Consider the following 44,172-nt stretch of genomic DNA (forward strand, 5'->3'; position numbering starts at 1 on the left):
ATCCACGGCGAGGTCCTCCATCTGCCCCTGCACCGACGGCAGGGCCAGGGCCAGCACCTCCCTGATGGCGTGGACATCCGGCGTACAGTGGAGCTTCGCGGCAATCACCGCCAGCTGCCCGGCGTCGTGGTGCGCCAGCAGGCTCTCCAGGGCGGTCAGCGCCAGCCCGGCCTCCGGGATATTCGACAGCAGGCCGCCGAAGCCAATCGGCAGCAGCAGCAGCGGCTCGAACTTCCTCGCGATGGCCAGCCACAGCAGCAGCAGGCTCACCAGCAGCATGACGGCCTGGCCGGCGCCGAGGTGCATCAGCCCCATGCCCTGAATCAGGGCGTTCAGACTTTCCATTTCGCGTCCTCTTCCTTACGCCAGGCTCAGCAGGGTGTCGCCCACCGCCACCGCGTCCCCGGATTTCACCGCGATACCGCGCACGGTCCCGGCCTGCGCGGCGCGGATTTCGGTTTCCATCTTCATGGCTTCCAGAATCAGCAGCACGTCGCCCTCGGCCACCGTCTGGCCTTCCGTGGCAATGACCTTCCAGATAGTGCCCGCCAGCGGCGCGGTCACCGGGGTGCCGGCACCTGCCGGGGCGGCTGCGGGGGCCGTGGCCTGAACGGGGGCCGCTGCCGTCAGCGGGCTGATATCGCCGCCGTCGCTGACCTTCACCACAAAGGCCCTGCCTTCCACTTCCACGGTGTAGACGCCGGAGGCGGCCGGTTTCTCTGCTTTCACAGCAGGTTTGACCTCTTCAGCCTGCGGCAGCGGCTCGAACGCCGCCGGGTTGTGGCGGTTCTCAAGGAACTTCAGGCCGACCTGCGGGAACAGGGCCACGGTGAGCACGTCGTCGATGGCGTTGTCGGCAAGCTGAATATTCTTCTCCTGCGCCTGGCGCTTCACGTCGGCTTCCAGCTGCGCCAGCTCCGGCTTCAGCAGGTCCGCCGGACGGCAGGTGATGGCTTCTGCTCCGTCCAGCACCCTGGCCTGCAGGGCCGCGTTCACCGGCACCGGGGTGTGGCCGTACTCGCCCTTCAGTATCCCGGCGGTCTCCTTCGCGATGGTTCTGTAGCGTTCGCCGGTCAGCACGTTAAGCACCGCCTGGGTGCCGACAATCTGCGAAGTCGGAGTGACCAGCGGGATAAAGCCGAGGTCTTCGCGCACGCGGGGGATTTCCGCCAGCACCTCATCCAGACGGTGGGCGGCGTTCTGCTGCTTCAGCTGGCCCTCAAGGTTGGTGAGCATCCCGCCCGGCACCTGGGCCACGAGGATACGGCTGTCGGTGCCCTTCAGCTGGCCTTCGAAGGCGTGGTATTTCCTGCGCACCTCGCGGAAGTACGCCGCGATGCTCTCAAGCTTCAGGATATCCAGGCCGGTGTCATGTTTTGTGCCTGCCAGCGTCGCCACCAGCGCCTCGGTGGCCGGGTGGCCGTAGGTGGCGCTCATGGAAGAGATGGCGGTATCGACGCCGTCAACGCCGGCCTCGATGGCCTTCAGCAGGGCCATCTCCGCCATCCCGGTGGTGGCATGAGCATGCAGGTGCAGCCTGACGTCATAGCGTTTTTTGATTTCGCTCACCAGCTCGAAGGCCGCCATCGGGGTGAGAATGCCGGACATGTCCTTAATCGCGATGGAATCGACGCCGGTCTCCAGCAGCTGTTCGGTCAGGTCGAGCCAGGTCTGCAGGGTATGGGCCGGACTGGTGGTGTAGGAGAGCGTGCCCTGGGCGTGGGCGCCGTGGCTGCGCACCGCCTGCAGGGCGGCCTGCATATTGCGCGGGTCGTTCATGGCGTCGAAGACGCGGAACACGTCCATGCCGTTTTTGACGGCGCGCTCGACGAAGCGCTGCACCACGTCATCGGCGTAGTGGCGGTAGCCGAGCAGGTTCTGGCCGCGGAGCAGCATCTGCAGCGGGGTCTTCGGCATGGCCTTTTTGAGCTCGCGCAGGCGGACCCAGGGGTCCTCGCCGAGGAAGCGGATGCAGGCGTCAAAGGTGGCGCCGCCCCAGCATTCAAGGGACCAGTAGCCCGCGTCATCGAGGGCGGCCGCAACGGGGAGCATATCGTCGAGGCGCAGGCGGGTGGCGAAAAGGGACTGGTGGGCGTCGCGCAGGACGACATCGGTAATGGCAACGGTCATGGATTCCTCCGTGAATTAAGGGTTAAGTCGGCGATGGTGGTGAATAGCGGCGGCAATCACCGGCGCCAGGCGGGCGAAGTCGTCGGCGGGCGCTACGGCGGCGGGTGCGGCCTTCGGCGCGGGAGCCGGTTCGGGGAAGAAGCGGTTGACGGCGGCGGACATGCCGCGGATGGCGAAAATCAGCAGAAACAGAAACGCCAGCACGAACCCCATGCCGAGAAACATCAGGGTGAAGCCTTCACCTAATAGCAGTGCTGCATCAGTCATAAAATAGCCTTCGGGCAGGAGGCACGATAATGATGTTATTTATCCCCGTCATCTTTCAAATTGCTTCTTTGTTGGCCAGCTTCGTTCCCCCCAGTCACTTACTTGCGTAAGCTCCCGGGGATGTAATGAGGGACATCCATGTCCCTCACCAGAGGCAGCCTTTGGCTGTTCAAATTCGTTCCAGACGAATTTGTCTCTCCCTTGCCGCCTCAAAGCAACTCGAAATCTTTTGGGTATATAACGAAAATAATAAGGGTGGATTTCCCTGGACCGCCCGGTCAGAGCCCCTGTTTATTATCGTCATAAACATCACGCCATCATTATCGTGCGAATGATATCATCCAGATTATTTGATAAAGCTTACGTTCTGGCATATTTCATCAGCGACTATCTCTTTACGCTGATTGAAAATAACTTTGTTCTGTTCAAACAGGTTATTACCATGAGTATCAATAGAAACAATTAACGGGCCAAACTCTTTCACCCGACATACCCACAGCGTTTCCGGCATACCGAGATCGCGCCACTGCGCATCTTCAATTTCTTCCACGCACACCGCGGCCACTACCGCGCAGCCGGCCGGGAATACGCAGTGCAGCGCTTTATGCTCCGCGCAGCCCTCTTCAGTGCCCTTGCCCATACCGCCTTTACCAACAATTAATTTCACGCCGGTCTTTGCAATAAATTCTTTTTCGAATTTTTCCATGCGCATGCTGGTCGTTGGTCCGACGGAGACCATTTCAAACTTATCGTCTTCGCCTTTAATCGGACGGACAATAGGCCCGGCGTGTAAAATAGCGCCGCCGCTAACATCAACGGGTAATTCACGGCCACCTTCAATTAAGCGACGGTGCGCCACATCACGACAGGTAACAATATGGCCATTGAGATAAATAATATCGCCAGCCTTAATATCGGCTAAATCTTCATCTTTAATTGGCGTAGTAAGGATTTTTTTCGTCATCAGAAATTCACTCCGCTGTGAGACATAATGGTGTAGTTCAAGTCTTTATCAAAAACGATATGCCCTTTCCGGTGTGACCAGCAGCCCACGTTCACCGCCACCCCAATGGTAGAAGGATGACGCGCGGTGTTTTCAATATTCACGCCCATAACGGAGGTATTACCGGACATCCCCTGCGGCCCAAGGCCAATTTTGTTAATACCGTCTTCCAGCATTTTTTCCAGCGAGGCCGCACGTTCATTTTCATTATGCGAACCGATCGGACGCATCAGCGCTTTTTTCGACAGCAGCGCCGCCGTTTCAACGGAGGTCGCCACGCCCACGCCGACCAGCAGCGGCGGACACGCGTTCAAACCGTAGCTGGTCATCACGTCGAGAACAAAGCGGGTAACGCCTTCATAACCCGCGCCCGGCATCAGCACCATCGCTTTCCCCGGCAGGGAACAGCCGCCGCCAGCCATATAGGTATAAATGCTGCACTGGTCAGAATTGGGGACAATCTCCCAGAACACCGTCGGCGTGCCTTTACCCACGTTTTTGCCGGTATTGTATTCATCAAAAGTCTCAACGCTGTTGTGGCGCAGCGGGGAATCCACGGTCGCTTTAATCACCGCTTCACGCAGCAGCGCTTCCAGCTCGCCGATCAGCGGGAAGTTCGCCCCGCACTCCACCAGAAACTGAATCACGCCGGTATCCTGGCAGGAAGGGCGATCCAGCTCCTTTGCCAGACGCTGGTTCTCAATCATGGTCGTAAAGATGACGTCAGCCAGTTTACTGGTCTCTTTTTTATGCAAATCTTCCAGTTTTGCAGTGACGTCATCAGGTAAGACTTTGCCGGTATACCCCACAAATTTGGCCATCACATTGGTCATATGGGATATCTGTTCACTTTTGCTCATACAGGCTCCTTAGTCAGGACAGCTTCCGTTCATTACGGATGAAAAGGGAAAAGGATTGGCAGCAGAATCAGGCTGACAATGGTGGAAACGATAATCAGAGGGATGCCGGATTTGGCGTAGTCGACAAACTTATAGCCACCTGCCGACAGCACCATCATGTTGGCAGGCATACCGATTGGCGTAGCGTAGGCGCAAGAACTGCCGATAACCGTCGCCATTAGCACCGCACGAGGATCGGCGCTCATGCCCGCGGCAATCGACAGGCTCACCGGTACTAACAGCGCGACGGTCGCGGTGTTGGACATGAAGTTAGTCATAATGATGGACAGCGCAAAGACCACCACCAGCAGCATAAACGGCGAAGAGTTTTGTCCCAGCATGCCAATCACGTGATCCGCCACCAGTTTTCCCGCCCCGGTCATTTCCAGCGCTTTCGCCAGCGCCAGCGTGCCGCCGAAGATAAAAATGGTCTGAGAATCAATGGCTTTATAGGCCTGCTTTTCTGTAAGTACGCCGGTAACCACCAGCACCAGCGCGCCGATACAGCCTGCTACCGCCAGACTCACACCGGTCTGCTTTTCGAAAATCATGCCGAGGATCGTGGCGATCAGAACAACCAAAGAGAGGATCTGCTTCCAGCGCGGAACGTGGCTGTAATCGCGCTGTTCACCGATGCTGCCAACTGCACCGCTGTTCGGGTGATTGGGCAGGAATTTATAGCCGATGGTCAGGAAGTAAATAACGCCGCAAATCAGCATCGGTAAACCGACTTTGGCATATTCAAAAAAGCCAAAACCGCTGCCAATATTCTGCAAAGCTGACTGCGCAATCAGGTTGCCCGGCGCGCCAATCAACGACAGGTTACCGCCGAGCGCGGCGGCAAAAACCAGCGGCATCAGTAACCGGGAACGGGCAAAGCCTGATTTCGCCGCCACGCCGATAACGACCGGGATCAGTACGGCTGCGGTACCGGTATTGGAAAGAAAACCGGACATCACGCCAACCACGACCATAATGGTAAAAATCAGCTGTTTTTCCGTTTTCGCGAAGCGCGTAATCACGCCCCCCACCTTATTCGCCATCCCGGTTTCAAATAGCGCCCCGCCGACGATAAACATGGCGACGAAGAGAATAACGTTGGTGTCGATAAAGCCGGCGAAAGCCTGCTTGAGATTGAGCACGCCGGTAAGCACCAGCGCGACGCAAACCACCATAGATGTGACCGCGAGGGGGATTTTTTCCCACACGAACATGGCGATAGCAAACACCAGCAAACATAGGGTAATGGTAATCGGTTCCATATTTATAGTTATCCCATCAATGATATATGATATTGTATCCAATATTGACGGGAGGGAAATTATTCCCATACAAAGAGTAAGTCAACGCGTTTTTTTCGAAAGCTTCAGGATTGAGATCTTTATCAAAATCTTGCGAAAGCAGTCACTTATCGAAACTTATTTATGAAATGAATAAGTAAGGCGCCTGCAGCGGTCCTACAGGCGATGCGATCAAGCGGAGGGTTCTTCGACGTAGCGCGTTAGCATGTTCTCCATCGAACGGATAATATGCTCGCGCATTCGCTGGCGCGCCAGCGCTTCATTATGCTGCTCCAGGGCCTGTAAAATCCCCTTGTGCTCGCGGATGGAAATGATCGCGTACTCTTCCTCAGTGACCTTATGTCCCATCGAAAGCCCGTTCCACATATTGCTGAGCAGCAGCTTCATTTTGCCATTTCCCGCCGCGTTCCATATCTCCATATGAAACGCCTGGTTCAGGTCTGAATATTCAGCTGAGTTATTTTCCGCCAGTGCTTTTTCCGCAGAGTAATGCACTTCGGCAATGCGCGAAATGTCCGTCCCGGGACGACACGCTTTAGCGACTGCTTCACTCTCCAGCAGCGCGCGAATCTCATAATGCTCGCGGATCGTTTGTTCGTTAATTCCCAGCACGACCGCCCCTTTATTGGGCCGGACTTTAATCAGCCCATCCGCAGCCAGTATCTGAAACGCTTCACGCACGGGCATACTGGACACGCCGACCATGGTGGCGATCCCTTCAAGGGTAATTTCTTGCCCTTCAACTAAATCTCGCGACAGTATAGCTTTACGTAATACTGCCGCGACCTGCTCTTTCGCTGAAAGAAGCTTAATTTTCCCTAATCGAGGCTTCTGCACTTTCCCAATCCTTCATGTGTTGACGCATTATTTCTGCCAGAGAGAGGAAATAACGCTGCGTTTCCTGCGCGATCTCGGCGCGATCGCCCTGACGAATAGCCTCCATCAGAGAGCTGAGTATTTGCGCCGACTCCTGATTATCCTCTTTCAGATACAGAATGACATAACCGATATAACCATCCAAAAACTGCTGATAAATCTTTTCCAGATAGCGATTATCAATATAAGAAATGAGCGTCTCGTGGAACGCCAGCTCTCGCGCTCGCTCACCGGGATGCCCCAGCGCGCGTGCGCTGGCCGCCAGCGATTCGCCCGCCGCTGCGGGTACCAATGAAAAAAGCTCCGTTGCCATCACCGCAATGGTCCGGAAAATATGGCTGACGTGGTCAGGCGCCAGCCTGGCGACCTGCATATGGCGGTTTGGCAAACGCACCAGAAACCCTTCCTGCTCAAGGGCCTGTAGCGCTTCCCGAACCGGCATACGAGAAAGCCCCAGCTGTTCCGCAATACTCTCCTGCGCGAGTTCATCCCCCGGTTTCATGCTACCGGAAAGGATCTCGTAACGGAGCATTTGCGTAATGTGGTCCCTGGTCTGCTTTCTTTCGATTTTTTTCACAACGTCCTCGTTTATTACCGCTCAAGACGCGGGAAGTTTAGCAGATTTACCAGCAGGTTGAGTCATTCAGGGGTGGGAGAAAGCCATAAAAAAGCCGGAACCCAGGCTCCGGCTTTTCTTTTCATGAAACGTTATTTATTCACAAAGTCTTCGCCAAGGGCGATATCTTTCTTCAGCGTATCCAGCATCCCCTCCAGCGCCTGCTGCTCAAACGCGCTCAGCGTGCCGATAGACTGACGCTGCTCTACGCCATTTTTGCCTAACAGCAGCGGCTGTGAGAAGAAACGGGCATATTGACCATCACCTTCAACGTAGGCGCATTCCACTATCCCTTTCTCTCCCTGCATGGCACGAACCAAGGAGAGACCGAATCGCGCGGCGGCCTGTCCCATCGAGAGCGTTGCTGAGCCGCCACCGGCTTTTGCTTCCACAACTTCAGTACCGGCGTTTTGAATGCGCTTAGTCAAATCGGCCACTTCCTGCTCGCTGAAGCTGACGCCCGGAATTTGTGACAATAAAGGAAGGATAGTCACGCCTGAGTGGCCGCCAATCACCGGAACCTCAACATCTGATGAAGATTTGCCTTTCAGTTCGGCAACAAAGGTATTCGAGCGGATAATATCCAGCGTTGTGACGCCAAAGAGCTTGTTCTTATCGTAAACACCGGCTTTTTTCAGCACTTCTGCGGCAATCGCCACGGTGGTGTTCACCGGGTTGGTAATCACCCCGACGCAGGCCTGCGGACAGGTTTTGGCGATTTGCTGTACCAGATTTTTCACAATACCGGCATTAACATTGAATAAATCGGAGCGATCCATGCCGGGCTTACGCGCTACGCCCGCGGATATCAGCACCACATCAGCGCCTTCCAGCGCAGGGGTGGCGTCTTCGCCGGAAAAACCTTTGATTTTTACATCGGTAGGGATATGGCTTAGATCAACCGCCACGCCCGGGGTTACCGGAGCAATGTCGTACAACGAGAGTTCTGAACCTGAAGGCAGTTGGGTCTTAAGTAGTAGGGCAAGCGCCTGGCCAATTCCACCAGCGGCGCCGAGGACTGCAACTTTCATCCTAAACTCCTTATTATGGTTAAAATAGTCTTTCGTTACTCCGTCGCCTGGACCTTAATTCACAAGATGAACAATTACAATAATTATGGCTGAAGAATGCGTGGTCGTGCGCAGCGATGCAGCAGCTTCGCATTTTCCTCCCTGAGACTGACCATCCAGCAAAGCGTAGTACCGGATCGACTGTTGGTTACAATACACCCAGCACATTGAGCAGAACAACATCATTTAATAACATTTCATTTACTTTTGTGGCAATTTGCGCGCCGTGACGAAAGCATGTTCCTTATTAGGGTTTTTTGCTAAAATATGCGCCCTTCATAACATTATTTACGCTTCTCCCCTGCGGATTATTTGCATAAAAATGCATGTTTATGCATAATGATGTTGTTTTTACCACCATAATTGGGTGACTTATGCGTAGTTCGGCAAAACAAGAAGAACTGGTTAAAGCGTTTAAAGCGCTGCTTAAAGAAGAGAAATTCAGCTCTCAAGGTGAAATCGTTCAGGCCCTGCAAGAGGAAGGCTTCGATAATATCAATCAATCGAAAGTCTCACGTATGCTCACCAAGTTTGGCGCCGTACGCACGCGTAACGCCAAAATGGAAATGGTTTACTGCCTGCCCGCCGAGCTTGGCGTCCCGACGACCTCCAGCCCGCTAAAAAACCTGGTGCTGGATATCGATTATAACGATTCGGTCGTGGTTATTCATACCAGCCCAGGCGCAGCGCAGCTGATCGCCCGGCTTCTGGACTCCCTTGGCAAAGCCGAAGGGATTCTCGGCAGCATTGCGGGTGATGACACTATCTTTACCACCCCGGCCAGAGGTTTTACCGTTAAAGAGCTGCATGACGCCATTCTCGTCCTGTTTGAGCAGGAACTCTGATGCCCTTCCCTCTGGTTAGCGCCAGAGGGTATCCCTTCAAAAAATTATCATTTCTTTAACATTTTGTGTGTTTTTCCGCTTCTATACATTCATTTACGTGATGAAACCGGCTTAAGCGCACAAAAGATCAAATTCACCTATCCTTATGATTTTATTAGCCATAATGACCACACGTGGCGAAGAAAAGACATTTCTAATTCTTATACGTTATAAAAAAGACATTTCTTTGTAATTATTTACATGAAAAACAATTAGCAAGGTATTAATATTTTCAGTGATTAGTGTATACTTGATTTTGTGATGAGGGTCACGAAACAAAGACCCCCAACAAAAAGATTCGACGAGGTGAACATCATGAAAATCAAAACCACTGTAGCAGCATTAAGCATCCTTTCCGTTCTGTCTTTCGGCGCCTTCGCCGCTGACTCTATCAACAGCGAACAGGCTCAAGGCCGTCAGGCAATCGGCACCGTTTCCGTCGGCGCGGTAAGTTCTTCCCCGATGGATATGCACGAAATGCTGAACAAAAAAGCACAAGAAGAAGGTGCTTCTTCATACCGCATTATTGAAGCACGTACCGGTGACCACTGGCACGCAACGGCTGAACTTTATAAATAAGATTTAACGATTGTCGGTCATTAACTGAAACAGAATCTCTCCAGCGGCCCCAGGTTCATTAAGCCTCCCGCCGCTGCAAATATTAAGGTTGGAGAAAAAATTATGAAAAGCGCAATTATCATCGCATCCCTGGGTCTGGCTTCCGTTCTCTCTTTCGGCGCAAACGCCGCCGTTAATCAAGTGAACGCCGAACAGGCGCAAAATCTGCAGTCCATGGGCACCGTTTCCGTTTCTCAGGTAGGCAGCGCGCCGATGGATATGCGTCAGGAACTGGCGGCTAAAGCTGAGAAAGAAGGCGCCAGCAGCTACCGTATTATTGAGGCCCGTACCGGCGATAACTGGCACGCTACGGCTGAGCTGTACAAATAAACCCTCGTCGTCTTATCCGACGACTTGCCCCCGCTCCGTCGGGGGCTTTTTTATGACTGCCGCACATTAAAACGCAGCTCCCCTTCCAGCTCCTCTTCCGCCTCATCAAAGAGCAGAATTAACGCGCCGAAACGCCGCCGCTGATTATCGCTTAAATGAATAAACTCAATCTCCAGCGGTAAGGGTAACAGCCCGGCGGTCACGGCTTCCCACAGAGAATCCAGGTTATTCACTTTCTCACGCGCTAAAGCAAAGGTACGAGAAAACTCACGATAAAAATCCTGCTGCTCAGCTATTTCATCAAAATCAAAGGTATAGGTAGTCATTGCCCGCATCCCGTCCACACCTGCAACTTTTCATAGCCCGGTCATCCCGGCGTGTAGTTCCACTCTGACGGCGGAATTCATACTCTGAGCGTTAAGTATAGCGATAAAAAAACCGACGCTTCGGCGTCGGTTCTGGCGGTTAGCTGTTGGTTAACACATGCTGGTACTTATGCAGCATCTCCACCAGCCTTCGTACCGGCTCGGTCACCTGCGGAGAGGCTTCCCAGCGCTCTAATTTTTGCTGGTAGATATCCAGTTCATCAAGCAAGCGGGCAAAATAGTAGCGGCGCTTATCATCACTACTGGCTGAAATGACGCGATCCGCGGTACGTCGCAGCTGCCGGTGAAAGGCCGACAGATCGTCATTTATCGGTACCGGCGCATCGCGCAGACGCTGATGCGCGATAATCAGGGTCAGCGCCAGACGAAAGCGGGCGATATCGCCAGGGAATTTATTCAGCAACAAAAAGAGCTGACGATACAGGGCCGGCAAGTGGTTCTCTTTACGTCGCGCCATATTGGTGGTCAGCGATGATACCGCCGCCGAGACAAACTGGTTGAGCAGCACGCGGCCGGTGCGGGCCTGCGAATTATCACGCACCAGCAGGATCACCATCAGCGCAAGGAAGCATCCGACAATCTGACCCAGGGCACTATCAAGAAACTGGTTGAATTCAAACTTCATCGGATTGTCGAGCACCAGAATATTAATGGTGCTGGCCAGCGCCCCCAGCGAACCGAGCCGCCGCTTTTGTACCTCGATGCCGATAAAAAAGGCCATCACCGCCAGGCTGATACACAGCAGCAGCATACTTTGCTGCGTCGCGGGCATAATCACGAGGAAAAACAGCGCCCCCAGCGGTAACGCCGCCAGCGTGCCGTAGAGGAAATCGATAGCTACCATCCGCGGATTAGGTAAACGCATCGCTAAGGCCGTGACAACCGCAATCATGACCATCGCCCCGCTTCCTGAAGTCCAGCCGGTCCACAGCCAGAACAGCGTACCGAGGATACAGGAGATAGACGTACGCCAAAAGTTGACCATCGCATGGTGCCGCTCGGCGGATTCCGCCTTCACCACCACTTCGCCTTGCAGCACTTCTTCTTCAATACGGCTGATTTTGGTATTGCCGACCACGCCCCGCTTCAAAAGCAGATAGCGCGTCGCAGCGCCTACCCAGCTGTAGATTGTTACCGGCGTATTGTGCTCTCCCTTCCAGGTCAAGAAGCGGCGCATCCGCTTTAGCTGGCGGTGCACGTCCTGCACGGTCTCGACCGGTTCAGCAAACAGCTCGCGGTAATCATCCGTCACCATCTCAGGGCGTGTATTCTGAATCAAATAGGTTTCACAGGCCTGAGTAATTAAGGTCAGAGAGAGGGTATTGATCGCCTTCAGCCGCTGATTCACTTTTGCCCAGCGCGAGGACTCCATGATCAAGTTGCCGCGCATCCCTTCCAGCCCGTTGGTACGACGCACCAGCGCGCTCCAGGCCTTATCGACGTCATCTTTATCACCATGCGCCACGCAAAGCTGCATCAGGCGATAGTGATCGATCAGCAGATTATCCAGTTCAAGGTCGATCTCTTTTTTAATCGAACGCGGAGAAAACAGCAGGTCGGCCACAATGGCGCTGACGATACCGATGACAATCTCACTGCATCGCTCAACGGCGAACTGCGGCGCCAGCATCGGCTCTTCATGAATAGTGATAATAATGATAAGCGCGGTATAGCCCGCCAGGCCCCAGGCATAGGAGTTCTCAACCCGCACCAGCGAGGAGATCCAGGTGCAGAATCCGGCCCACAGGCAGCATACCAGCACCATCAGCAGCGGGGCGCGGATCATCAGGATGATGATCGCCAGCGCGGCGATACAGCCGATAAAGGTGCCGGCGATACGCAGCATCCCGCGATAGCGGATCGCCCCGGAGTAAGGCTCCCCGCCTGCGGCAAACGCCGGGCCGGCAGCAACGATGGCGGCGGTCAGCACCGCCCAGCGCGGCGTTTCCAGCTGAAAATGAAAACCGACGAATAACGCCAGCACCACTGCGCAGGCTAACTTAACGGCGAAGCGGAGATGCCGGAGTTCGATGGTGAAGATCCCCATGGCGATTAACCGAACTCACGCAGGCGCATCGCCAGTTTCTGGAAGAAGTTTGCCTGCCGGGTATCGCGATCCTCTTTACCTGTAATCACCACCGTCGCGGTGGTCCCCGCAGGCCAGAGATTGCCCTGCTGTTGATCGAGATGAATACGTACCGGCACCCGCTGCGCCAGACGTACCCATTCAAGGTTAGAATCAATAGAGGCTAGCCCTTTTGAATCGCTGCTGCTGCTGGTATTAGTGACGCCAGCGGCAATGCTGTCGACGGTGCCCCTGAGGGTGTGTACGCTTCCCAGCGGGGTAATTTCAGCACGAAAACCGGGGCGCACGCCCTCAAGCTTGGTCTCTTCAAGATAGGCCATAACGTAGAAGGTATTCTGCTTCACCAGCGCAACCGCGGTGGAGCCTCGGGTGATAAACTCGCCGCGGTAAACGTTCAGGTTGGTCACCCAGCCGTCGGCCGGGGCGCGAATCACCGTACGTTCAAGGTCAAGCTTCGCCAGGTCGCGACTTGCCGTCGCTTTGGCTAATTGATGCTCAACGGTTTGCAGAACGTTATTCGCCTGGTCTATCTCTTCCCGGGACATGGCCTGGACGCCAAGGCGGTTACGACGGCCGGCTTCGACGCGTTTCTCCTGCGCCAGAGTCTGATAGTAGGAGACATCGGCTTCAGCCTCGGCTAACGCCTTCTGGTAACGCGGCTGGTCAATGACGAACAAAACCTGGTCTTTCTTAACCAGTTGGTTATCCTTGATATTCACCTGCGAAATCAGGCCGGAGACATCGGGAGCGATGGCCACAATATCCGCACTAAAACGCGCATCGCGCGTCCAGGGCGAGGCGGTGTAATACACCCATGCGCGAAAAATCGCCATAAATGCAAGGATAACCAGTATCACAGTGATTGCGGTACGGAGGATATTTCTTGTTAGTGTTTTCACATCAACCTCAAACGAACAAACGTGATATCAGATAAAACAGGCAGCAATATAGCGCGGTATTAAACAGTGCCGGGTGCCAGACAAAATCATAGATGCCCGTTGGAACCAGCAGGCGGTGCACCAGCCAGAAGATGGCTAGCGACAATAGCAATTCAAAGAAGATCGGCGGAAACGACAAGCCGAAAATCACAATGACAGGAAACAGACTCATGATGACCTTGATAAGAAGCGTACAGGTGATATGCGCGATGCGTTTATTATTAAGCTAACTATATAGTAACGTAACAATTGCGGTCTTATCTATAATGTGTGATCTAAATCACTTTTAAGCCAGAGTGAATAATGGAACGATTAAAACGCATGTCCGTTTTTGCCAGAGTGGTCGAATTAGGTTCATTCACCGCCGCGGCCCGCCAGCTCCAGATGAGCGTTTCTTCCATCAGCCAGACGGTAGCCAAACTGGAAGATGAACTGCAGGTTAAGCTACTCAACCGCAGTACGCGCAGCCTTGGCTTAACAGAAGCGGGAAAAATATATTATCAAGGCTGTCGGCGAATGCTGTTCGAAGTCCAGGATGTCCATGAGCAGCTGTACGCGTTTAACAATACGCCCATCGGTACGCTGCGCATCGGCTGTTCTTCAACTATGGCACAGAATGTCCTGGCTCGCATAACCGCCGATATGCTCAAAGAGCACCCGGGCCTCTCAATCAATCTGGTCACAGGCATTCCCGCGCCGGACCTGATTGCGGACGGCCTGGATGTGGTTATTCGCGTGGGAGCGCTGCAGGATTCCAGCCTCTTTTCCCGCCGCCTGGGCTCCATGCCGATGGTGCTCTGCGCGGCAAAAAGCTACCTTCAGCACGCCGGATGTCCGGAAAAACCGGCGGATCTCGCCAGCCACTCGTGGCTGGAATACAGCGTCCGGCCGGATAACGAATTTGAAATCATCGCTCCGGAAGGGATTTCAACCAAGCTGATCCCTCAGGGCAGATTCGTCACCAACGATCCGATGACGCTGGTGCGCTGGCTGACGGCAGGCGTCGGCGTGGCTTACGTTCCGCTGATGTGGGCGATCGAAGAGATCAACCGCGGCGAACTGGAGATCCTGCTGCCGAGCTACCAGTCCGATCCGCGACCGGTATACGCGCTGTATACCGAGAAAGATAAGCTGCCGCTGAAGGTACAGGTATGCATTAATTACCTGACTGAGTATTTCGTCGGGGTGGCGAAGATTTACCAGGGGATGCACGGCCGGGGGATTGCCCGCTAGCGGCCCGAGCCCGCCACAGAGGGTAAGAACAGATTATCGGGCCCAGCATCGGAAATAATCTGCGTTACGTCGCGGAGATTGCCGATACGCACCTCGCCGGAACGATCAAATTTGCTTTTGTCGATTAATAATAGCGACTGTGCCGCCCGTTTCAGAAGCAGCGATTTGTAGGCGGCATTATTGGCGCTGGAATCCCAGAGTACGCCATCGTTATCGATCCCCTCGCAGGAAAAAATAAACAGATCGATCTCCAGCGATTTGACCTGAGAGAACAGCGCCGGATTAACGTAATAACCATACTGACGCAGGAGCTGCCCCCCGGCGCTGATCAGCTGGATCCGCTCACGGCGGCCCAGCTCTACGCAGACCGGATGGCTATTGGTAAACACCGTCAGGGTCATATTCGGTAGCTGACGCGCCAGAAACCAGCAGGTTGAGCTGGCATCCAGGGCGATCGTCATCCCTTCATCAATCCACGCCAGCGCCGTACGCGCGATATCAGATTTATGGGCATAATGGCTTTTCACGCGGCTATGAAAAGGCTTCTCGCCGTTGTGATTGTTACGCTGGAGAACGCGCGCCTGCCCGTGGCTACGCTGAAGACGCCCCTGCTTCTGCAGCTCGCTCAAATCGCGACGAATGGTCTCGATACTGACCTGCAGCAGATGGGACAACGCTTCGGTGGTTAAGGTGTGATGCTGGTTGAGTAGTTCGACTATCTGCTGCTGACGCGCGGCTTTCATCGCGACTCCGCGGAGGTGATTTGCGCTTTCGCCGCGGGCGAAAGCGCCTTGAGAAGTATCAGGCGGTACCGCCGACGGTGAGTTTATCCACTTTGAGCGTTGGCTGACCGACGCCAACCGGTACGCTCTGGCCCTCTTTGCCGCAAACGCCGACGCCGCTGTCCAGCTTCAGATCGTTCCCCACCATCGAAATCTGCTGCATCGCTTCGATACCTGAACCGATAAGCGTCGCGCCCTTCACCGCTTTGGTCACTTTACCTTTTTCAATCAGGTAGGCTTCAGACGTGGAGAAGACAAATTTCCCGGAGGTGATATCCACCTGACCGCCGCCGAAGTTCGGCGCGTAGATGCCGTAATCGACCGATTCGATAATCTCCTGCGGCGTAGATTTCCCCGCCAGCATGTAGGTGTTGGTCATACGCGGCATAGGCAGGTGCGCGTAGGATTCGCGACGACCGTTACCGGTTGGCGCCACGCCCATCAGCCTGGCGTTGAGCTTGTCCTGCATATAGCCTTTGAGAATGCCGTTTTCGATCAAAACGTTATACTGGCCCGGCGTGCCTTCATCATCAATGGCAAGGGAGCCGCGACGGTGAGCAATGGTGCCATCATCCACTACGGTGCACAGCTCAGAGGCCACCAGTTCGCCCATATGGCCGCTGAATACCGACGTCCCGCGACGGTTAAAGTCACCTTCCAGGCCGTGACCGACGGCTTCATGCAGCAGGACGCCAGGCCAGCCCGCGCCCAGCACAACCGGCAGCATCCCGGCAGGCGCCGCGACGGCGGTCAGGTTGACCAGCGCCATACGCACGGCTTCTCTCGCCCAAACATCCGCGCGAACGTCGCCATCCTGCGAGTCCAGGAAATAGTCGTAGCCAAAGCGGCCGCCGCCGCCGCTGGCGCCGCGCTCGCGTTTGCCATCCTCTTCCACCAGCACGCTGACGGAAAGGCGAACCAGCGGGCGAACGTCCGCCGCCAGCGTGCCGTCGGTGGCGGCGACAAGAATTAACTCGTAGACGCCGGTCAGGCTGGCGGAAACTTCCTGCACCCGCTTATCGGCCGCGCGGGCGGTTTTATCTACCCGGCGCAGAATATCCAGCTTCTCTTCCCGGCTCATACTTTGCAGCGGATCGATGCTGGTATAGAGGGAACGATGTTCCACCCCACCAAGGGTATGCACTTTACCATCCCCATGGTCGCGTACAATGGTGCGGGCCGCCTGTGCGCTCTGTTCCAGCGCCAGTCGACTAATCTGGTCAGCATAGGCAAAGCCGGTTTTTTCCCCGCTCACCGCGCGGACGCCAACGCCCTGGTCGATATTGTACGAACCATCTTTAATGATGCTGTCTTCAAGAACCCAGGACTCGTGATAGCTCGACTGAAAATAGAGATCGCCGTAATCCAGACGGCGCTCGGCCAGCTGGCCAAGAATGGTAAACAGATCCTGATGATTCAGGCCGTTTGCCGACAGTAATTGTTCACTTACCAGGTTCAGACTCATCGTTTTGCTACTCGTTTGTTGCCGCCTCAGGGGCGGAAATAAAAAAGGCTATCTATTGAGAGTGCGGTAATTACGCACAATCGTCAAATCATTGCTTTTTGTCGCTCCGCGCCTGGCGCAGCACTTCGTTAATTTGCGGCTGATCGATAGGACCGGTGATGCGATAGCGCAAAATAGAGACCTTGTTCCACAGCGGCCCCAGTACCTTACTGGCAGCAAAGACCGCGGCGCCGATAATCGGGTTAACGGCAAAGGCCGCGGCGACGCCCACGGTCGCAGAAATCTCCGGCGCGACCACGGCCTGCATATCCAGCTGACGACGCACGAGATCCACCGACCCCTTCATGGCGATATCCGCTTCCAGACCATCGACCAGCGTATCGTCGGTATGCAGAACGCCGTCTTTAATCCACGCCGTACTGCGAATGGAATCAAAGTAGAACCCTTCGCTGAACGTATCGCTAAAGTCGAAGCGCAGCTTGCGCAGCAGCGCGTCAACGCTCAACAAACGCAGAAGCTGGCCGGCATGACCGGTGCTGAGGTCGGTAAATTCGCCTTTTCCAAGACGGCTTTTGAGGATCCCGTTAAGCGAGGCAACGTCGGGCTGCCACGGCGGCGCACGCCAGTGCAGGTCATAATCAATATCAAACGACGAACCTTTTACCGGCGTGGAGACGCCGAAGAAGTTCACGAAATCGTCGGTTTTATTGCCGTGCAGCTTACCTTTCAAAGAGGTTCGTACGCCCGCCGGCGCGCTCACCCATACGCCATCGGTCGTCAGACGGCCAAAACCGGTATCGACCAGTCCGTTCGCCAGCGTCAGGGTATCGCCGCGAATATCAAAATCCCCTTCGATACGGCCATATTTTTGCCCCCACAGCCAGCACTCGGCGCAGCGAAGCTGAAGGTCCGGCCAGCCGTGGAAATCAATGTTGGTATCGGCCAGCGGGGCGCTGCTTTTTTCTGTACCGCGGCTTTTCGCCGCCGTTGGGTTGTAGTAGAGATAGCGAATGGCCGCCAGCCACGGGGCGTTCTTCCGCATCGTCAGGGTTGCGTTGACTTCACGCCCCTGGGCTTCGATCTTCGTTCCCCCGGCATCGGGCCGGGAGACAAGGCTAACGTTATTCCAGCTCTGCCCCGCCATCGTTAACGCTGGCGTTCGCAGCGTGACCTGCTCCGGGAAGACGAGATTACTGCTGACGTCATTCGCCGCTCCGCCCTGGAACAGCGCCAGCCACTGCGCGCCATCCATCGGCGGCATATTCAGCTCCACGCCTGGCTGCTCGGGAAGCGGAGAAACGGCTTTACTGTCCGTGGTTAAAATAGCGCGGTCCAGGGTCAGCTTATGACCCAGCAGCCAGCGGCTATTAATATGGTTCTTCGCCCCCATGGAGCCGGCCAGATTAAAACTGCTTAAGCCGCCATCGACCTTAATTTTTACCGGCAACGGCTCCCCGGCCTGCTTATCTAACGGTGCAGGTAAGTGACTACTTACACTCTTCAGGTCAGCGTTGAGGTCAACCTTATAGGCCGCGCTACCGCGATACGGAAGCTCAATCGCGACTTTTCCGTCCCAGGGCACGCTGCCGCTCAGGGTGCCGTCCAGGGATTTCGGCAATAAACCGGTACGCGCAGGCTGCCAGTTGGCGTTCATCCCGACGTTCACGAGAAATGCTTTCGCGCCTTCGGTGGTCGAGAAATCAAGATTCAGCGGCTGATTAAACCAGCTCGCGCTCATCGGTTCGCTTTTCAGGTCGCCGTTTACAAAGCTGAATTTACCGCTCAGGTTCTGCAATGTGGTATCGATAGGCTTGATAAACAAGCTGTTATTGTTCAACCGGACATCACCTTTAGCGGTGGTCATCTCGCCATCCAGGGGGATATCAAGATGTAAGCGAGCGCTAACATTACCGTCCAGCTGGAGCTCATCCAGCGCCGCGCCCAGCGTCTCTTTCAGCGGCGTCTCGTTAAAATAAGGGCCAACCTCTTTACCCGGGCCGTTAACGTCGGCATCAATCAGCAGCTTTTCTCGCGAATAGTCGGGAATCACCGCATCGAGATTGCTGGCGGTCACGTTGCCGAGCATCGCCTTATCGGCCTTCATCCATAGCCCATCATTGATAAAGTTAAGGTCGATATTAAGCCCGGTAAGCGCGGGCCAGTCAGGCTGAAAGGCAAAGGTGGCGTTCTTGAGCGGCACCGTGACCTGGAATTGCCCCTCATTATGCTTGTACGGGAAAAGATGCGGGTTACCGCCATAAGCCAGCGTAGCATCGGTGGCCTGACCGCCTTTAATGGCTCCGCTGAGGTAATCCACCAGCGCTTTGCCCATCAGATTTTCCGGGAAGTAGCGCCAGGCCTGTCCGCCATCGTTGGTACTGATACCGGCCAGAATACCGAGCCAGGGTTCGTCACCCTGCGGCTGCAGATAGCGGAACCCACCGCGAGCGCGAACGCCGGTAGCCTGTACGTCAATATCGCGACCATCGAGCATAAAACCCTTGTCATTCTTCACCCAACTGAGGGTCGCATCGCCTTTAGCGATCTCCAGCGGCGCACGAAAGACCGTTTCATAGGGCATTTTCGCCTGCGTCATGCTGGCATGCAGAGTACCGTTTTCTACGCTCCCGGCAATGTTGCCGGAGAAATGCTCAGCCCCTGGCAGCAGCTTCCACTGCTTCCAGGACATGTCGCTCCAGTCCGCCCGGAAGCGCGTTTTTTCCGCCATTTGCAGCGGAATATCCAGCGCCAGAAGATTGATTTTGCCGTCCGGCTGCGTCGTACGCCAGATTTCGCCCAGCGACGGAGCCAGTTTATCCGCCATCGGCTGCAGCCCGGTCAGACCGCTAAGGTTAAGGTTGCTGGCGCGAATGCGCAGCTCATCGCTGCGTTGACCATTTTTTCCGCCCACATCCTGAGCCGGGATCCACGCCATCGACAGCGCGCCGCGCGGCCAGGGTTTGTCATCCATCGAGATGCGCGTATCAGGGATGTGAAAGCCCCAGCTTTGATTATCGCGATAGATGTGCGCCGTCAGATTATCAACCGACAGATGGTGCTTCTCTTTATCGCCCTGCCAGCTGGCGCCGCCTTTTTTAAGCCATACATCGCCGCTGGCGACATCGCCTTTGTCGATAGTCATCCAGCCTTCCAGGCTAAACCGCGCGCTCTGCAGGGCGATGTTGTCCTGCATCCAGCGCCCAAGCCACGGCTTAACGTCGATATCATCCGCCTGAAGCCAGACGCGCCCCTTATTGAGCAGGCCGTCTTCATCGCGCAGGTCCATTCGCACCTGCATCACGCCGTGCTGGCCGGTCAGGCTGCTGAGGCTAAGCTGCCCCTCCGCGCGATGGCGATTTTTACCGTTCAGCCAGGTAAGCTGCGGAATGGTGAGCTCCGCACGCTGGCCGGAGATGGTCAGAAAGCTCAGATGGCTATCGCGAAGAATAAAGTGATCGAACTGGCGGAGGAAAAGATCGCTGATACGGTCGGTTTTCAGCCCTTCACCGCTATTATTCGTTTGAATGGGGGTATTGGTATGAACCTGCAGCTGCCAGAAGGTCAGATCGCGAAACTGCCAGCGCATATGAAGCAGGCTTTGCCAGACGTCGAGCGCCAGGGTGACGCGTTTAGCGGAAAGCTCGCCGCCATCATTCAGGCCGGCCTTAACATCGCGGACATCAAGCGTCGGGCCAAAAGTCTGCCAGCTGGCGACAATATTTGAAGCATCGACCGGTACGCCGGCCATCGCGGAGACTTTTTCCAGCACCTGCGGACGCCAGCTGTTTAACTGCGGCAGAACGAGACGCAGACCGCTCACCAGCAGTGCGACGACAACAATCAATGTTGCCACGGTGAGCAGTAATATCCCGGGCAGTCGCCTCACGCATCTCTCCTTGTCAGCCTGTTACGCGTCATCCTTTTGCCCGCCTGTTTATCCCGACATCAGCAAGCAAAACGGATGATTACATCATTACTACATCAAACTGCTCTTGATTATAGAGCGGTTCAATTTGCACTTTGACCTGCTTACCGACAAAGATCTCGACTTCTGCCAGCGCGTGCGACTCTTCCCCTTTCAGCGTTTCCGCTACCGCAGGAGAAGCATAGACCAGGAACCGGTCGGAATCGTAGGCATGATGCACGCGCACGATTTCGCGCATGATTTCATAGCACACCGTTTCCACCGTTTTCACCGTACCGCGACCGTGGCAGGTAGGGCACTCATTACACAGCACATGCTCCACGCTTTCGCGAGTACGCTTGCGGGTCATCTCTACAAGCCCAAGCTGGGAGAAGCCGTTGATGCTGGTTTTAACCCGGTCTTTGCTCAGCGCCTGCTCAAGAGAGTGCAGCACCCGACGGCGGTGATCTTCATTATTCATATCAATGAAATCGATGATGATAATCCCACCGAGATTGCGCAGCCGCAGCTGGCGGGCAATCGCCTGGGTCGCCTCAATATTGGTATTAAAGATAGTATCGTCAAGATTACGGTGACCGACGAATGCCCCGGTGTTGATATCAACGGTGGTCATCGCTTCCGTTTGGTCAATGATCAGATAACCACCTGATTTCAGCTCAACTTTGCGTTCCAGAGCGCGCTGGATTTCATTTTCCACGTCAAAGAGATCGAAAATCGGCTGACGGCCGCTGTAGTGCTCCAGCTTGCTGGTCATCTCCGGAATATATTCGGCGGTAAACTCCAGCAGCGATTCGTAAGTCAGACGAGAGTCAACGCGAATCCGGTCAAGATGCGCATCGGCGAAATCACGCAGCACGCGCTGCGCCAGCGCCAGTTCGCCGTACATTTGATATCGGGTCTGCTGGCGCTTTTTGCGTTCCATCACTTTTGTCCAGACGCGCTTGAGATAGGCGGCATCTGCTGCCATCTCCTGCTCATGAACGCCTTCCGCCGCGGTACGGATAATGAATCCGCCCTGCTCGTCACAGTATTCAGAGACCACTTTTTTCAGGCGTTCACGTTCCGCTTCGCTTTCAATACGCTGAGAGACGCCGACGTGCGAAGCGCCGGGCATAAAGACCAGATAGCGAGAGGGAATGGTGATATCGGTGGTCAGGCGGGCGCCTTTGGTGCCGAGGGGATCTTTCACCACCTGCACCATTAAATCCTGCCCCTGGCGCACCAGCTCGGAGATATCGCGGACGGCGAACTGTTTTTGCTCTTCGCCCGCCACGCACTCGGTGTGCGGCATAATATCGGAAGCGTGCAGAAACGCGGCCTTATCCAGGCCAATATCTACAAAAGCCGCCTGCATTCCCGGCAGCACCCGACTGACACGACCCTTGTAGATATTGCCTACTATTCCGCGTCGCGCTTCACGCTCAATATGAATTTCCTGAAGTATACCGCCATCAATATAAGCGACGCGCGTTTCTGATGGCGTTACGTTAACTAATAATTCAGCAGTCATCTTTATCCCTTTTCTTCACGCAGTGAGTTAAAGTTACTTAGCAACTCATACGTTTCCACCAGCGGTAAGCCAACGACGGCGTGATAGCTGCCATTTATCTTCCTGACGAAACAGCCACCCAACCCCTGAATACCGTATGCACCTGCTTTATCTAAAGGTTCGCCGCTGGCGACATAATCGGCGATATCCTGCCCTGAGAGCACGCGGAAAGTGACCTCCGTGACCACCAGGCAATCCAGCGTCTGCCGCTTATCAGCCAGCGCCACGGCGGTCATCACCTGATGAGTCTTTCCGGAAAGCATGCGTAGCATCTCGGCGGCGTGCCCGCCATCGCGCGGTTTTTCCAGCACTTCACCGTTAAGGATGACAATGGTATCCGCGCCTAAAACCGGGAGATCGCGCGGTGCCAGCGCGACGCCAGCCTGGGCCTTTTCGCGCGCCAGCCGGACCACATACTGCTGGGCGCTCTCCTGCGGGCGGCGCTGTTCCTCAATACCGGGAACCACGCGCTCAAAAGCGAGGCCAAGCTGTGTCAGCAGTTCCTGCCGACGCGGAGAACCTGAAGCAAGATACAGAGTCGTCATATCAACCTTATTGCACCGCAAACTGCTGGCGCACTTTACGCATCAGCAGGAAAATCCATGGCCAGAGCACACCGTTTACTACACTACTCCAGAACACTTCCGGACGGAAAGAGACGTTGATCACTAAAAACTCTGCCCAGAAAACAATGATATCCACGGAGAGGGATAACATGACCACCACCAGCGCCTGTTGCCAAAGCGCCAGGTTGCGGAACAGTTGATACTTCAGCGCAACCAGATAAGCCACAATACTTAATGATAGTGCGCGAACGCCAAGCGTCGACCCGCTGATGAGATCGAGGATCGCGCCCATCACAAAGCCTGTGCCAACGTTAACCCGGTGGGGTAGCGCGAGGATCCAGTACAACAGGATAAGCAATACCCAGTTTGGCCGGTAGACGCTAATGTCCGCCGGCCAGGGCATAATCTGCAGCAATAGTGCGATAAGAAACGAGAGCCAGATAACCCAGCGTCCCTGGCTACGGTAACTTGCCACTATTGCCCTCCTGCTGGCAGAGGCTGCTGTGGCATACCGGTTGCCGGCGCGGGCATCTGCGGCCCCATCGCATCCGGCGCAGGCAGAACCTGCGGCATCATCTGCATCAGGCGTTCATTCGCTACGCGATGAACCTCTTCCGGCGTCATCGGATTCGCGCCGTTGCGATCGGCTCCCCACAGCAGCAGCAGATAACGCAAGCGCTGCAGACCGGCAGTCGGACGCGCCTGAATCACCGTATACGCACGCTGCGTATCCAGCTTAACGGACGAAACCACCCCGACCGGATACCCTTCAGGGAAGCGGCCGCCGAGACCCGAAGTGACCAGCACGTCGCCGACGCGAATATCGGTATTGGCCGGCAGATGTTCCAGCTGTAAATCGTCAGTACAACCGTTGCCTGCGGCAATGACGCGAATATCGTTACGCAGTACCTGAATCGGTAACGCATGCGTGGCATCGCAAATCAGCAGCACGCGGCTGGTCAGCTTCGCGACCGCGACCACCTGACCCACAACGCCTTTATCACTGATAACCGGCTGGCCTTCGTAGACGCCGTTAACGCTGCCTTTATCGATAACCACCTGATCGCTATAGGGGTCGTTAACCGTTGAGATGACCTGGGTCACCATTTTTTGCTCGTCCTGGCGCAGCGGGGAGCCCAGCAGCTCGCGCAGACGCGCGTTCTCCTGTTTGTACTGACCCAGCATCAGTAAGTCGCTGTTCTTGAGCAGCAACTCCTGACGCAGCGCGCGATTTTCCAGTTCGAGCTGATCGCGGGTGGCCAGCGTTTGCGAAACGCTATCCAGCAGTTCCCGGGGACCATTAGAGACAAAGTAGAAAGGGCTGACGGCTGTATCCATGTACGTTCGAATTTGGCTGAACGTACCCAGGCGGCTGTCGGCGATTATCACGCCAAGCGCCACCAAAACCGCCAGAATAAGGCGAATCTGTAGCGACGGGCCACGGCTAAAAATTGGCTTCATAGGCTATGCGTATTCTCGTGTCAGTTAAGATCGGGGCAGCCGTAGGCCAGCTACCCGGATCTCAGGCTGACTACTCTTCGCTGAACAAGTCGCCGCCGTGCATATCGATCATTTCCAGTGCCTTACCGCCGCCACGAGCGACGCAGGTCAGTGGATCTTCTGCAACTACGACAGGGATTCCTGTCTCTTCCATTAACAGACGGTCAAGGTTGCGTAGCAGAGCACCGCCGCCGGTCAGAACCATCCCGCGTTCGGAGATATCGGAAGCCAGCTCCGGTGGGCACTGTTCCAGCGCGACCATCACCGCGCTGACGATACCGGTCAACGGTTCCTGCAGCGCTTCGAGGATTTCATTTGAGTTCAGAGTAAAGCCGCGCGGAACGCCTTCAGCAAGGTTACGCCCGCGAACTTCGATTTCGCGGACTTCATCACCCGGATAAGCGGAGCCGATTTCATGCTTAATGCGTTCTGCGGTCGCTTCGCCGATCAGGGAGCCATAGTTACGACGAACATAATTAATAACGGCTTCGTCAAAACGGTCGCCGCCGATACGGACAGAAGAGGAGTAAACCACGCCGTTAAGGGAGATGACCGCCACTTCAGTGGTACCGCCGCCGATGTCCACAACCATTGAACCGGTTGCTTCGGAGACCGGCAGGCCTGCGCCGATCGCAGCTGCCATCGGCTCTTCAATCAGGAAGACTTCACGGGCGCCAGCGCCCTGTGCGGACTCACGAATCGCGCGACGTTCAACCTGGGTCGCACCAACCGGCACGCAGACCAGCACGCGCGGGCTCGGACGCATAAAGCTATTGCTGTGCACCTGTTTAATAAAGTGCTGGAGCATTTTTTCGGTAACGAAGAAGTCGGCGATAACGCCGTCTTTCATTGGGCGAATAGCTGCAATGTTGCCCGGTGTACGCCCAAGCATCTGCTTCGCTTCATGACCCACAGCGGCGACGCTTTTCGGCGATCCGGCACGATCCTGACGAATGGCCACAACGGAAGGCTCATTCAATACGATGCCTTGTCCTTTTACATAAATCAGGGTATTCGCGGTACCCAGGTCAATGGACAGGTCATTGGAAAACATGCCACGAAATTTTTTTAACATACTAAGGGATAATCCTGAAAGCTGGGGCGGAAAACAAAATCCGCTTACTTTACCAACCACGCGCAGCAGCGACAAGGCGCAAAAATCATCTGCTGCGGTGAAAATTAGTGCAGTTCGTTACCTTTGTTACAAATTTGACTGAGTCCGTCCAACGCAGAAATCTTCAGCAGCGCTCCGCGCTTGAATCTGCAACCTGTCAAAGGTCATTCACTGGCATTTACATTGCGACAATCCGGCAGGTAGACAAGCACACCCCCATCACTATGGCGCGCATTATTCTACGTGAAATCACGCTAAACGGCAGATCAAACAGAGTATCTTTGCGAATATTTTTTCACATTTGTGTCAAGTGGCTGTGAGGCGGCAAAAAATTCCCCCTGGCCACCGGTAACACCGCATTGAGACAGCACCTGCCACTCGCTTCGGCTGAGTACGCCGGTTGCGAAAACTTGAACCGGCATTCCTTTACAGGCTTCTACCAGGCTCTGCACCAGCAGCTGATTTTCACTGCGTTTTTCTATATTGCGCGATAACCCCGAATGCAGCTTAATCACTTCAACATCGAGCTGCTTGATCCAGCTGGTTCCAACCAGCGTCAAACCGGCCTGAACCACGGCAATTCGAATACCTAAAGCGTTAACCAACCGCATAACCGGCTGCAGGCGGCCGATATATTGACAAACATCCGCCTCTGCAAGTTCAAAAATAATACGTCGACGGTGCGATTTTTCGCATTGCATCAAAGTATCGCGCAGCCAGCGCTGGAATCGAGGGCGGATCAAGGACTCGACCGTCACCTGCAGCGCGAGGTTTTCTTCCGGCCAAAAGCCTAAAAACGGCAGCAATCGCGTAATTTGCAAACGGTCATACTCCTCCGCCAGGCCAAACTGCAGCACCATCGGCATATATTCGGCCGCAATCACCTCTTCCTTACCATCATAAAGACGGCACATTAGCTCACGATGATGTACGCGACCATCACGAGTGACGGCGGGTTTCTGGTAAAGTCGCGGGCCGCCGCGGCTAAGCATTTGCTCGATAAGCGTACGCCAGCGCACGTTGCCACGCCCTTTCTCCGGCAGAGAATCGTCATAGACGGCCCAGCTGTTGCTGCCCTGCAGCACCGCATTACGCGTGGCCGCTTCCGCATGCTCCATTACCTGGGCCGCCGTTTGTCCGCTGCGGAAAGCGCAGATCCCGATATGCATCATATCGTCACGATCGAGAATTCGCGTCGGCGGCAGGGCATCCATGGCTTTCAGGAGTAACCCGGCAATGCTGTCCGCCTCTTTCAACGTGCGATGCGGAAGCAGGACGGCAAAATCGCTGCGGTGGTAGCGAGCCAGCAGTGCGCCAGGGTAGCGCATAATAAAAGTGGAAAGCATGTTGATCAGCGTAAAGTAATGTTCTTCGGTCGCTGCGCGCCCCCAGTTATCGCGCAGCAGGTCGAAATCCGGCAGGCGGATCATCATTACGATGCCGTATGACCCCACTTTCTCCTGATCTTCAAGCAGCGTCGACAGCTGATTATCAAAAAATAATCGGTTACTCAGCCCGGTTTTTGAATCCTGCGCGACATAGGAACGGATCAGGGTATCCATGCGGCTTCGCTGATCGCTGGCGAACTGAAGTTCGGATAGCAGCATATCCAGCGCGCTACTGGTATTCGCCGGCCACTCGTGTACCGACCCTCGCACCTGCGGTCCGCGTTCGCCATTAAGAATACGCGCAGTGCGGAGTTCCAGTAGCTCCTGGCCCGCCAGCTGGCGACGGATCCAGCGCACGGAAAAAAAGATAATCAGCACCATAAAACCAATAGCAATGGAGAGCGGCGCGGTGATGTGCAGTGAACGGAAGTAATTGGCCATCGGATCCAGGTACACCAGATGGATTGCCATACCGGGCTGCTTGAGCGACGGTACCGTGATATCGCGAAACTGATTGCTGCTACCTAAAGGACGATAGTTATCGGTGCGGGAATGGCTATAGACCGATTTGCCATTAAGCTGAAAGTCAACGCGCGTCGCGTCGATCGGCGTCATCAGCTCATCCATCTGCGGTTCAATCTGGTCAAAAGACATAGAGACCAGACGGTTATCCAGCATGGTCGCCACCGCCTGAACGCGGTTGGTCATTTTTAGCTGAATGCCGTTATAAAAACTCAGCGAAGCGCCAATCAGCGTGACAAAGATCGTCAGGCTGGTGAGTAACGTGACAAACGCTGAGAATTTCGTCGTTAATCGCATCCCTGTGTTAACTCCGCGTGTGAATGACTACCCGATAAACATCCGGGCTCCTGTGCTGGCGCCTAAACTAAAGTAAGCACTAACTTTCTAAAGAGCGACGCATACTATCAAAGCTGGCGCATCTGGCAATTTATTGCGTTACATCGGTGTAATAATGCCGTTAGCGAGTATAGTCTGCAGAAAAAATTTTCCAATCATCCAACCTATGAGGACCGGCGCATGCAGGCTTTAATCTTAGAACAGCAGGATGGCAAAACTCTCTCTTCGGTGCAAACCATTGACGCCAGCCAGCTGCCGCAGGGGGATGTGACAGTGGATATCCACTGGTCCAGCCTCAACTATAAAGATGCGCTGGCCATCACCGGTAAAGGAAAAATTATCCGCAACTTTCCGATGATTCCTGGCATCGATTTTGCCGGTTTTGTCCACAGCAGCGAGGATCCGCGTTTCCACGCCGGCCAGCAAGTCCTGCTGACCGGATGGGGCGTGGGGGAAAACCACTGGGGCGGCCTGGCGGAGCGCGCTCGCGTTAAAGGCGACTGGCTGGTGGCGATGCCGCAAGGCCTGGATGGTCGTAAAGCCATGATCATTGGGACCGCTGGTTTCACCGCGATGCTGTGCGTGATGGCGCTGGAAGACGCCGGGGTTAGTCCGGAAGATGGCGAAGTCGTGGTCACCGGGGCCAGCGGCGGCGTCGGCAGCACCGCGGTCGCTTTGCTGCATCATCTCGGGTACAAGGTGGCGGCGGTTTCCGGGCGCGAAAGCACCCATGAATATCTTAAAAACCTCGGCGCGCAGCGCATTCTTAGCCGCGATGAGTTCGCCGAAACCCGCCCGCTGGAAAAACAGCTGTGGGCCGGTGCCGTTGATACCGTTGGCGATAAGGTGCTGGCAAAAGTGCTGGCGCAGATGAACTACGGCGGCTGCGTGGCGGCCTGCGGTCTGGCAGGCGGCTTTGCCCTGCCCACGACCGTGATGCCGTTTATTCTGCGTAACGTGCGCCTGCAGGGCGTTGATTCGGTGATGACGCCAGCCGCGCGCCGGGCCGAGGCCTGGCAGCGTCTGGTGCGCGATCTGCCGGAATCCTTCTATGCGCAAAGCGCGACGGAAATCTCCCTCGCCGAAGCCCCTGAATTTGCCGATAAGATCATGACCAATAAGATTCAGGGGCGCACGCTGGTTAAAATCGCCTAATCTGCAATTTTTCGTGACATATTCGCAATAACGCTCCGCCTCCGTCATGCTAAGAAAAACGCACGACGGAGGATGCCATGAAATCCAAAAAACTGACGGAAGCCGACGTAACGGCAGAATCCGTTTTTATGCTGCAGCGTCGCCAGATCCTGAAAATGTTGGGAATTAGCGCCACCGCCCTTTCCCTCTCACCCTCCGCGCAAGCTGACCTGCTGGATTGGTTTAAAGGCAACGACCGCCCGCCGGCGCCGGCAGGTAAAGCGCTGACGTTCGATAAACCGGCGCAATGGCAAAACACTCTCACGCTCACGCCGGAAGATAAGGTATCAGGCTACAACAACTTTTATGAGTTCGGCCTGGATAAAGCCGATCCGGCGGCCAATGCCGGAAGCCTGCGCACTGATCCCTGGACGCTGACGATTGGCGGCGAAGTGGCAAAACCCCTTACGCTCGATCATGACGACCTGACCAGCCGATTTCCGCTGGAAGAGCGAATTTACCGGATGCGCTGCGTCGAAGCCTGGTCGATGGTGATTCCCTGGGTCGGCTTCCCGCTGCATAAATTGTTATCGCTGGTCGAGCCCACCAGCAATGCGCGCTACGTCGCGTTTAAAACGCTTTATGCGCCTGAGCAGATGCCGGGTCAAAAAGACCGTTTTATCGGCGGCGGGCTGGCGTATCCCTATGTCGAAGGGCTGCGGCTCGACGAGGCCATGCATCCTCTGACGCTGCTTAGCGTAGGCGTGTATGGCAAAGCGCTGCCTCCGCAAAACGGTGCGCCGGTCCGACTCACCGTGCCCTGGAAGTACGGTTTCAAAGGGATTAAGTCTATCGTCAGTATCGAACTGACGCGTGAACGTCCCCCCACGACCTGGAACCTCGCCGGACCTGAGGAGTATGGCTTCTACGCCAACGTCAATCCGCATGTCGATCACCCCCGCTGGTCGCAGGCAACTGAGCGCTTTATCGGCGCAGGCGGCGTACTCGACGTCAAACGCCAGCCAACACTGCTCTTCAACGGCTATGCTGACGAAGTGGCTTCGCTCTACCGGGGCCTGAATTTGCGGGAGAATTACTAGTGCGCCTGACTGTAAAGCAGATTACCTGGCTGAAAGTGTTTCTCCATCTGGCCGGATTTTTGCCTTTTGTCTGGCTCTTCTGGGCCGGACATCAGGGGTATTTCAGCGCCGACCCGGCAAAGGATATCCAGCACTTTACCGGTAGGATGGCTCTTAAATTCCTGCTGGCTACCTTGCTTGTTTCGCCGCTGGCGCGCTACGCTAAACAGCCGTTATTGATACGCACCCGGCGCTTACTTGGTTTATGGTGCTTTGCCTGGGCTACGCTGCATTTGACCAGCTATACGCTGCTCGAACTTGGGATTAACAATCTGGCGCTATTGGGTACAGAAGTCCTCACCCGCCCTTATCTGACGCTGGGGTTAATCAGCTGGCTGATTCTGCTGGCGCTGGCGGCGACGTCAACGCAAGCGATGCAGCGAAGATTGGGTCGTCGCTGGCAAACATTGCATAACTTCGTCTATGTTGTCGCGATCCTCGCCCCCATTCACTACCTGTGGTCGGTGAAGATTTTATCCCCCCAACCGCTCATTTATGCGCTGCTGGCGATCCTCCTTTTAGCATGGCGATATAAGAAGTTCCGCCAGTGGTGGCGCTAATTCCGGATATGTGCAGTTTCCCGCAGTTCTTTTATCAACCGCCACTCTTTACACGATAGCGGTTGATAATCTTCCCTGATAAGACCAGTATTTAGCTGCCAAATGCTACGAAATCGTTATAATGTGCGACTTTGGTTTTCCTGACGGGCTTTTTGAGTCCCGAATAGGTGACAATCGCGCATCGAAGGTATATTTTGTTTTTTACCCGAGAATGGCAGAAGATAGCCGCATATTGGCCGATAAGTTTCGCTTTTTGCTTTCGAGCATCGGAGGCTTAACCTGTCGGCTTCTGAAGAAGCGCGGCGTCTTGCAACAGCAGTAATTCATATGCTTTACAGACGGTGCTAACACGCCTGTCACAATCACACTAAACAAAGAGTACGGAACCCACTCATGGATATTCGTAAGATTAAAAAACTGATCGAGCTGGTTGAAGAATCAGGCATCTCCGAACTGGAAATTTCTGAAGGCGAAGAGTCTGTACGCATCAGCCGTGCCGCGCCAAACGCAGGTTTCCCGGTGATGCAACAGGCTTACGCCGCACCGATGATGCAGCAACAGCCAGCGCTGTCTAACGCAGTCGCCTCTGCGGCAACGCCAGCAATGGAAGCCCCTGCGGCAGCGGAAATCAGTGGCCACATCGTACGTTCCCCAATGGTTGGTACTTTCTACCGCACCCCGAGCCCGGACGCGAAAGCCTTCATCGAAATCGGTCAGAAAGTTAACGCGGGCGATACCCTGTGCATCGTTGAAGCCATGAAAATGATGAACCAGATCGAAGCCGATAAATCCGGCGTGGTGAAAGCCATTCTGGTCGAAAGTGGTCAACCGGTAGAATTTGACGAGCCACTGGTCGTCATCGAATAACGAGGCGAACATGCTGGATAAAATTGTTATCGCCAACCGCGGCGAGATTGCATTGCGTATCCTGCGTGCCTGTAAAGAACTGGGCATCAAGACCGTTGCTGTGCACTCAACGGCGGATCGCGATTTAAAACACGTATTGTTAGCGGATGAGACGGTCTGTATCGGCCCGGCTCCGTCCGTAAAAAGCTACCTCAATATCCCGGCGATTATCAGCGCTGCTGAAATCACCGGCGCGGTGGCTATTCACCCGGGTTACGGATTTTTGTCCGAAAACGCAAACTTCGCTGAGCAGGTTGAGCGTTCCGGCTTTATCTTTATCGGCCCGAAAGCTGACACAATCCGCCTGATGGGCGACAAAGTGTCTGCGATCACCGCGATGAAGAAAGCGGGCGTTCCGACCGTACCGGGCTCTGATGGCCCGCTGGGCGAAGATATGGACGTTAACCGCGCCCATGCAAAACGCATTGGCTACCCGGTGATTATCAAAGCCTCCGGCGGCGGCGGCGGTCGCGGTATGCGCGTTGTGCGCAGCGATGCTGAGCTGGCGCAATCCATCTCCATGACCAAAGCGGAAGCCAAAGCCGCGTTTAACAACGACATGGTGTATATGGAGAAATACCTGGAGAATCCTCGTCACATCGAGATCCAGGTACTGGCTGACGGTCAGGGTAACGCTATCTATCTGGCTGAGCGCGACTGCTCCATGCAGCGTCGTCACCAGAAAGTGGTCGAAGAGGCGCCAGCGCCGGGCATTACGCCGGAACTGCGTCGCTATATCGGCGAGCGTTGCTCCAAAGCGTGCGTCGATATCGGCTATCGCGGCGCGGGTACTTTTGAGTTCCTGTTCGAAAACGGCGAGTTCTATTTCATCGAAATGAACACCCGTATTCAGGTTGAGCACCCGGTAACCGAAATGATCACCGGCGTCGACCTGATTAAAGAGCAGCTGCGCATCGCAGCCGGCCAGCCGCTGTCCATCAAGCAGGAAGAAGTTGTGGTTAAAGGCCATGCGGTGGAATGCCGTATCAACGCCGAAGACCCGAACACCTTCCTGCCGAGCCCGGGTAAAATTACCCGCTTCCACGCGCCGGGCGGTTTTGGCGTGCGCTGGGAGTCTCATATCTACGCGGGCTACACCGTGCCTCCGTACTATGACTCAATGATCGGTAAGCTGATCTGCTATGGCGAAAACCGTGATGTCGCGATTGCCCGCATGAAAAATGCGCTGCAGGAGCTGATTATCGATGGCATCAAAACCAACGTTGATCTGCAGATTCGCATCATGAACGACGAGCATTTCCAGAATGGTGGCACCAATATCCACTATCTGGAGAAAAAACTCGGATTGCAGGAGAAGTAATTCTGCCATCGCTGCAAAAGGCCGGATAATCCGGCCTTTTTTCTTTTTCTCTCCTCTCCTCTTTTCCATGCGGTACAATCCCCGCTTTCTTTATCCTCAAGGGACAAAAAATGGACAAACGCTTTGTTCAGGCCCATAAAGAGGCGCGCTGGGCGCTGTGGCTAACCCTTCTCTATCTTGCGGCCTGGCTGGCTGCCGCCTATCTGCCGGGCGTCGGTATTGGCCTAACCGGCCTGCCGCACTGGTTCGAAATGGCCTGCCTGCTGGTACCGCTGGTGTTTATTCTGCTGTGCTGGGCGATGGTAAAAGTTATCTATCGCGATATTCCTCTGGAGGATGACGATGCAGCTTGAAGTCATACTGCCGCTTATCGCCTACCTGCTGGTGGTGTTTGCTCTCTCCATCTATGCAATGCGTAAGCGCGCAACGGGTTCCTTCCTGAACGAATATTTCCTCGGCAGCCGCTCGATGGGCGGCATTGTATTAGCCATGACGCTTACCGCTACCTATATCAGCGCCAGTTCGTTTATAGGCGGCCCCGGCGCGGCCTATAAATATGGCCTCGGCTGGGTGCTTCTGGCGATGATCCAACTTCCGGCGATCTGGCTTTCTTTGGGGATTTTGGGTAAGAAATTTGCCATTCTGGCGCGCCGCTATAATGCCGTAACCCTGAACGATATGCTCTTTGCCCGCTACCAAAGCCGTCTGCTGGTCTGGCTCGCGAGCCTGAGCCTTCTGGTGGCGTTTGTCGGGGCAATGACGGTGCAGTTCATCGGCGGGGCGCGGTTGCTGGAAACCGCAGCGGGTATTCCCTACGAAACCGGTCTGCTAATTTTTGGCGTGAGTATCGCGCTCTATACCGCGTTCGGCGGTTTTCGTGCCAGCGTCCTCAACGACACGCTCCAGGGAATGGTGATGCTGGTCGGCACTATCGTCCTGCTGGTTGGCGTCGTTCATGCGGCGGGCGGGCTACATAATGCGGTTGAAACCCTGCAAACCATCGATCCTAAGCTGGTTTCCCCGCAGGGGGCTGATGACATTCTTTCCCCCACCTTTATGACCTCCTTCTGGGTGCTGGTCTGCTTCGGGGTAATTGGCCTGCCGCACACCGCCGTTCGCTGCATCTCCTATAAAGACAGCAAAGCGGTGCACCGGGGAATTATCATTGGCACCATCGTGGTGGCGATCCTGATGTTTGGGATGCATCTTGCGGGTGCGTTAGGCCGGGCGGTGATCCCGGATCTAACGGTGCCGGATCTGGTCATCCCGACGCTCATGGTGAAAGTATTGCCGCCCTTTGCCGCCGGGATCTTCCTCGCCGCGCCGATGGCCGCCATTATGTCGACGATCAACGCCCAACTGCTACAAAGTTCCGCTACGATCATTAAAGATCTGTATCTGAATCTGCGCCCCGAGCAGATAACAAATGAAGCCCGGTTGAAGCGGATGTCGGCAACGATCACCTTGCTGCTGGGCGCTTTACTGCTGCTGGCAGCCTGGCGTCCGCCTGAGATGATTATCTGGCTCAACTTGCTGGCGTTCGGTGGCCTGGAGGCCGTGTTCTTATGGCCGCTGGTGCTGGGCCTGTACTGGGAACGCGCGAACGCGAAAGGGGCGTTGAGCGCGATGATCGTCGGCGGCGTACTCTATGCCATACTCGCCACTTTTAATCTGCAGTACCTGGGCTTCCATCCGATAGTGCCCGCGTTGCTGTTAAGCTTATTGGCTTTCCTGGTCGGAAACCGGTTCGGTACCTCCGCCCCGCAAGCCGCCGTATTGACTACTGATAAATAAAGAGTTTTGCCATGCCATGGATCCAACTGAAACTGAACACTACCGGCGCGAACGCGGAAGAGCTGAGCGATGCGCTAATGGAAGCGGGTTCCGTTTCCATTACTTTCCAGGATACGCACGACACGCCGGTATTCGAACCTCTGCCGGGCGAAACCCGTCTGTGGGGCGATACTGACGTTATCGGCCTGTTTGACGCCGAGACCGATATGAAAGAAGTGATTGCGATGCTGGAGCAGAATCCGCTGCTGGGCGCCGATTTCGTGCATAAAATCGAACAACTGGAAGACAAGGACTGGGAGCGCGAATGGATGGATAACTTCCACCCTATGTGCTTCGGTAAACGCCTGTGGATCTGCCCGAGCTGGCGCGATGTGCCGGATGAAAACGCCGTTAACGTGATGCTCGACCCGGGCCTGGCGTTTGGTACCGGTACACATCCCACCACGGCAATGTGCCTGCAGTGGCTGGATGGCCTCGATCTCGCGGGCAAAACGATTATCGATTTTGGCTGCGGCTCAGGCATTCTGGCCATTGCGGCATTAAAGCTGGGCGCCGCGAAAGCTATCGGTATTGATATCGACCCGCAGGCCATTCAGGCCAGCCGCGATAATGCCGAGCGTAACGGGGTTTCTGAACGCCTGGAACTCTATCTGCCTAAAGATCAGCCAGAGGCGATGAAAGCCGATGTGGTGGTCGCAAACATTCTGGCCGGCCCATTACGCGAACTGGCTCCGCTTATCAGCGTGCTGCCGGTTACAGGCGGTCAGCTGGGGCTTTCCGGCATCCTTGCCAGCCAGGCGGAAAGCGTTTGTGAAGCGTACGCCGATCTCTTTAACCTCGATCCCGTCGTGGAGAAAGAGGAGTGGTGCCGGATCACCGGTTATAAAAAGTAATCTCCCTGTGGCCTCATCGCAGGCCACCGCTTTTCGCGCTTTCTGTACAAAATCATTCGCTCAATGAGAATAAGATGATGCGGTAACGTATTGTAGTTACCAATAAAATCATAAATTTATTCATTGGACGAATGATATGAAAACAACTTTAGGCAAGGCGGCATTACTGGCGTTAAGCATGATGCCCGTTACGGTTTTCGCTTCCCACTGGAGCTATGAAGGCGAAGGTTCGCCGGAACACTGGGGGGCGCTCAATGAGGAGTACAAAACCTGTCAAAATGGCATGAATCAATCCCCTATCAACATCGATACCACGTTTAAGACACACCTTTCACCGCTGGATACGCACTACATCGATGGCCCCATTACGCTCATCAACAATGGTCACACTATCCAGGCGGGGTTAAAGACCACAACAGCGGATACCGTTACGATTGACGGTACGCCATTTACCCTTCAGCAGTTCCATTTTCATGCCCCGAGCGAAAACACCGTTCACGGTAAGCACTATGCGATGGAGATGCATCTGGTACATAAAAGCGCTCAAGGCGCCGTTGCCGTCGTGGCGGTGATGTTCGACCAGGGCGCGGAAAATAGCGAACTGAACAAACTGTGGGCCACCATGCCCGAGAAAGCCGATCAGACGGCTAAAATCGTCACCCAAATGGATCTCAACGCCCTTCTTCCCGCAGACAAGACATACTGGCGTTTCAGCGGCTCCCTGACCACGCCGCCTTGCTCCGAGGGGGTAACCTGGATTGTGCTTAAACATCCCCTGACACTTTCATCAGCGCAGCTGGCAAAATTTAGCCACGCTATGCATCACGATAACAATCGTCCGATACAGCCGCTGAATGGTCGCGTGGTCATAGAATAAACATCAGCTGTGCTTCACGATCATGTTCTGAAATGAGAGCCAACTCACATAAAGCCAAGGTAATTTGCTGATTTCTTCAGCAGATTATCTTGCCCGTTCCCTGTGCCGGGAAGAAAAAATGAGAAGTTAGACAAAATTATATGTGTAGATAAATTCATCACATGTTTTTAATGCAATGATTTATATAGCTAATTATTCATGTACACTGACCTGCAAGGCGATTCTTTGATCCACCGCAGAGGATTGCTCAAAGTTTGGCCTTTCATCTCGTGCAAAAAATGCGTAATATACGCCGCCTTGCAGTCACAGTATGGTCATTTCTTAACTCATGCGCATCGGACACTACCAGCTCAGGAATCGACTCATCGCAGCGCCTATGGCTGGCATTACTGACAGACCATTCCGCACGTTGTGTTACGAGATGGGAGCAGGATTGACCGTATCCGAGATGATGTCCTCCAACCCGCAGGTTTGGGAGAGCGACAAGTCACGCTTACGGATGGTGCACGTTGATGAGCCCGGTATTCGTACCGTGCAAATCGCCGGTAGCGTACCGGAAGAGATGGCTGCAGCCGCCCGTATTAACGTGGAAAGCGGCGCCCAAATTATTGATATCAATATGGGATGCCCGGCTAAAAAAGTGAATCGAAAGCTTGCAGGTTCAGCCCTCTTGCAGTACCCCGAGCAGGTGAAGTCTATCCTGACGGCGGTCGTCAAAGCAGTGGACGTTCCCGTAACTCTCAAGATTCGCACCGGTTGGGAACCGGAACACCGTAACTGTGTAGAAATTGCCCAACTGGCTGAAGAATGTGGCATTCAGGCTCTGACTATTCACGGACGCACGCGCGCCTGTTTGTTTAACGGAGATGCTGAGTACGACAGTATTCGGGCAGTTAAGCAGAAAGTTTCCATTCCGGTTATCGCGAATGGTGACATTACTGACCCGCTTAAAGCCAGAGCTGTGCTCGACTATACGGGGGCAGATGCCCTTATGATAGGCCGTGCAGCTCAGGGAAGACCCTGGATCTTTCGGGAAATCCAGCACTATCTGGACACTGGAGAGCTGCTGCCGCCGCTGCCCCTGGCAGAGGTTAAGCGCTTGCTTTGTGCACACGTTCGGGAACTGCATGGCTTTTATGGCCAGGCAAAAGGGTACCGAATCGCACGCAAACACGTATCCTGGTATCTGCAGGAACACGCTCCAGATGACCAGTTTCGGCGCACATTCAACGCCATAGAAGATTCCAGCGAACAGCTGGAGGCGTTGGAGGCATACTTCGAAAATTTTGCGTAATAGAAATAAAGAGCTGACAGAACTATGTTCGAACAACGCGTAAATTCTGACGTACTGACCGTTTCTACCGTTAACTCTCAGGATCAGGTAACTCAAAAGCCCCTGCGTGACTCGGTTAAACAGGCACTGAAGAACTATTTTGCTCAACTGAACGGTCAGGATGTTAATGACCTGTATGAGCTGGTACTGGCTGAAGTAGAACAGCCCCTGTTGGACATGGTGATGCAATACACCCGCGGTAACCAGACCCGTGCTGCCCTGATGATGGGCATCAACCGTGGTACTCTGCGTAAAAAATTGAAAAAATACGGCATGAACTGATACTAATCAGTTAAATGTTTGATATAAAAGGCGCTCTTCGGCATGGGGAAGCGCCTTTTTTATTACATGAATTTTAATGGCTGGCTATCGTCTGCCGCCCATTAGCCCCGCAAAGGATCGACATAATATTATCAACCAGGGCGGGTGCCTGGCGATACAGATCGAATTGCCCGGGCTCCACCAGCCAGTTTTTAATAATACCGGTAAATGCGCTGTGTAATACAATTAATGAAATTTCAACATTGGTTTCCACTGGCAATAATCCGTTACGAATACAGAGCTGCAAAATGCTGCGAATAATCGGATAGCTAAAACCAATTCTCTTGCGAATCTCAGCTTCCGGCATCATGTCGCTGGAAAACTCACACTTCTGATACAGAATTTGCATTAAGGCACGTTGACGGGGATTATTAGCGATATATTGTAAGCCAATAATAAATTTCTCTCGTAGCGTGCTGAGCGGATCCTGATCGTCTTTAAGGTTAAATTCATGCTGAAGCAGGTCGCGTAGCGGCAGCTGCTGTTGCCACATTTCATTAAACAGCTCAGCTTTGCTTGCAAAGTGCCAGTACACCGCTCCGCGCGTCACGCCAGCAGCATCAGCGATATCGGCTAAGGTCGTGCTGGTCACGCCACGTAAGGCAAACTGCTGAATGGCAGACTCAATCAGAAGCTGCCGCGTCTTTAACGCATCTTCTTTCGTTCTTCTGGGCATACGGTGCTCCACTCAACGCCAGATTGAGAGTATGGGGAAATCGCTGGATACCTATAAACCTAACATCTGACAATCAATATTGTTTAGCAAAAATACAGATGAGTTAAATCTCAAACGTCCTCCAATAAATACACCGCAAGAATAATTAAGATAAATACATTCATATATTAAATATCAATGTAAGCAAATTTTAATTTAAGTTCATTCTAAAAACATTATTCCTGATATTTTGTTTTTACGTGCCTTGCTGATGGCTAAAAAATAACTATGTCTTACATCCATCGTTTTTTATTTGTAGGATAACAAACCGCATTTTAATTCATTATTTCTTGCACAGATTCGTGGCCATGCCTGGCTCATAATCTATAAGGAACAGCAATGACACCTCATGTCAGGGTTACACTTTTATCCAGCCTTATCATCCCGGCCATCCTGCTCAGCGGTTGCGATAATTCAGGCGATCGGCAACCGCATGCGCAGATACCTCAGGTCTCCGTTTATGTCGTACACAGCGCGCCGCTGTCCGTCACCACGGAGCTACCTGGCCGCACATCAGCCTACCGCGTCGCGGAAGTCCGCCCGCAGGTCAGCGGGATTATCCTGCACCGTAACTTTGTCGAAGGTAGCGATGTCACCGCTGGACAGTCTCTTTATCAAATCGATCCGGCGACCTATCAGGCGGCTTACAACAGCACAAAAGGTGATGAAGCGAAAGCAGAAGCCGCGGCGGCTATCGCCCACTTAACGGTAAAACGCTACGCGCCTCTTCTCGGCACAAAATATATCAGCCAGCAAGAATACGATCAGGCGGTGGCGACCGCGCGCCAGGCCGATGCCGATGTTATTGCCGCAAAGGCAGCCGTGGAAAGCGCGCGTATTAACCTGGCGTACACAAAAGTGACGTCGCCAATCAGCGGCCGCATCGGCAAATCCAGCGTGACCGAAGGTGCCCTGGTGACAAATGGTCAGGCTGACGCGATGGCGACGGTACAGCAGCTCGATCCCATTTATGTGGATGTCACTGAATCCAGTAATGATTTCATGCGCCTGAAACAGGAAAGCCTGCAGCACGGCAGTGACACCAAAAGCGTGCAGTTGATTATGGAAAACGGAAAACCTTATGCGCTTCAGGGCACGCTGCAGTTCTCTGACGTCACGGTAGATGAGAGCACCGGCTCTATTACGCTTCGCGCCATCTTCCCCAACCCACAGCACGCTCTGCTGCCAGGGATGTTTGTTCGCGCCCGTATTGATGAGGGCGTTTCACCGGATGCCATTCTCGTTCCTCAGCAGGGAGTCACCCGGACGCCGCGCGGCGATGCCAGCGTGATGCTCGTTAATGATAAAAACCAGGTGGAAACGCGAGCCGTCACAGCCTCACAGGCGATTGGCGATAAGTGGTTAATCACGAGCGGTCTGAAAGCCGGTGAAAAGGTTATCGTCAGCGGTCTGCAGAAAGTACGTCCCGGCGTCACCGTGAAGGCCGAAGAGGATACCGCGACGTCCGTCGCGCAATAAGGTACGAATCCCTATGTCTAAGTTTTTTATCCATCGACCGGTCTTCGCCTGGGTGCTGGCGATCATCATGATGATTGCCGGTGGCCTCGCAATTATGCAGCTACCGATTGCACAATACCCGACTATCGCGCCGCCAGCGGTGGCCATCTCCGCAACCTATCCAGGTGCGGACGCACAAACCGTTCAGGATACGGTGACTCAGGTTATCGAACAGAACATGAACGGTATCGATAATCTGATGTACATGTCCTCAACCAGCGATTCCGCAGGCGGCGTTACCATCACCCTGACCTTTAAATCAGGTACGGATCCGGATATTGCGCAAGTTCAGGTGCAGAATAAACTGCAGCTGGCGACGCCGCTTCTTCCTCAGGAAGTACAGCAGCAGGGGATTAGCGTCGAGAAATCAAGCAGTAGTTTCCTGATGGTTGCCGGATTCATCTCCGATAACACGAGCACCACTCAGGATGATATATCCGACTACGTTGCATCGAACGTCAAAGATACCATCAGCCGCCTTAACGGCGTCGGCGATGTACAGCTCTTCGGCGCGCAGTATGCCATGCGCGTCTGGCTGGACGGTAATCTCCTGAATAAGTACAACCTCACGCCTGTCGACGTCATTAACCAACTGCAGGTACAGAACGATCAGATTGCAGCAGGCCAGCTTGGCGGTACGCCGGCCCTTAAAGGGCAGCAGCTAAATGCATCCATTATTGCTCAGACGCGACTGAAGGATCCGGCAGAGTTTGGCAAAGTGACTTTGCGCGTGAACGCGGATGGCTCAGTGGTACACCTGAAAGATGTGGCACGTATTGAGCTGGGAGGTGAAAACTACAACGTTGTCGCAAAAATCAATGGAAAACCGGCTTCAGGACTGGGAATTAAGCTCGCTACCGGCGCCAATGCCCTCGATACCGCCGCCGCGATTAAAGCGAAGCTTGCCGAACTGCAGCCGTACTTCCCGCAGGGGATGAAGGTCGTCTATCCCTACGACACTACGCCGTTTGTGAAAATCTCTATTCATGAGGTTGTGAAGACGCTGTTTGAAGCGATTATCCTCGTCTTCCTGGTGATGTATCTGTTCTTACAGAATATCCGGGCCACGCTGATCCCCACCATTGCGGTTCCGGTCGTCCTGCTCGGGACCTTTGCCGTACTGGCGATGTTCGGTTACTCCATCAATACGCTAACGATGTTTGGCATGGTGCTGGCAATAGGCCTTCTGGTCGACGATGCTATCGTGGTGGTGGAAAACGTCGAACGCGTCATGGTAGAAGAGAAGCTTCCCCCCAAAGAAGCGACGGAAAAATCAATGTCGCAAATTCAGGGGGCGCTGGTCGGCATTGCCATGGTGCTATCGGCAGTGTTTGTCCCGATGGCCTTCTTTGGCGGCTCTACGGGGGCGATCTATCGGCAATTTTCTATCACCATCGTCTCCGCCATGGCGCTGTCCGTACTGGTCGCGCTGATCCTGACCCCCGCGCTTTGTGCCACATTACTGAAACCTGCATCAGCCGATCATCATGAGAAAAAAGGATTTTTTGGCTGGTTTAATGCGAAATTCGATCGTAGCGTGAACCACTACACTAACAGCGTCAGCGGGATCCTGCGCTGTACCGGACGCTACCTGATCATCTATTTGCTGATCGTTGTGGGTATGGCCGTCCTGTTTATGCGCCTGCCCACCTCCTTCTTGCCGGATGAGGATCAGGGGGTATTTATGACCATGATCCAGCTTCCTTCAGGCGCAACGCAGGAACGCACGCAAAAGGTTCTTGATACGGTTACCGATTACTATCTGCATAAAGAGAAGGCGAATGTTGAAAGCGTCTTTACCGTTAACGGCTTTAGCTTTAGCGGTCAGGGTCAAAACTCCGGTATGGCGTTTGTCAGCCTGAAGCCATGGGAAGAACGCAGTGGCGCAGAGAATGGCGTTGAGGCAATCATCAAACGTGCGACCGTTGCCTTCAGTCAGATTAAAGATGCTATGGTCTTTCCTTTCAATCTGCCGGCAATTATCGAACTGGGTACGGCGACCGGTTTTGACTTTGAGCTTATCGATCAGGGTAACCTTGGCCATAGCGCGTTAACCCTGGCCCGTAATCAACTTCTGGGTATGGTGAGAGAGCATCCTGACCAGCTGGTACGCGTTCGCCCCAACGGGCTCGAAGACACGCCGCAATTTAAGCTGGATGTTGATCAGGAGAAAGCTCAGGCTCTGGGGATTTCGCTATCCGATATCAATGAAACCATTTCCGCGGCGCTAGGGGGTTACTACGTCAACGACTTTATTGACCATGGACGAGTGAAAAAAGTCTACGTTCAGGCCGATGCAAAATTCCGTATGCTGCCGAGCGATATCAATAATATGTACGTCCGCAGCGCGAATGGCGAAATGGTTCCGTTCTCCGCCTTTGTCACCTCACGCTGGGTTTATGGTTCACCGCGCCTGGAGCGCTATAATGGCTTACCCTCTATGGAAGTTTTGGGTGAAGCTGCTCCGGGGAAAAGTACCGGCGATGCGATGATTTTAATGGAGCAGTTAGCCAGCAAGCTTCCTGCCGGTATTGGTTACGACTGGACGGGAATGTCCTATCAAGAACGTTTATCCGGTAACCAGGCGCCCGCGCTCTATGCCATTTCGCTTATTGTTGTCTTTCTGTGTCTTGCGGCGCTTTATGAAAGTTGGTCTATTCCTTTCTCCGTCATGCTCGTCGTTCCATTAGGGGTAGTTGGTGCATTACTGGCGGCGTCGTTACGCGGGCTTAATAATGACGTTTATTTCCAGGTGGGCTTATTAACAACTATCGGCCTCTCTGCGAAAAACGCGATTCTTATCGTGGAGTTTGCGAAAGACCTGATGGATAAAGAAGGCAAAGGAATTATCGAAGCCACACTTGAAGCATCGCGTATGCGTTTACGCCCTATCCTGATGACTTCGCTGGCCTTTATCCTCGGGGTTCTGCCTCTGGTTATTAGCCATGGAGCCGGCAGCGGCGCCCAAAATGCGGTCGGTACCGGCGTTATGGGCGGAATGCTGACGGCAACATTACTGGCGATCTTCTTTGTTCCTGTCTTCTTCGTCGTGGTAAGACGCCGCTTTACGAAACACGCAGAGTAAATATGTTTTTCTAAAGGCACCTTTCAGGTGCCTTTTTTTCGTCTGCGTTTCGATAACTATCCTGATGATATTAAATATATTTATTGCTGCGGTACCCAATACACATTATTTCCCCATAGTTATCTGGATTTCTTCATGATATTTACGTTACTCATAAATTGAGATTATTTACTCTAGCGGCCCCCCATATTGCTGATGATAAAATAAACCGTTCCGCGCAGGTACGGGTTCTCCAATACAGCGAAGCGGATTATTTAGAGGTAATATCATGAATAAAGTTATTCTAGTGGCATTGCTGGCAACGCTACTCGCCGGCTGTGCACATGACTCTCCGTGTGTACCGGTCTATGATTCTGAAGGCAGATTAGTGCACACCAATACCTGTATGAAAGGAACGACCCAGGATAACTGGGAAACCGCCGGCGCGATTGCCGGGGGCGCAGCTGCCGTTGCTGGCCTGACGCTCGGCATCGTGGCGTTGACTCGTTAATTCCTTTCTTTTCTCTGCCATGACAGGTGCCGGAGCGAGCTCCGGCACCGCTTTTCCCGAAGGTAAGCTCCACAATGCTTAAACTGCAATACCGGCAGCTGAAGCTCGGGAAACGATCCTTTAGATAAGATCAAATGGGCAAATTGTCATTGCCAGGTCTGGTATAAATGGATATTTTCGCAGCAGCACAAACGCAAAAAGCCCATCCTGACGGATGGGCTTTTCACTTATTTGATGCCTGGCAATGCCCTACTCTCACATGGGGAGACCCCACACTACCATCGGCGCTACGGCGTTTCACT

The 44,172-nt window shown here is 54.3% G+C and carries 41 protein-coding genes; 18 read left to right on the top strand and 23 right to left on the bottom strand.

Annotation, left to right across the window (positions count from 1 at the left end; translation table 11 throughout):
* From SIK97_RS29280 to mdh, 9 genes are all read right to left on the bottom strand, one after another.
* A partial coding sequence (locus tag SIK97_RS29280; protein WP_319610998.1) for a sodium ion-translocating decarboxylase subunit beta occupies positions 1-345 on the bottom strand: 345 nt, incomplete at its 3' end.
* Between the two features lie 15 nt (positions 346-360).
* Positions 361-2,130: a sodium-extruding oxaloacetate decarboxylase subunit alpha gene (oadA, locus tag SIK97_RS29285; protein ID WP_319610999.1), complete on the bottom strand. Its 1,770-nt coding sequence runs from the start codon at positions 2,128-2,130 to the stop codon at positions 361-363.
* A gap of 15 nt (positions 2,131-2,145) precedes the next feature.
* Positions 2,146-2,397: an oxaloacetate decarboxylase subunit gamma gene (locus SIK97_RS29290; protein WP_071889546.1), complete on the bottom strand. Its 252-nt coding sequence runs from the start codon at positions 2,395-2,397 to the stop codon at positions 2,146-2,148.
* A gap of 346 nt (positions 2,398-2,743) precedes the next feature.
* Positions 2,744-3,361 carry a L(+)-tartrate dehydratase subunit beta gene (ttdB, locus tag SIK97_RS29295; protein WP_014227006.1) on the bottom strand — a complete coding sequence of 206 codons (618 nt, stop codon included), beginning with the start codon at positions 3,359-3,361 and terminating at the stop codon, positions 2,744-2,746.
* Positions 3,361-4,260, bottom strand: a complete 900-nt coding sequence (ttdA, locus tag SIK97_RS29300; protein WP_014227007.1) for a L(+)-tartrate dehydratase subunit alpha — start codon at positions 4,258-4,260, stop codon at positions 3,361-3,363. Before ttdA ends, ttdB begins: the two co-directional genes overlap by 1 nt.
* 32 nt (positions 4,261-4,292) lie before the next feature.
* Positions 4,293-5,561, bottom strand: coding sequence for an SLC13 family permease (locus SIK97_RS29305; protein ID WP_049103528.1), 1,269 nt, complete (start codon positions 5,559-5,561; stop codon positions 4,293-4,295).
* 210 nt (positions 5,562-5,771) lie between these two features.
* A complete protein-coding gene (locus SIK97_RS29310; protein WP_014227009.1) occupies positions 5,772-6,437 on the bottom strand; it encodes a GntR family transcriptional regulator in 666 nt (221 codons plus the stop codon).
* Positions 6,409-7,053, bottom strand: coding sequence for a GntR family transcriptional regulator (locus tag SIK97_RS29315; RefSeq protein WP_057173591.1), 645 nt, complete (start codon positions 7,051-7,053; stop codon positions 6,409-6,411). The genes SIK97_RS29310 and SIK97_RS29315 overlap by 29 nt, the downstream gene beginning before the upstream one ends.
* A gap of 131 nt (positions 7,054-7,184) precedes the next feature.
* Positions 7,185-8,123, bottom strand: a complete 939-nt coding sequence (gene mdh, locus SIK97_RS29320; RefSeq protein ID WP_057173588.1) for a malate dehydrogenase — start codon at positions 8,121-8,123, stop codon at positions 7,185-7,187.
* A gap of 413 nt (positions 8,124-8,536) precedes the next feature.
* On the opposite strand from mdh, the gene argR reads away from it, so the two are divergent.
* From argR to yhcN-B, 3 genes are all read left to right on the top strand, one after another.
* Positions 8,537-9,007, top strand: a complete 471-nt coding sequence (argR, locus tag SIK97_RS29325; protein ID WP_004106225.1) for a transcriptional regulator ArgR — start codon at positions 8,537-8,539, stop codon at positions 9,005-9,007.
* A 354-nt stretch (positions 9,008-9,361) separates the two neighbouring features.
* Entirely contained in the window at positions 9,362-9,625 is a 264-nt protein-coding gene (gene yhcN / locus SIK97_RS29330; RefSeq protein WP_004106226.1) for a peroxide/acid stress response protein YhcN, read from the top strand.
* Positions 9,626-9,727: 102 nt separating this feature from the next.
* Entirely contained in the window at positions 9,728-9,994 is a 267-nt protein-coding gene (yhcN-B, locus tag SIK97_RS29335; RefSeq protein WP_004106229.1) for a DUF1471 family stress response protein YhcN-B, read from the top strand.
* Positions 9,995-10,044: 50 nt separating this feature from the next.
* On the opposite strand, the gene SIK97_RS29340 is transcribed toward yhcN-B, so the two are convergent.
* The 4 genes from SIK97_RS29340 to aaeX all read right to left on the bottom strand — a co-directional run bounded on the left by SIK97_RS29340 (position 10,045) and on the right by aaeX (position 13,576).
* Positions 10,045-10,320: a barstar family protein gene (locus SIK97_RS29340; RefSeq protein ID WP_004854654.1), complete on the bottom strand. Its 276-nt coding sequence runs from the start codon at positions 10,318-10,320 to the stop codon at positions 10,045-10,047.
* Between the two features lie 139 nt (positions 10,321-10,459).
* The gene (gene aaeB, locus SIK97_RS29345; RefSeq protein WP_057173584.1) at positions 10,460-12,427 is read right to left on the bottom strand and encodes a p-hydroxybenzoic acid efflux pump subunit AaeB; all 1,968 of its coding nucleotides are present in this window, start codon (positions 12,425-12,427) and stop codon (positions 10,460-10,462) included.
* Positions 12,428-12,432: 5 nt separating this feature from the next.
* Positions 12,433-13,365 carry a p-hydroxybenzoic acid efflux pump subunit AaeA gene (gene aaeA / locus SIK97_RS29350; RefSeq protein ID WP_032751502.1) on the bottom strand — a complete coding sequence of 311 codons (933 nt, stop codon included), beginning with the start codon at positions 13,363-13,365 and terminating at the stop codon, positions 12,433-12,435.
* Positions 13,366-13,372: 7 nt separating this feature from the next.
* Positions 13,373-13,576 (bottom strand): p-hydroxybenzoic acid efflux pump operon protein AaeX, encoded by a 204-nt coding sequence (aaeX, locus tag SIK97_RS29355; protein WP_002918640.1) that lies wholly within the window; start codon positions 13,574-13,576, stop codon positions 13,373-13,375.
* A 131-nt stretch (positions 13,577-13,707) separates the two neighbouring features.
* Here aaeX and aaeR point away from each other — a divergent pair, with 131 nt between their 5' ends.
* Complete coding sequence (gene aaeR / locus SIK97_RS29360; RefSeq protein WP_004854659.1) at positions 13,708-14,637, top strand: HTH-type transcriptional activator AaeR; 930 nt, start codon at positions 13,708-13,710, stop codon at positions 14,635-14,637.
* Here aaeR and fucR read toward each other — a convergent pair.
* The 9 genes from fucR to csrD form a co-directional block, all read right to left on the bottom strand.
* Positions 14,634-15,380, bottom strand: coding sequence for an L-fucose operon activator (fucR, locus tag SIK97_RS29365; protein ID WP_025108485.1), 747 nt, complete (start codon positions 15,378-15,380; stop codon positions 14,634-14,636). The two genes, aaeR and fucR, sit on opposite strands and share 4 nt — an antisense overlap.
* Before the next feature lie 58 nt (positions 15,381-15,438).
* A complete protein-coding gene (tldD, locus tag SIK97_RS29370) occupies positions 15,439-16,884 on the bottom strand; it encodes a metalloprotease TldD (RefSeq protein ID WP_004854666.1) in 1,446 nt (481 codons plus the stop codon).
* A gap of 88 nt (positions 16,885-16,972) precedes the next feature.
* Positions 16,973-20,770, bottom strand: coding sequence for an AsmA2 domain-containing protein YhdP (gene yhdP / locus SIK97_RS29375; protein WP_057173582.1), 3,798 nt, complete (start codon positions 20,768-20,770; stop codon positions 16,973-16,975).
* Between the two features lie 79 nt (positions 20,771-20,849).
* Positions 20,850-22,319, bottom strand: a complete 1,470-nt coding sequence (rng, locus tag SIK97_RS29380; protein ID WP_004125826.1) for a ribonuclease G — start codon at positions 22,317-22,319, stop codon at positions 20,850-20,852.
* A gap of 2 nt (positions 22,320-22,321) precedes the next feature.
* Positions 22,322-22,903 carry a Maf family protein gene (locus SIK97_RS29385; protein WP_014839653.1) on the bottom strand — a complete coding sequence of 194 codons (582 nt, stop codon included), beginning with the start codon at positions 22,901-22,903 and terminating at the stop codon, positions 22,322-22,324.
* Between the two features lie 7 nt (positions 22,904-22,910).
* A complete protein-coding gene (gene mreD, locus SIK97_RS29390) occupies positions 22,911-23,399 on the bottom strand; it encodes a rod shape-determining protein MreD (RefSeq protein WP_004125830.1) in 489 nt (162 codons plus the stop codon).
* Positions 23,399-24,385 carry a rod shape-determining protein MreC gene (mreC, locus tag SIK97_RS29395; protein WP_004106252.1) on the bottom strand — a complete coding sequence of 329 codons (987 nt, stop codon included), beginning with the start codon at positions 24,383-24,385 and terminating at the stop codon, positions 23,399-23,401. The genes mreD and mreC overlap by 1 nt, the downstream gene beginning before the upstream one ends.
* A gap of 70 nt (positions 24,386-24,455) precedes the next feature.
* A complete protein-coding gene (mreB, locus tag SIK97_RS29400) occupies positions 24,456-25,499 on the bottom strand; it encodes a rod shape-determining protein MreB (RefSeq protein ID WP_002918653.1) in 1,044 nt (347 codons plus the stop codon).
* A gap of 305 nt (positions 25,500-25,804) precedes the next feature.
* Positions 25,805-27,745, bottom strand: coding sequence for an RNase E specificity factor CsrD (csrD, locus tag SIK97_RS29405; protein WP_025108487.1), 1,941 nt, complete (start codon positions 27,743-27,745; stop codon positions 25,805-25,807).
* A 219-nt stretch (positions 27,746-27,964) separates the two neighbouring features.
* Between csrD and SIK97_RS29410 the strand changes: the two genes are divergently transcribed.
* The 11 genes from SIK97_RS29410 to fis all read left to right on the top strand — a co-directional run bounded on the left by SIK97_RS29410 (position 27,965) and on the right by fis (position 38,023).
* Positions 27,965-28,939 (top strand): MDR family oxidoreductase, encoded by a 975-nt coding sequence (locus SIK97_RS29410; RefSeq protein ID WP_046878631.1) that lies wholly within the window; start codon positions 27,965-27,967, stop codon positions 28,937-28,939.
* A gap of 77 nt (positions 28,940-29,016) precedes the next feature.
* Positions 29,017-30,018, top strand: a complete 1,002-nt coding sequence (msrP, locus tag SIK97_RS29415) for a protein-methionine-sulfoxide reductase catalytic subunit MsrP (RefSeq protein ID WP_014227018.1) — start codon at positions 29,017-29,019, stop codon at positions 30,016-30,018.
* A complete protein-coding gene (msrQ, locus tag SIK97_RS29420; RefSeq protein WP_025108489.1) occupies positions 30,018-30,617 on the top strand; it encodes a protein-methionine-sulfoxide reductase heme-binding subunit MsrQ in 600 nt (199 codons plus the stop codon). Before msrP ends, msrQ begins: the two co-directional genes overlap by 1 nt.
* A gap of 393 nt (positions 30,618-31,010) precedes the next feature.
* A complete protein-coding gene (gene accB / locus SIK97_RS29425) occupies positions 31,011-31,484 on the top strand; it encodes an acetyl-CoA carboxylase biotin carboxyl carrier protein (protein WP_004125844.1) in 474 nt (157 codons plus the stop codon).
* Positions 31,485-31,494: 10 nt separating this feature from the next.
* The gene (gene accC, locus SIK97_RS29430; RefSeq protein ID WP_004125846.1) at positions 31,495-32,844 is read left to right on the top strand and encodes an acetyl-CoA carboxylase biotin carboxylase subunit; all 1,350 of its coding nucleotides are present in this window, start codon (positions 31,495-31,497) and stop codon (positions 32,842-32,844) included.
* A 110-nt stretch (positions 32,845-32,954) separates the two neighbouring features.
* The gene (locus SIK97_RS29435) at positions 32,955-33,197 is read left to right on the top strand and encodes a YhdT family protein (protein ID WP_004125848.1); all 243 of its coding nucleotides are present in this window, start codon (positions 32,955-32,957) and stop codon (positions 33,195-33,197) included.
* Entirely contained in the window at positions 33,187-34,638 is a 1,452-nt protein-coding gene (panF, locus tag SIK97_RS29440; protein ID WP_032751512.1) for a sodium/pantothenate symporter, read from the top strand. The genes SIK97_RS29435 and panF overlap by 11 nt, the downstream gene beginning before the upstream one ends.
* A gap of 11 nt (positions 34,639-34,649) precedes the next feature.
* Positions 34,650-35,531 carry a 50S ribosomal protein L11 methyltransferase gene (gene prmA, locus SIK97_RS29445; RefSeq protein WP_057173578.1) on the top strand — a complete coding sequence of 294 codons (882 nt, stop codon included), beginning with the start codon at positions 34,650-34,652 and terminating at the stop codon, positions 35,529-35,531.
* A gap of 136 nt (positions 35,532-35,667) precedes the next feature.
* Positions 35,668-36,408, top strand: a complete 741-nt coding sequence (locus SIK97_RS29450; protein WP_004854712.1) for a carbonic anhydrase — start codon at positions 35,668-35,670, stop codon at positions 36,406-36,408.
* Positions 36,409-36,736: 328 nt separating this feature from the next.
* A complete protein-coding gene (gene dusB, locus SIK97_RS29455) occupies positions 36,737-37,702 on the top strand; it encodes a tRNA dihydrouridine synthase DusB (protein ID WP_014227023.1) in 966 nt (321 codons plus the stop codon).
* A gap of 24 nt (positions 37,703-37,726) precedes the next feature.
* Entirely contained in the window at positions 37,727-38,023 is a 297-nt protein-coding gene (gene fis / locus SIK97_RS29460) for a DNA-binding transcriptional regulator Fis (RefSeq protein ID WP_000462905.1), read from the top strand.
* Between the two features lie 73 nt (positions 38,024-38,096).
* Here the strand turns inward: fis and envR are convergent, their stop codons facing one another.
* The gene (gene envR, locus SIK97_RS29465; RefSeq protein ID WP_032751517.1) at positions 38,097-38,738 is read right to left on the bottom strand and encodes an acrEF/envCD operon transcriptional regulator; all 642 of its coding nucleotides are present in this window, start codon (positions 38,736-38,738) and stop codon (positions 38,097-38,099) included.
* A gap of 378 nt (positions 38,739-39,116) precedes the next feature.
* On the opposite strand from envR, the gene SIK97_RS29470 reads away from it, so the two are divergent.
* The 3 genes from SIK97_RS29470 to SIK97_RS29480 all read left to right on the top strand — a co-directional run bounded on the left by SIK97_RS29470 (position 39,117) and on the right by SIK97_RS29480 (position 43,870).
* Positions 39,117-40,256 carry an efflux RND transporter periplasmic adaptor subunit gene (locus SIK97_RS29470; protein ID WP_049102748.1) on the top strand — a complete coding sequence of 380 codons (1,140 nt, stop codon included), beginning with the start codon at positions 39,117-39,119 and terminating at the stop codon, positions 40,254-40,256.
* 13 nt (positions 40,257-40,269) lie between these two features.
* A complete protein-coding gene (locus SIK97_RS29475; RefSeq protein WP_014227025.1) occupies positions 40,270-43,380 on the top strand; it encodes an efflux RND transporter permease subunit in 3,111 nt (1,036 codons plus the stop codon).
* Positions 43,381-43,648: 268 nt separating this feature from the next.
* Entirely contained in the window at positions 43,649-43,870 is a 222-nt protein-coding gene (locus SIK97_RS29480) for a hypothetical protein (RefSeq protein ID WP_032751522.1), read from the top strand.
* Positions 43,871-44,172: the final 302 nt, after the last annotated feature.

The sequence above is a fragment of the Klebsiella sp. JN_Kp126 genome (assembly GCF_033843325.1).
GTDB lineage: Bacteria > Pseudomonadota > Gammaproteobacteria > Enterobacterales > Enterobacteriaceae > Klebsiella > Klebsiella michiganensis.

What these genes read in the sequence shown, in the direction of transcription:
- SIK97_RS29305 (WP_049103528.1), bottom strand. Translation starts at nt 5,561, where the DNA reads ATGGAACCGATTACCATTACCCTATGTTTGCTGGTGTTTGCTATCGCC.
- aaeX (WP_002918640.1), bottom strand. Translation starts at nt 13,576, where the DNA reads ATGAGTCTGTTTCCTGTCATTGTGATTTTCGGCTTGTCGTTTCCGCCG.
- accC (WP_004125846.1), top strand. Translation starts at nt 31,495, where the DNA reads ATGCTGGATAAAATTGTTATCGCCAACCGCGGCGAGATTGCATTGCGT.
- SIK97_RS29290 (WP_071889546.1), bottom strand. Translation starts at nt 2,397, where the DNA reads ATGACTGATGCAGCACTGCTATTAGGTGAAGGCTTCACCCTGATGTTT.
- SIK97_RS29410 (WP_046878631.1), top strand. Translation starts at nt 27,965, where the DNA reads ATGCAGGCTTTAATCTTAGAACAGCAGGATGGCAAAACTCTCTCTTCG.
- envR (WP_032751517.1), bottom strand. Translation starts at nt 38,738, where the DNA reads ATGCCCAGAAGAACGAAAGAAGATGCGTTAAAGACGCGGCAGCTTCTG.
- accB (WP_004125844.1), top strand. Translation starts at nt 31,011, where the DNA reads ATGGATATTCGTAAGATTAAAAAACTGATCGAGCTGGTTGAAGAATCA.
- aaeR (WP_004854659.1), top strand. Translation starts at nt 13,708, where the DNA reads ATGGAACGATTAAAACGCATGTCCGTTTTTGCCAGAGTGGTCGAATTA.
- prmA (WP_057173578.1), top strand. Translation starts at nt 34,650, where the DNA reads ATGCCATGGATCCAACTGAAACTGAACACTACCGGCGCGAACGCGGAA.
- SIK97_RS29470 (WP_049102748.1), top strand. Translation starts at nt 39,117, where the DNA reads ATGACACCTCATGTCAGGGTTACACTTTTATCCAGCCTTATCATCCCG.
- SIK97_RS29385 (WP_014839653.1), bottom strand. Translation starts at nt 22,903, where the DNA reads ATGACGACTCTGTATCTTGCTTCAGGTTCTCCGCGTCGGCAGGAACTG.
- tldD (WP_004854666.1), bottom strand. Translation starts at nt 16,884, where the DNA reads ATGAGTCTGAACCTGGTAAGTGAACAATTACTGTCGGCAAACGGCCTG.
- mreC (WP_004106252.1), bottom strand. Translation starts at nt 24,385, where the DNA reads ATGAAGCCAATTTTTAGCCGTGGCCCGTCGCTACAGATTCGCCTTATT.
- panF (WP_032751512.1), top strand. Translation starts at nt 33,187, where the DNA reads ATGCAGCTTGAAGTCATACTGCCGCTTATCGCCTACCTGCTGGTGGTG.
- SIK97_RS29435 (WP_004125848.1), top strand. Translation starts at nt 32,955, where the DNA reads ATGGACAAACGCTTTGTTCAGGCCCATAAAGAGGCGCGCTGGGCGCTG.
- aaeB (WP_057173584.1), bottom strand. Translation starts at nt 12,427, where the DNA reads ATGGGGATCTTCACCATCGAACTCCGGCATCTCCGCTTCGCCGTTAAG.
- SIK97_RS29480 (WP_032751522.1), top strand. Translation starts at nt 43,649, where the DNA reads ATGAATAAAGTTATTCTAGTGGCATTGCTGGCAACGCTACTCGCCGGC.
- ttdB (WP_014227006.1), bottom strand. Translation starts at nt 3,361, where the DNA reads ATGACGAAAAAAATCCTTACTACGCCAATTAAAGATGAAGATTTAGCC.
- ttdA (WP_014227007.1), bottom strand. Translation starts at nt 4,260, where the DNA reads ATGAGCAAAAGTGAACAGATATCCCATATGACCAATGTGATGGCCAAA.
- mdh (WP_057173588.1), bottom strand. Translation starts at nt 8,123, where the DNA reads ATGAAAGTTGCAGTCCTCGGCGCCGCTGGTGGAATTGGCCAGGCGCTT.
- msrP (WP_014227018.1), top strand. Translation starts at nt 29,017, where the DNA reads ATGAAATCCAAAAAACTGACGGAAGCCGACGTAACGGCAGAATCCGTT.
- argR (WP_004106225.1), top strand. Translation starts at nt 8,537, where the DNA reads ATGCGTAGTTCGGCAAAACAAGAAGAACTGGTTAAAGCGTTTAAAGCG.
- fucR (WP_025108485.1), bottom strand. Translation starts at nt 15,380, where the DNA reads ATGAAAGCCGCGCGTCAGCAGCAGATAGTCGAACTACTCAACCAGCAT.
- mreB (WP_002918653.1), bottom strand. Translation starts at nt 25,499, where the DNA reads ATGTTAAAAAAATTTCGTGGCATGTTTTCCAATGACCTGTCCATTGAC.
- SIK97_RS29450 (WP_004854712.1), top strand. Translation starts at nt 35,668, where the DNA reads ATGAAAACAACTTTAGGCAAGGCGGCATTACTGGCGTTAAGCATGATG.
- csrD (WP_025108487.1), bottom strand. Translation starts at nt 27,745, where the DNA reads ATGCGATTAACGACGAAATTCTCAGCGTTTGTCACGTTACTCACCAGC.
- dusB (WP_014227023.1), top strand. Translation starts at nt 36,737, where the DNA reads ATGCGCATCGGACACTACCAGCTCAGGAATCGACTCATCGCAGCGCCT.
- oadA (WP_319610999.1), bottom strand. Translation starts at nt 2,130, where the DNA reads ATGACCGTTGCCATTACCGATGTCGTCCTGCGCGACGCCCACCAGTCC.
- rng (WP_004125826.1), bottom strand. Translation starts at nt 22,319, where the DNA reads ATGACTGCTGAATTATTAGTTAACGTAACGCCATCAGAAACGCGCGTC.
- SIK97_RS29340 (WP_004854654.1), bottom strand. Translation starts at nt 10,320, where the DNA reads ATGACTACCTATACCTTTGATTTTGATGAAATAGCTGAGCAGCAGGAT.
- SIK97_RS29475 (WP_014227025.1), top strand. Translation starts at nt 40,270, where the DNA reads ATGTCTAAGTTTTTTATCCATCGACCGGTCTTCGCCTGGGTGCTGGCG.
- yhcN-B (WP_004106229.1), top strand. Translation starts at nt 9,728, where the DNA reads ATGAAAAGCGCAATTATCATCGCATCCCTGGGTCTGGCTTCCGTTCTC.
- fis (WP_000462905.1), top strand. Translation starts at nt 37,727, where the DNA reads ATGTTCGAACAACGCGTAAATTCTGACGTACTGACCGTTTCTACCGTT.
- yhcN (WP_004106226.1), top strand. Translation starts at nt 9,362, where the DNA reads ATGAAAATCAAAACCACTGTAGCAGCATTAAGCATCCTTTCCGTTCTG.